45 protein-coding genes and 1 pseudogene (1 of these 46 only partly in view) are annotated in these 57,671 nt (G+C 72.1%); 18 read left to right on the top strand and 28 right to left on the bottom strand.

Annotated features, from left to right (window positions below):
* Positions 1–571: 571 nt before the first annotated feature.
* The 6 genes from ACFQ87_RS13570 to ACFQ87_RS13595 all read right to left on the bottom strand — a co-directional run bounded on the left by ACFQ87_RS13570 (position 572) and on the right by ACFQ87_RS13595 (position 8,478).
* A complete protein-coding gene (locus tag ACFQ87_RS13570) occupies positions 572–1,234 on the bottom strand; it encodes an NADPH-dependent F420 reductase (RefSeq protein ID WP_380610872.1) in 663 nt (220 codons plus the stop codon).
* 396 nt (positions 1,235–1,630) lie between these two features.
* Positions 1,631–3,088 (bottom strand): NAD(P)/FAD-dependent oxidoreductase, encoded by a 1,458-nt coding sequence (locus ACFQ87_RS13575; protein WP_380610873.1) that lies wholly within the window; start codon positions 3,086–3,088, stop codon positions 1,631–1,633.
* Positions 3,089–3,265: 177 nt separating this feature from the next.
* On the bottom strand, positions 3,266–4,654 hold the full coding sequence (locus tag ACFQ87_RS13580) for a radical SAM protein (RefSeq protein ID WP_380610874.1): 1,389 nt from the start codon (positions 4,652–4,654) through the stop codon (positions 3,266–3,268).
* A gap of 51 nt (positions 4,655–4,705) precedes the next feature.
* Positions 4,706–5,554, bottom strand: coding sequence for a LodA/GoxA family CTQ-dependent oxidase (locus ACFQ87_RS13585; RefSeq protein WP_380610875.1), 849 nt, complete (start codon positions 5,552–5,554; stop codon positions 4,706–4,708).
* Positions 5,551–6,960 carry a hypothetical protein gene (locus ACFQ87_RS13590; RefSeq protein ID WP_380610876.1) on the bottom strand — a complete coding sequence of 470 codons (1,410 nt, stop codon included), beginning with the start codon at positions 6,958–6,960 and terminating at the stop codon, positions 5,551–5,553. Before ACFQ87_RS13590 ends, ACFQ87_RS13585 begins: the two co-directional genes overlap by 4 nt.
* Positions 6,961–7,002: 42 nt before the next feature.
* Positions 7,003–8,478: a ferritin-like domain-containing protein gene (locus tag ACFQ87_RS13595; protein ID WP_380610877.1), complete on the bottom strand. Its 1,476-nt coding sequence runs from the start codon at positions 8,476–8,478 to the stop codon at positions 7,003–7,005.
* Between the two features lie 317 nt (positions 8,479–8,795).
* Here ACFQ87_RS13595 and ACFQ87_RS13600 point away from each other — a divergent pair, with 317 nt between their 5' ends.
* Entirely contained in the window at positions 8,796–9,827 is a 1,032-nt protein-coding gene (locus ACFQ87_RS13600) for an alcohol dehydrogenase (protein WP_380610878.1), read from the top strand.
* A gap of 25 nt (positions 9,828–9,852) precedes the next feature.
* Here ACFQ87_RS13600 and ACFQ87_RS13605 read toward each other — a convergent pair whose 3' ends face one another.
* Positions 9,853–11,022, bottom strand: coding sequence for a PP2C family protein-serine/threonine phosphatase (locus ACFQ87_RS13605; RefSeq protein ID WP_380610879.1), 1,170 nt, complete (start codon positions 11,020–11,022; stop codon positions 9,853–9,855).
* Positions 11,023–11,327: 305 nt separating this feature from the next.
* On the opposite strand from ACFQ87_RS13605, the gene ACFQ87_RS13610 reads away from it, so the two are divergent.
* Entirely contained in the window at positions 11,328–11,912 is a 585-nt protein-coding gene (locus tag ACFQ87_RS13610) for a hypothetical protein (RefSeq protein ID WP_380610881.1), read from the top strand.
* Positions 11,913–11,941: 29 nt separating this feature from the next.
* Here the strand turns inward: ACFQ87_RS13610 and ACFQ87_RS13615 are convergent, their stop codons facing one another.
* Positions 11,942–12,850 (bottom strand): cyclase family protein, encoded by a 909-nt coding sequence (locus ACFQ87_RS13615; protein ID WP_380610882.1) that lies wholly within the window; start codon positions 12,848–12,850, stop codon positions 11,942–11,944.
* Between the two features lie 171 nt (positions 12,851–13,021).
* Between ACFQ87_RS13615 and ACFQ87_RS13620 the strand changes: the two genes are divergently transcribed.
* From ACFQ87_RS13620 to ACFQ87_RS13635, 4 genes are all read left to right on the top strand, one after another.
* Complete coding sequence (locus tag ACFQ87_RS13620; protein ID WP_380610883.1) at positions 13,022–15,877, top strand: SpoIIE family protein phosphatase; 2,856 nt, start codon at positions 13,022–13,024, stop codon at positions 15,875–15,877.
* Positions 15,878–15,974: 97 nt separating this feature from the next.
* On the top strand, positions 15,975–17,537 hold the full coding sequence (locus tag ACFQ87_RS13625; protein ID WP_380610884.1) for a sugar ABC transporter ATP-binding protein: 1,563 nt from the start codon (positions 15,975–15,977) through the stop codon (positions 17,535–17,537).
* Positions 17,534–18,595 carry an ABC transporter permease gene (locus ACFQ87_RS13630; protein WP_380610885.1) on the top strand — a complete coding sequence of 354 codons (1,062 nt, stop codon included), beginning with the start codon at positions 17,534–17,536 and terminating at the stop codon, positions 18,593–18,595. Before ACFQ87_RS13625 ends, ACFQ87_RS13630 begins: the two co-directional genes overlap by 4 nt.
* A complete protein-coding gene (locus ACFQ87_RS13635) occupies positions 18,592–19,743 on the top strand; it encodes a substrate-binding domain-containing protein (RefSeq protein ID WP_380610886.1) in 1,152 nt (383 codons plus the stop codon). The genes ACFQ87_RS13630 and ACFQ87_RS13635 overlap by 4 nt, the downstream gene beginning before the upstream one ends.
* Positions 19,744–19,805: 62 nt before the next feature.
* On the opposite strand, the gene ACFQ87_RS13640 is transcribed toward ACFQ87_RS13635, so the two are convergent.
* On the bottom strand, positions 19,806–21,005 hold the full coding sequence (locus tag ACFQ87_RS13640) for a PP2C family protein-serine/threonine phosphatase (RefSeq protein ID WP_380610887.1): 1,200 nt from the start codon (positions 21,003–21,005) through the stop codon (positions 19,806–19,808).
* Between the two features lie 414 nt (positions 21,006–21,419).
* Positions 21,420–22,040 (bottom strand): L-threonylcarbamoyladenylate synthase, encoded by a 621-nt coding sequence (locus ACFQ87_RS13645; RefSeq protein ID WP_380610889.1) that lies wholly within the window; start codon positions 22,038–22,040, stop codon positions 21,420–21,422.
* 94 nt (positions 22,041–22,134) lie between these two features.
* Between ACFQ87_RS13645 and ACFQ87_RS13650 the strand changes: the two genes are divergently transcribed.
* Positions 22,135–22,977 carry a hypothetical protein gene (locus ACFQ87_RS13650; RefSeq protein WP_380610891.1) on the top strand — a complete coding sequence of 281 codons (843 nt, stop codon included), beginning with the start codon at positions 22,135–22,137 and terminating at the stop codon, positions 22,975–22,977.
* 217 nt (positions 22,978–23,194) lie between these two features.
* Here the strand turns inward: ACFQ87_RS13650 and ACFQ87_RS13655 are convergent, their stop codons facing one another.
* The 4 genes from ACFQ87_RS13655 to ACFQ87_RS13670 all read right to left on the bottom strand — a co-directional run bounded on the left by ACFQ87_RS13655 (position 23,195) and on the right by ACFQ87_RS13670 (position 29,956).
* A complete protein-coding gene (locus ACFQ87_RS13655) occupies positions 23,195–23,317 on the bottom strand; it encodes a hypothetical protein (RefSeq protein ID WP_380610892.1) in 123 nt (40 codons plus the stop codon).
* Positions 23,318–23,792: 475 nt separating this feature from the next.
* Positions 23,793–25,238 (bottom strand): threonine/serine exporter ThrE family protein, encoded by a 1,446-nt coding sequence (locus ACFQ87_RS13660; RefSeq protein ID WP_380610893.1) that lies wholly within the window; start codon positions 25,236–25,238, stop codon positions 23,793–23,795.
* Entirely contained in the window at positions 25,235–27,034 is a 1,800-nt protein-coding gene (locus ACFQ87_RS13665) for an aminotransferase class V-fold PLP-dependent enzyme (RefSeq protein ID WP_380610894.1), read from the bottom strand. The genes ACFQ87_RS13660 and ACFQ87_RS13665 overlap by 4 nt, the downstream gene beginning before the upstream one ends.
* Positions 27,035–27,097: 63 nt before the next feature.
* Positions 27,098–29,956, bottom strand: coding sequence for an ATP-binding protein (locus ACFQ87_RS13670; RefSeq protein WP_380610895.1), 2,859 nt, complete (start codon positions 29,954–29,956; stop codon positions 27,098–27,100).
* Positions 29,957–30,125: 169 nt separating this feature from the next.
* Between ACFQ87_RS13670 and ACFQ87_RS13675 the strand changes: the two genes are divergently transcribed.
* Complete coding sequence (locus ACFQ87_RS13675) at positions 30,126–32,927, top strand: ATP-binding protein (RefSeq protein WP_380610896.1); 2,802 nt, start codon at positions 30,126–30,128, stop codon at positions 32,925–32,927.
* Between the two features lie 55 nt (positions 32,928–32,982).
* Here ACFQ87_RS13675 and ACFQ87_RS13680 read toward each other — a convergent pair whose 3' ends face one another.
* The 6 genes and pseudogenes from ACFQ87_RS13680 to ACFQ87_RS13705 all read right to left on the bottom strand — a co-directional run.
* Positions 32,983–35,028, bottom strand: coding sequence for an MMPL family transporter (locus ACFQ87_RS13680; protein WP_380610897.1), 2,046 nt, complete (start codon positions 35,026–35,028; stop codon positions 32,983–32,985).
* Positions 35,029–35,263: 235 nt separating this feature from the next.
* Positions 35,264–35,842, bottom strand: a complete 579-nt coding sequence (locus ACFQ87_RS13685; RefSeq protein ID WP_380610898.1) for a sigma-70 family RNA polymerase sigma factor — start codon at positions 35,840–35,842, stop codon at positions 35,264–35,266.
* Positions 35,843–36,168: 326 nt separating this feature from the next.
* A complete protein-coding gene (gene mctP, locus ACFQ87_RS13690) occupies positions 36,169–37,824 on the bottom strand; it encodes a monocarboxylate uptake permease MctP (protein WP_380610935.1) in 1,656 nt (551 codons plus the stop codon).
* The gene (locus ACFQ87_RS13695) at positions 37,824–38,111 is read right to left on the bottom strand and encodes a DUF3311 domain-containing protein (RefSeq protein WP_380610899.1); all 288 of its coding nucleotides are present in this window, start codon (positions 38,109–38,111) and stop codon (positions 37,824–37,826) included. Before ACFQ87_RS13695 ends, mctP begins: the two co-directional genes overlap by 1 nt.
* Positions 38,112–38,366: 255 nt before the next feature.
* A complete protein-coding gene (locus tag ACFQ87_RS13700) occupies positions 38,367–38,741 on the bottom strand; it encodes a transposase (protein ID WP_380610936.1) in 375 nt (124 codons plus the stop codon).
* Positions 38,742–38,776: 35 nt separating this feature from the next.
* Positions 38,777–39,111, bottom strand: a pseudogene (locus ACFQ87_RS13705) (transposase); the annotation flags it as partial.
* Positions 39,112–39,343: 232 nt separating this feature from the next.
* Between ACFQ87_RS13705 and ACFQ87_RS13710 the strand changes: the two are divergent.
* Both ACFQ87_RS13710 and ACFQ87_RS13715 read left to right on the top strand, forming a co-directional pair.
* Positions 39,344–39,517, top strand: a complete 174-nt coding sequence (locus tag ACFQ87_RS13710; protein WP_380610900.1) for a hypothetical protein — start codon at positions 39,344–39,346, stop codon at positions 39,515–39,517.
* Positions 39,518–39,717: 200 nt separating this feature from the next.
* The gene (locus ACFQ87_RS13715; protein WP_380610901.1) at positions 39,718–40,251 is read left to right on the top strand and encodes a cytochrome P450; all 534 of its coding nucleotides are present in this window, start codon (positions 39,718–39,720) and stop codon (positions 40,249–40,251) included.
* On the opposite strand, the gene ACFQ87_RS13720 is transcribed toward ACFQ87_RS13715, so the two are convergent.
* The 3 genes from ACFQ87_RS13720 to ACFQ87_RS13730 form a co-directional block, all read right to left on the bottom strand.
* The gene (locus tag ACFQ87_RS13720) at positions 40,214–41,434 is read right to left on the bottom strand and encodes an MFS transporter (RefSeq protein WP_380610902.1); all 1,221 of its coding nucleotides are present in this window, start codon (positions 41,432–41,434) and stop codon (positions 40,214–40,216) included. The two genes, ACFQ87_RS13715 and ACFQ87_RS13720, sit on opposite strands and share 38 nt — an antisense overlap.
* Before the next feature lie 55 nt (positions 41,435–41,489).
* Positions 41,490–41,972 (bottom strand): RrF2 family transcriptional regulator, encoded by a 483-nt coding sequence (locus ACFQ87_RS13725; protein WP_380610903.1) that lies wholly within the window; start codon positions 41,970–41,972, stop codon positions 41,490–41,492.
* A gap of 67 nt (positions 41,973–42,039) precedes the next feature.
* On the bottom strand, positions 42,040–42,453 hold the full coding sequence (locus ACFQ87_RS13730; RefSeq protein WP_380610904.1) for a Fur family transcriptional regulator: 414 nt from the start codon (positions 42,451–42,453) through the stop codon (positions 42,040–42,042).
* A 268-nt stretch (positions 42,454–42,721) separates the two neighbouring features.
* Between ACFQ87_RS13730 and katG the strand changes: the two genes are divergently transcribed.
* Complete coding sequence (katG, locus tag ACFQ87_RS13735; RefSeq protein WP_380610905.1) at positions 42,722–44,938, top strand: catalase/peroxidase HPI; 2,217 nt, start codon at positions 42,722–42,724, stop codon at positions 44,936–44,938.
* Between the two features lie 86 nt (positions 44,939–45,024).
* Here katG and ACFQ87_RS13740 read toward each other — a convergent pair whose 3' ends face one another.
* The 3 genes from ACFQ87_RS13740 to ACFQ87_RS13750 all read right to left on the bottom strand — a co-directional run bounded on the left by ACFQ87_RS13740 (position 45,025) and on the right by ACFQ87_RS13750 (position 48,151).
* Positions 45,025–45,717 carry a response regulator gene (locus tag ACFQ87_RS13740; RefSeq protein ID WP_380610906.1) on the bottom strand — a complete coding sequence of 231 codons (693 nt, stop codon included), beginning with the start codon at positions 45,715–45,717 and terminating at the stop codon, positions 45,025–45,027.
* The gene (locus ACFQ87_RS13745) at positions 45,714–46,994 is read right to left on the bottom strand and encodes a sensor histidine kinase (protein WP_380610907.1); all 1,281 of its coding nucleotides are present in this window, start codon (positions 46,992–46,994) and stop codon (positions 45,714–45,716) included. Before ACFQ87_RS13745 ends, ACFQ87_RS13740 begins: the two co-directional genes overlap by 4 nt.
* Positions 46,995–47,629: 635 nt before the next feature.
* Entirely contained in the window at positions 47,630–48,151 is a 522-nt protein-coding gene (locus ACFQ87_RS13750; protein WP_380610908.1) for a hypothetical protein, read from the bottom strand.
* A gap of 347 nt (positions 48,152–48,498) precedes the next feature.
* Here ACFQ87_RS13750 and ACFQ87_RS13755 point away from each other — a divergent pair, with 347 nt between their 5' ends.
* Positions 48,499–48,678, top strand: a complete 180-nt coding sequence (locus ACFQ87_RS13755) for a hypothetical protein (RefSeq protein WP_380610909.1) — start codon at positions 48,499–48,501, stop codon at positions 48,676–48,678.
* 148 nt (positions 48,679–48,826) lie between these two features.
* A complete protein-coding gene (locus ACFQ87_RS13760; protein ID WP_380610910.1) occupies positions 48,827–52,018 on the top strand; it encodes a type 2 lanthipeptide synthetase LanM family protein in 3,192 nt (1,063 codons plus the stop codon).
* Positions 52,019–52,151: 133 nt separating this feature from the next.
* Here the strand turns inward: ACFQ87_RS13760 and ACFQ87_RS13765 are convergent, their stop codons facing one another.
* On the bottom strand, positions 52,152–52,586 hold the full coding sequence (locus ACFQ87_RS13765) for a VOC family protein (RefSeq protein ID WP_380610911.1): 435 nt from the start codon (positions 52,584–52,586) through the stop codon (positions 52,152–52,154).
* 203 nt (positions 52,587–52,789) lie between these two features.
* Here ACFQ87_RS13765 and ACFQ87_RS13770 point away from each other — a divergent pair, with 203 nt between their 5' ends.
* The 5 genes from ACFQ87_RS13770 to ACFQ87_RS13790 all read left to right on the top strand — a co-directional run bounded on the left by ACFQ87_RS13770 (position 52,790) and on the right by ACFQ87_RS13790 (position 57,385).
* Positions 52,790–53,245 carry a DUF5990 family protein gene (locus ACFQ87_RS13770; RefSeq protein WP_380610912.1) on the top strand — a complete coding sequence of 152 codons (456 nt, stop codon included), beginning with the start codon at positions 52,790–52,792 and terminating at the stop codon, positions 53,243–53,245.
* Between the two features lie 303 nt (positions 53,246–53,548).
* Complete coding sequence (locus tag ACFQ87_RS13775) at positions 53,549–54,151, top strand: superoxide dismutase (RefSeq protein ID WP_380610913.1); 603 nt, start codon at positions 53,549–53,551, stop codon at positions 54,149–54,151.
* A gap of 271 nt (positions 54,152–54,422) precedes the next feature.
* Complete coding sequence (locus ACFQ87_RS13780) at positions 54,423–55,454, top strand: glycosyltransferase family 2 protein (RefSeq protein ID WP_380610914.1); 1,032 nt, start codon at positions 54,423–54,425, stop codon at positions 55,452–55,454.
* Between the two features lie 149 nt (positions 55,455–55,603).
* A complete protein-coding gene (locus ACFQ87_RS13785) occupies positions 55,604–56,743 on the top strand; it encodes a DUF4157 domain-containing protein (RefSeq protein WP_380610915.1) in 1,140 nt (379 codons plus the stop codon).
* Positions 56,744–56,773: 30 nt separating this feature from the next.
* Complete coding sequence (locus ACFQ87_RS13790) at positions 56,774–57,385, top strand: hypothetical protein (protein WP_380610916.1); 612 nt, start codon at positions 56,774–56,776, stop codon at positions 57,383–57,385.
* A gap of 216 nt (positions 57,386–57,601) precedes the next feature.
* Here the strand turns inward: ACFQ87_RS13790 and ACFQ87_RS13795 are convergent, their stop codons facing one another.
* Positions 57,602–57,671 carry the final stretch of a tetratricopeptide repeat protein gene (locus ACFQ87_RS13795; RefSeq protein ID WP_380610917.1) on the bottom strand. Its footprint extends 791 nt past the window's final position, so the window shows 70 of its 861 coding nt (coding positions 792–861); the start codon falls outside the window, past its right edge — the gene reads right to left on this strand; it ends in the stop codon at positions 57,602–57,604.

Here is a 57,671-nt window from a genome sequence, read left to right on the forward strand (position 1 = left end):
GGGGGGGGGGGGGGGGGGGGGGGAGCTGTGGGGGGGGTGGGAGGGGGTGGGGGGGACGGGGGTTGTGGGGCAAAAAGAAGACCCCGCCCGCGCACCGGCACCGGCCGCCGGCCACCGCCGCGCCGAGGGCCAGCAGGACCACGCCGGTCACCGTGCTCAGGCCCCGGCGAACCGCGGGGCTTGACACGAGGGCGCGCCCCCGGCCGACCGCCCAGGTGAACAGCAGGTACCAGCAGGCGGTCACCAGCGCCCAGAGCGCACCCATCGCACTTCGTGGTCCTCTACCAGGAGAACCACACCTTCGACGACTACCTCGGCTGAACTGGGCGGCCCCCACCAGCAACGGCGGCGTCGACATCACCAACTACCGGGTCACGCCCAGCACGCCTTCGACCTGTCGGCGTACGCGGGCCAGAGATTCACCCTGAAGTTCACCGGCCACGCGAACGCGTACTACTCGACCTCGTTCGTCCTCGACGACACCGCGGGCAGCGTCAACTGAGCGCGCCGCCCGGGTCGGCCCCTTCCCGCCGCGGGGAGAGGCCGACCCGGGCCCGTGACGCCCCGCCGGCTACGCCCGGTGGGCCGCCGGGCGCTCCGGGGAGGCCTCGGCGAGCGCCCGGGTGACCGCCACGACGCCCTCCCGCAGCCCGTACACCGGGGTGCCGGGCTGCTGGCGCCAGGACTCGTCGATCCCGCCGGCATCCACCGTGTCGAAGCCCAACTCGTCGATCAGCGCCCGCACCACACGCTTGGCCGCCTCGTCGTCGGAGGCGACCGGCAGGGCGAGGCGCTCCGGGTCGCCCGCCGGGCGGGGGCGCTCCAGCAGGTCCTGGGCGTAGGTGCCGTTGAACGCCTTCACCACCCGGTGGCCGATGTGCTGCTCCGTCCAGCGGCTCTCGGTCAGCCCGCCGTCCTCGATCGCGTCGATCCGGCCGTCGCGCTGCTGCGGGTAGTAGTTGCCGGTGTCGATCACCGCCACGCCCTCGGCCGCGCCGTCCAGCAGCCCGGCGGGCAGGTCCGGCACGTTCTTCAGCGGGATGGTCACCACCACGACCTGCGCGCCCTTCGCCGCCTCGGCGGCCGTCACCGCCTTCGCGCCGGTCTCCTCGACCAGCGCCTTGAGCGACTCCGGGCCGCGTGAGTTGGCCACCGAGACCTCGTGCCCGAGCGCGGTCAGCCGCCGGGTGAGGTTGCCGCCGATCATGCCCGCGCCGATGATGCCGATCTTCATGGGAAAGCCCTCGTTCCGGGAGTGCCACAAGCTCGTCGACCTGCCCCAACCAGGCGGTGACCGGATCTGTTCCCCGTCAGGGTGGCCCTTCGGCGTTCATGGTCGTCGTCGCGTCACCACCGGTCCGCGCCACCCGTCACGGCAACCGCCGCGTGGCCCACGTTCGGCACCCGGGTCCTCCGCCGGCCTCAGCGCAACCCGAGACCCCGCCGGACGGCGTACCGGATCCACCCGTCTGGCCGAGTTGTCCAACGGTGTGCGGACTCACGGGCGCCGACGCGGACCTCCTTCACCGTTCTCGCCGTTGACGCCGTCCCCGGGCGCCGGCCACGGCATCCTGGCGGCCCGACCGGCCTCGCGTGGCGTCACCACGATGGGAGGCGTCTCTTGTGCCGGTCACGGCTGGAGCACCAGCAGATCCCGTTCGTACAGCCAGGCGGCGACGGCCAGGGCCTGCTCGGCCGGCAGGGTGCGGCTCCAGGCCCGCAGGACCTCGGCGAGCGTGTGTTCGCCGCGCAGGGCTTCCGCCAGTGGGGCGAGTGCGTGCCCACCGAGGTAGGCCACCGGCCGGGGCAACGCGGGGTGGGCGAGCGCGGGTCGGAGCGCCACCTGGTCGCCCACCACGCAGGGGGTGCTCGTCAGCCGACCGGGCGGTGCCAGTCGGACCCGCCGCTGCATCAGCGCGGCCAGGTTCGTTCGGGGCACGGGCGCGGGTGCGGGTGAGGCGGCCGGCCCGGGGGCGGGGAGCGGCCGGGCGCGTCGGCGCCAGAAGCCGTTGCCCCGGTGCGGGAGGTGTTCCGCGTAGTGGCCGCCGGCCCAGCGTGCGTGCTGTTCGACCGAGGCGAGTTGGCTGTCGCGATAGTAGGTCAGCGCGGCCTTCCGGTCGCCGCCCGGTTCGAGCAGGGTGTGCACGGTGACCGCCCCGGCCATGGCGGTCTGCAGGGCCTTGTCCACCCCGGAGGAGGAGAGCGGGTCGATGGCGAAGGCCGCCTCGCCCAGGCTGATGCGGTCCTCGGCAACGGGGTCGGGATCGTGGTAGCCGGTGGCGTCGCAGACCGCCACCGCGCTCGCGGGCCGCTCGTCCGCGAGTCCGCGCAGCAGCTCGGAGCCGCCCAGCAGGCTTCGCAGGAAGCCGGCGAGGGAGGAACGGCGGACGCCGGACCGGTGCAGCTGTTCCGGGTCGGTGAAGGCCATGGCCCGGTAGGTCCCGTCCGGCAGGGGCGTGCCCCACAGCCAGCCGTGCGGCGCGGCCTCCAGGCAGGTCGGCGGGCCCTGCCGGGTCCCGACGTGCCAGGCCGCGTACAGCGCGACGGTCCGCGGGCCGGTGCGCGTCACGCGCCCGCCGAGGACCCGTGCCCGCCCGGTGGCATCGACCAGGAACCGGGCGCGCAGGCGCCGGGGCCCGTCGGGCGTCGTGACGGGCACCTCCCATCCCCCGGCGCGGCGGTCGGGCCGGTGGGCGCGGGCGGGCTGAAGCACCGTGACGCCGGCGGATCGGGCGGCGTCCAGCAGGAGTTGGTCGAATCGCCCGCGGCAGACCGTGAGTCCGCACGTACCGGCCGGCAGACGAACCCGACGCACCTGCTCGTCCGCCCAGCGCACGCTCGACCAGGTGGGCGTGAGGAAGCCCGCGCCGCGTACGGCGGGCAGCAGCCCGAGGCTGTCCAGCAGTGGCCAGACGGCCGGCGTCAGCGCCTCGCCGATGTGCGGGCGCGGGAACGGATGCCGCTCCACGAGCAGGACCCGGTGGCCCAGTTCGCCCAGCCGCCGGGCGCACAGGGCCCCCGCCGGTCCGGCGCCGAGGACGCAGATCTCGGTGTCGATCCGGGAGACGGGCGCCGCCCCGATGCTCATGCGCCCGCCTCGCTTCGCTCGGCAGGGGCATTCGCCCACGCGCGCCCCTCAATGGTGAGCTCGCTCCGCTCACTCACGCGCCCGCCTCGCTTCGCTCGGCAGGGGCATTCGCCCACGCGCGCCCCTCAATGGTGAGCTCTCCCCCAGCCTTCGGCCGGGGGTACCCCCATCGCTCGCTCACGCCGGTGTCCCGGTGGCCGGCCCGGGGCGGAACCAGTCGGGCCTCCGGGCGAGCAGGCGGTGGTACGCGCCGAGGGCGTAGTGCAGCCAGCCGCGGATGTACTGACAGGCGGGGCGGCCGCGGTCGATCACCTCGTGGTGGCAGCCGCCGCCGCACAGGTAGCGCGCCCAGCACGAGCGGCACGGTTCCTGGCGGTGCACGTGCCGCTCGCTCAGCCAGGCCAGTTGGCGGTCGCGGTCCACGCCCCGGTCGAGGCTGCCCATCGTGCCCCGGGCATCGCCCACGAAGCGGTGGCAGGCGGCGAGCTCGCCCTCCGCCGAGACACCCAGGTACCCGGCGCCGGCGCCGCAGGGGTACGGGCGGTGGGTGCCCCGGTGGAGTTCGCGCAGCGCGTTGACCAGGTTGGCGAACGGGTAGCGGCGGCCGGCGACCACCTGCCGTTCGAACTCCTCGCCACAGGCGACCATCTGATTGAGCATCACCTCCAGATCGGCGGGCGTCAGTTCACCCCTGCCGGTCGGGGAGTTCAGCAGCGGCGAGAAGCCGACGCTGTGGAAGCCGAGTTGGACGAAGGCGTCCAGGGTGTCCCGCAGGTCGAGGTTGTGCGGAGTCACCGTCACCCGGGCGGAGACCTGCATCCGGCGCTGCGCCGCCAGCAGCGGTGCCACATTGGCGATCACCTTCCGGAAGCTGCCCTGTCCGCCCCGGTACGGGCGCAGCGAGTCGTGCACCTGCTGGGTGCCGTCCAGGCTCACCGTCACCGCGAAGCCGTGCCGCTCGAAGAAGTCGGCGTCCGCGGCCGTCACCGTGGTGCCGTTGGTGGTGATCGAGAAGGTCGCCGGCACGTCGCGCTCCGCCGCGAGCTGGGCCGCGTGCTCGGTGGCGGCGTGCACGACGGGCCGGTTGAGCAGTGGCTCGCCGCCGAGGAAGGAGAGGTTCACCCGCTCGCCCGGTGCGGCGGAGCGGAAGAGCAGCTCGACCGCGGCGAGCGCGGTCTCGACCGGCATGCTGGTGGGCGTCTTGCCGAAGCTGCCCTGCTGGGCGTAGCAGTAGGTGCAGCCGAGGTTGCACTTCTGTGCCACCGAGAGCGACAGGGCACGTACCGGCGGCTCGACGGGCGGCCGGTCGTCGATCAACTGCGGCGCGTCCAGCCCTAGTTCGGACATCAGTCGGGAGAGCTCGGGGCCGTCCCCGGCCTGCCGGGCGCGGTCGAGGGCACGGTAGCTGTCCGCGTCGAGGTCGAACAGGCGGCTGCCGTTGACCACCAGGGCGTGCCGGCCGACCTCGGTATGCAGCAGGTGGAGGTCGGGGCTGGCCGGGGTGGACAGCTCGAACAGCTCGCGGGCAGGTCCGCAGGTCGCGGATCCGGTGGGGGAGGGATTCATCGGATGGGCCTCGCCAGAGATGGTCCGGATGGTCGGAGATGGTCCGGATGGTCAGCGGTGGTCCGGGTAGTCCCGGCCACCGACGATGAACCGCAGGTGTTGCTGCCACTCCCGGAAGAGGTTGTCGTACGTCAGGAGGCGGGTGTCCCGGCCGTTGTCGAGCACGTACTCCCTGGGCTCCCGGTGCACCGAGAGCCAGTGGTTGCCGACGCTGACGCCCTGCTCGTCCACGTCCACGTTGACGTAGTCGGGCCGACTGGCCGCCCAGTAGTAGCAGGCGCACTCGCGGTAGTCGTTCTGCCAGGGCGAGCAGAGGCTGCGGGTGAGGTCACCGGGCTGCACCAGCTGCTCGTCGATCACTGCCAGCCGGTCCTGCGCCGCCTCGCTGACGGCGAACAACGGGCGGACGACCAGATCGACCGAGCGCAGCTCGGCCGGGTCCTTCGGGATGCCGACCGGGTTGTCGCTCGGCTGCATGGTGAAGTCGCACGTCACCGGCCGGCCGGCATGGTCGTCCAGGACCTTGGCGAGGGAGTTGGACCATTCCAGCATCGTCACACCCTCGGGGTTGCCGGCCGAGGTGAGACGGTCGTTCGTCCCCCGGGGCAACTGCGGGCCGGTCACGTCGCCGACCACCGGTTCACCGGCCACCCGGAGCAGCCGGCAGCCTTCGAGGATCTGGTGGTCCGGGGCCCGGATCACCAGGTTGTCCGCCTCGTGCAGTTCGATGCCTTCGAGGATCCGGCGCCAGATGTTGCGGAAGTCGAATTCGAGGCCGGGGAAGGCGTTGGAGATGGCCGAGGCCGCCAGGGTGCTGGGCGGATTCCCGGGCGCCCGGTAGTGCAGCTGCGCCGAGAGGTTCGTCGGCTGGATCGAGGTGATCGGCTGGGGCTCTGTCATCCCTGCTCCTCGGGGGTGGCGGCCGAAGTGGCGGCGCTGGCGGGACCGTTGTCGGTGAAGATCGCCCGCTGGGCGACCTTGCGGATGAGGTCGACCTGGCGGCGGGTCAGCGCGAGGGAGCGACCGTCCGCGCCGCGCATCAGGGCCGGCATCTTGCGCCGTCCTTTGTCGGACAGGTCGCCGACGTCGTCGAAGTCGCGCAGCACATCGGCGAACCACGGTGCCGTGCCGCTGCGCAGGCCGGCGAGCACCTGTTGGTGCAGGTTCAGCAGCGCGGTGCGGTCGACCAGTGACGGAGCCATGATCGGCTCGTACAGGCGGCCGGTGTCGTTGGTGTCCTGGGCGACCATGGTGGAGGCGCCACGGACCTGGCCGTTCACCGTGTTGCCGTTCAGGACGGCCGTGTTCATCAGCCGGACGGTGTCGAAGGCGCGCCGGACCACCTCCTCGGCGGCCTCCAGGGAGACCTCGTCGGGGGTGACGGTGGGGCCGAACATGGCCTGCTCCAGCTCGTCCGCGACGGCGCGGACCGGGAAGCTGTCCGGGGCGTAGGCCGGCGGGCCGGCGCCGATCCGGCCGTAGGCGCTCAACAGGGTGCCGTCAATGGTGAGTTCAGCCCTGACCAGGCCGTCGCACTCGTCGTCCAGATAGCCCTTGCTGACCCAGTTGCCCTCCTGGTCGCGAGACCCGGCGTAGATCTCGGAGGGGCTGGTCACCCGGGGACTGTTGCGGTTGTCGCTGTAGCCGAGCCAGGTGCCCCGGTTGGCGTCGTACAGGAAGTCGGTCACGTTCGGGTCGGGCTTCGGCTGCTCCTCCGCGCTGGAGCCGTAGACACGGCCGGCGGCGGGGGTGAAGCGCAGCCGGATCCCGGGGAACTCGGGGGTGGGCCTGAGGTAGCGGACGTGGCCGAGCGGAAGGCGCTTGCCCGCCCGGAAGTGCGGGCAGGTGCCCTCCAACTGGTACACGGCGTGGTCGTTGACGGGGCCGACCTGCGCGTCGATCCGGTCGTTCTCGTCGCCGGTCCGTCGGTGGATCTTGTGGTTGGCCACGTGCACCGTCCAGCGCACACTGTCGGGCCCGAGCCCGTGCCGGGCCAGCAGTTCGAGGGTCAGCGGCTCCAGCACGTCTTCCCGGCCCGGCTCCGAGGTCAGCGCCCAGACCTCCAGGAACGGAGCGACCGGCCGGACGTCGCCGTTCTCGGTGAATCGCAGCTCGGGCGGGGCCTCGTACGACCTGATGGCCCCGCTGTCCGGATCCACCTCGAAGGTCGGGGCCGGGCGCAGTTGTCGGGGCGCCAGCGGGTGGTGCGGGTCCACCAGCGCCTCGTAGTTGTCCATCGGCCGGGCGGCCGCGCCCAGGCGGCCGATCGCCAGGGGCGGGAGAATCCGGAGTTCCTTGATGGCCACGCTCTCTCCTCGTAGGTGGTTGGTCGCTCCCCCTGGGGTCGTTCAGCGCTCGGCCAGGACGCGGTCGACGAAGTCCCGTGCCTGGAGGTCGGTCTCGCGCAGCGCGCGCAGGTACGCTTCGCCCTCGGTCGTCAGCCTCGTCCGCAGCAAGTCGTCGACGGCGAGCAGCGAGGCCTCGGTGAGGTCGCGCTGGAGCAGCCAGCGGTTACGGTCGCCCGCCGGGAGGTCCAGCGTGTACGGCATCTCGAACGGCGGGCCGGCCAGCAGACCGGTGGACCCCTCGCGGTCGAGCGGGAGTTGGAGGAGCATCCCGGCGACGGCCCGGAGGTTGTACATCTCGCCGAAGGTCCGGTGGATCAGCGATCCGCGCGCGGTCAGGGTGGTGCCGTTGTCGAGCGGGCCGATCAGGCGGAAGGCGTGCGCGACGTCGGTCAGCAGCATGCGGTAGCGCAGGTTGAACAGGTGGCCCCAGCGGGCGGCCTCGGGGTGGGTGATGGGGGTGACCTCGGGGCGCGACTGGTCCGGTGCGAGGGCCAGCGCATGCGTCAGGGCCAGGGTCTCCTCGTTGAGCCGGTGGTCGGTGCGCGGGTTCTCGGCGACCTGCCGTGCGGTGGCGTCCTGGTCGGAAGGGTCGAGCCGCTCCAGTTCGCGGAAGATCGTCAGGAAGCGGAAGAAGTGGGAGAGTTCCCCCGGGCCCGTGCCGGCTGCGCTGCCGGTCGCCGGGACCGGGGCCTGGAGCGGTGGGAGCGCCTCGCCCTGGTCGCCGATGAGCTTCAGCGCGTTCAGGGCGGTGTCACGCGAGGAGACGCCGATGATCAGCAGGTCGGGGGACTGGGTCTCGGGCACGTTGCCGGAGTCCCGACCGCGTTCACCGAGGGTGTAGCCGCGGCCCCACTCGTTCCAGGACGCCTGATAGGGAAGGGTTTCGGCCTGGAAGGCGGCGTCCGGGATCCGGTCGTGGTCTCCCAGGATGTCGGTCAGCCGATCGTAGAGGGCGCCCACGCGGTTCACCGGCACGCCCTGCTTTCCGGCGGCCAGCTGCCGGATCCGCTCGGCCTCCTCGCCGGTCCAGTCGGGCGGGCTCTCGGCGCAGATGTACTGGGCGAGAGTCTCCGCGGTGAGCCGCCGGAGCGTGAACGGGAACGGGTAGAAGTCCGTGCCCCACGGATAGTCCTCCCGGCTGAGGTGGACCGGGCCGCCGAGCGCGAGCAGGAGGTTCTGTACGGTGAGCAGGTGGCCCATCTCCTCCTTGGCGATGCCGAGGACGATCTCCTGCCAGCGCCGCACGTCCGCGCGCAGGTGCTCGGGGACCTGTGGTCCGCCCAGCGAGTACGCGGCGAAGAGGTACTGCACCATCAGCGAGTGCTCGATCTCCGCGGCCACATGCAGCAGTAGCACGGTGTAGTCGCGCCAGTTGAACTCCGGCGGCAGGACCGGCCGGCCTTCCGGCGCGGCCTTCGCACCGAAGGCCAGCTCGGGAAAGGCGGACTCCAGGTGCCTGGTGATCCTCGTTCGCATGGGTTCCGTCCCAGGACTCGACGCATCGGGGCGAGTCACCCACAGTCAGGGCGCAGCACCCACAGTCACCGTCAGTGACATGCGACAGAAGCTTCCCCTGCCGGGAAGCGGTAGTCCAGGCCATGACACCCGTACGGTCCAGGGCGCACACGCGCAGGGACGAGTCGTTCTCGTGCGCCGGGGCGCGCGGGTTCTCCCGCGCTGCCGGGGGCGCGGCCGATGTCTCGCCCGGGTCCGGGCTCGGCGAGCGTGTTCGGGCCGGAGCTGGTCTGCTGGTTCCGAGGGGTGGTCGTGCCGGTGCAGCGGGAGGAATCCGGATGAGTACCTATCGAGTGGCACAGGTGGCCGACGTCGGCGGGTCGTTCGAGGTCGTCGAGCGTGACGTGCCGCGGCCGGGCCCCGGTCATGTACGGGTCGCCGTGGAGGCCTGCGGGATCTGCCACAGCGACGCCATGTTCGTGAACGCCGCCCTGCCGGGCGTCCGGTTTCCGCTGGTCCCCGGGCACGAGATCGCCGGGCGCATCGACGAGCTCGGCGAGGGGACGCAGAGCACCGGTTGGCAGGTGGGCGACCGGGTGGCGGTGGGCTGGTTCGGCGGCAGCTGCGGGCACTGCGCCCCCTGTCGGCAGGGCGACTTCGTCCTGTGCCTGAACCTGAAGGTCCCCGGCTGGGCGTACGACGGTGGTTACGCCGAGGCGGCGGTGGTGCCGGTCGACGCCCTGGCCCGGATCCCCGACGCGCTGGCCGCCGCCGACGCCGCGCCGATGGCCTGCGCCGGGGTGACCACGTACAACGGGCTGCGGACGAGCTCCGCACGGCCGGGCGACCTCGTCGCCGTACTCGGCATCGGCGGCCTCGGCCACCTGGGTGTGCAGTACGCGGCTGCCATGGGTTTCGAGACCGTGGCCATCGCCCGCGGCGCCGACAAGGCCGACTTCGCCAAGCAGCTCGGCGCGCACCACTACATCGACAGCACGGCCGGCACGCCCGTCGCGGACGCGCTGCAGTCCCTCGGTGGCGCCAGGGTGGTCCTGGCCACCGCCGCGAACTCCGCCGCCATCTCGGCGACCGTGGACGGGTTGTCCCACCGGGGTGAACTGGTGGTCATCGGCGCGGACACCGAGCCGCTTCGGATCGCCCCGGTCCAGCTGCTCATGCGCGCCCGGACCGTTCGCGGCCACCCGTCCGGCACCGCGCAGGACATCGAGGACACCATGGCGTTCAGCGCCCTGCAGGGAATCCGACCGATGATCGAGACCGCGCCGCTCGGGCGGGCCGACGAGGCGTACCGCAGGATGCTCTCCGGTACCGCCCGCTTCCGCATGGTGCTCACCACCGGGACGGGATGACGGGAGATCGACCTGCCGCAGCTTCTCACTCTCGCGGAGGGGGCGGGTGCTCACAGTGCTCGGCGTGCTCGGCGGCGTGGGCGGCGGTGGGTTCGGCACGCCGGATGGCGATGACGGCGGCGTCGTCGTTGAGTTGGTGGCCGACGTGGGCGAGCAGGTCGCGGCGGATGTGGTTGACGAGTGCCTCGGGGGAGCATCTGGTCCAGTGGGCGGCGCGATCGGCGAGCGGGTAGAACTCGCCGGTGCTGTCGCGTGCCTCGGTGACCCCGTCGGTGTACAGCAGCAGCGTGTCGCCCCTTTCGAACGGGAAGTCGTCGCTCGGGTACCTGCCGTCGCCCAGGTCGTTCACGCCGAGGGGTGGAGCGGCCGGCACGGAGTCGACGGGCAGCGCGCGGCCGTCGCGCAGCAGGAGGGGCGGCGGGTGTCCGCAGTTGGTCATGCGGGCGACGGGCTCGTCGTCGGGCAGGTCGAGGAGGATCGCGGTGATGAAGTGCTCGACGATCTCGCCGCTCTCCTGGGCGAAGTCAGTGAGGTAGCGCCCCACGTTGTGGTCGAGCGTGGACGCCAGGTCCGCCAGGGTGTCGTGCTGCGCGGCGATGAGGCGGAAGGCGCTGACCAGCAGGGCCGACTCGCCGACGGCCGCCAGGCCCTTGCCCCGGACGTCTCCGATGACCATGCGGGTTCCGCCCGAGGTGCGGGTGGCGGTGTAGAGGTCGCCGCCGATCTGCGTCTCCTTTTCGGCCGCGAGGTACATCGTGGCGATCTGAAGCGGCCCGATCTGCTCGGGCAGCGGGCGCAGCAGGGCGCGCTGGGCGGCTTCGGCGACTGACTGGGCGCGGGCGAGCTGTCTGGCCCGGTGTTCGCGGATGGCGGTGAACATGACGATCAGGATGCACAGGACGGTCAGCGCGATGATCTGCGCGATGTGGTTGTTGGTGGCGATGCCGCCGTGGAGGTAGGCGATGAGGACCTGGGCGGCGATGGCCAGGGCTCCGACGACGGCGGTCGGGCGGAGGCCGGCGAACGAGGGGGTGAGGGCGGGAGCGATCACCAGGAGCGGGCCGAGGTGGACGCTGGTGGGGGACCGGAGATCGACCACGGTGATCGCCGCGATGAGAGCGAGCGGGATCAGCAGCAGCAGCCAGCTCCGTTGTCCGCGCTGCTGGTGGCGGGCCGCGCGTGCTCGCACTTCCATGTCCCCACTGTGCTCCTGGGCGTCGGCGAGCGCAGGTGTGTTTGGGCAATGCGTGGTAACTGACGTACCGACCGTAGCCGCTCCGGTGTCGCCGTCCGCGCGGAACGGATCTCAACCTGGATGAGGCCTTGCGGGGCGCGGATATTTCACCGGTATGCGATACCTGCCGCATTTTCACTTGGCTGGACTCATGGTGTCACACCTCGGACATGTCCGAAATGACAGTGCATAACGGCTGTCGTTACGTTCATCGCGGGTCGGTCACCCGGCCGACGTCCGTGAGACAGAGAGATAGTGACATGCGCATGCGCATCTTGGCCGTGGCCGCTGCCGGAATAGGCGCGGCGGCCCTCGCAACCACCGGTATCACCTACGCCCTCGCCGGATCCACCTCGGCGTCCCCGCCCGTCCAGCAGCCGGCCCGGCCCGTCGAACAAGTCGCCCCGGCGCCCCTGTCCGTTCAGCCGGCGGCCCAGCCCGTCGAGCAGGCCGCCCCGGCCGCGGCCGTCGCGGGCGGCGGCGGCGAGAGCCGCGGCGGCGAGGACGGGGAGAAGCGCGAGGGCCGCGACCACCATGAGCGCGGACGCGGCCACGGCCATGAGGAAGCGGGAAGGATCTACTTCAACGAACGGACGTACTCCGCCGACTCCGAGGGATGCATCACCGCTGCCAGCGGACTGGGCTCCACCAGCTTCAGCGTTTTCAACGACAGCCGGAAGATCGTCGAGGTCTACCGCGGCTTTTCCTGTGACGGCGGCTCTCCGGTCACCACCGTGGGTCCCTACGGTGCCACCAATGGCGTCGTGACCCGTACCGCCCACGGGAGCATGTTCGGTGGCGACGGCGCCGTGGGCAGCTTCCGGGTGATCGGCGACTACGACGAGTGGTGACGGCGCCGCCCGGAGCGAGCCGCGAGCGCTCAGAAGACCGCGAGCGGATTGACCGGGGAGCCGGTGCCGCGGGGGATGTTCAGGGGCGCGGCGACGAGGAGGAACTCCCAACGTGAGGTGCGCGCGCACGCCTCGGCCAGCGGCTCCAGGTCCAGGTTGTCGATCAGCGACAGGCCCAGGGCGGTGATGGCCAGCACGTGGACCGGCGAGTGGACGCCGTCGACGGGGCTCGGGCGCACGTCGCTGTCGCCGTCGCTGCCCAGTGCCGAGGTCTGTGACTCGCTCAGCACGCGCATCGCGCCGGGATGCAGTCCCGCGCTGAGGTCGTCCGGGTCCCACGCGCCCAGTCGCCGCCGTCGGGCGAGGTGGCCGGTGCGGACCAGGAGGATGTCCTGCGGGCGGAGCGGGCTGCCCTGTTCCTCGGCACAGACCAGCAGCTCCTGGCCGCCGATCGCCTCTCCCGGCTCCAGCCAGGCCGTGCCGCGCAGGCGTGGCACGTCCAGCAGGACTCCTCGCCCCACCAGTCCGGGCAGCAGGTCGGTCACCGCGCCGTAGGCGGCACCCTGCGAGGAGAACACCTCTCGCGCCCGGACTCCCGCGAAGAGCAGTCCGCCGTACGCGATGTGGCAGAGCGCGTCCAGGTGCGTCTGCGCCTTGCCGTGGTAGTCGGAGGCGATGAAGTCCCGGTGCACGGTCGGCTCAGGGGCCGTGACGTCCGCCAGTTCGGTCATCTGGTGCAGTGCCGGCCTGCGGTTGTCGGGCCCCGGCACGCTGTCCCACGGCCGCCCCATGGCGACCACCTCACCCGTGCGTACGAGTCCGGCGGCTGCCACCCGTCGCCTCGCTTCGACCGGCCCGGGGAGATGGCCGCGGCGCAGCTGCCGGAAAAGCGCGTCGAACTCGGCGCGGGTCATCGCCGGCCCGTTGGCACTGGTCATGGCACTCCTCAACCCGGCCCCCGCTCTGCCGATGATGCGGTGATGGTCGCGATACCGCCACCGTGCTCGGGGAGCGTGCGCGATCCGGTAACAAAGACCTCAGAACGGGCAAAGTCCTAATATTGCATCGAAAGGGTGCAGCTCCACGGAAATGTGAGCGCTGTGGCGGCCATGACACTTTCGGATGAGGCGGGGATCGGCCCCGTACGGGCCCGTGAGCGGTTCATGCTCGGCGAACCGGTCGAGGGTGGCGTGCGGAGTCTGATCCTGAACTCCTGGCAACGCTGCCAGTCGATGGGGATCTCCCCGGACGGCTCCGAACTCCCGTACCGGCCGGACATCGACCTGGACGGCCGACTGGTCCGCGCGGCCAGGCCCGTGCTGGACCGGCTGGCATCCAGGTTCGCCGGCAGCCGGATGAACGTGGCCCTGACCGACGGGGACGGGGCGGTGCTGCAGCGCCGTTTCGGCGATGCGGCCATGGTCAGGCAGCTGCCCGCGGTCCAGAGCGTGCCGGGCTTCGTGTTCGCCGAGCAGTACGGCGGGACCAACGGCATCGGGCTGGCGCTCACGGAACGGCGACTCATCCAGGTCTCCGGAGCCGAGCACTTCGCCGAGCGCGGCCAGTCGAACGCCTGTACCGCGATTCCCGTCCGTGACCCCCTCAGCGGGCGGATCGAGGGCGTCCTCTGCTTCGCCTATCCGCCCGCCTACGCGGACCCGCAGATGGCGGACCTGATCCGCAAGGCCGCCACCGCCATCGAGCGGCGCCTGCTGGCGCAGAGCTCGGCGCGAGAGCGCACCCTGCTGCGCGCGTACCTCGATTCCAGGCGCCGCGCCCGGACCGACCAGGCGGCCGGGGACGGGCGCCGCGTCGGTCTGGACGAGCTGCCCCGAAGCGGGCTGGACCGGCACGACCAGACACTGCTCGAACAGCTGGCCACCGAGCTGATCTCCTCGGCCCGCCGCACCGCGGTCGAGGTGACCCTTTCCCAGGGTCGCCGGGTCACCCTGCTGAGCCGCCCGGTGGCCAGCGCGTCCGGGGTGGAGGGCTTCGTCATCGAGGCGATCCTGCACGGCGACTCGCCGCCCCGGCCCGCCGCCCCCGACCAGGCCGGGCGGCCGGGCGGTCTCCCGGTGCCCGCCATGACCGCCGCCGTCCCACCGATGCGGCACCGCGTGGGTGCCGCATCGGATCGCGGGGCCGAGGCGCCGTCCGCCCCCGCGCCCGACGAGGCCACCAGGCTGCTGCTGCTGGGCGAGCCGGGCGTGGGACAGTACGCCGTCGCGGCCCGCCGCCGCCTGGAGCTGCTGTCCGAGGCCAGCACCCGCATCGGCACCACCCTGAACGTGACCCGCACCGCATGGGAACTCGCCGAGATGGCCGTCCCGCGGCTGGCCGACTACGTCACCATCGACCTGCCCGAGGCCGTCCTGCGCGGCGAGGAGCCCACCGACCCGAGCAGCGAGCTGCACCGCACGGTGGTCCACGGCATCCGCACCGACTGCCCCTTCTACCCGGTCGGTGAACGGGTCGACCTCAACCCCACCACGCCCCACCGCCGCTGCCTGGCCAGCGGGCAGGCGGTGCTGGAACCCGATCTGCGCAGGGCCGCCGGCTGGATCTCACAGAACCCCGAGGGGGCCGAGCGCCTCTTCGCGTACGACGTCCACTCCCTCATCACCGTCCCGCTGCTGGCCCGCGGCGTCGTGCTGGGCATCGCCGGCTTCTACCGCGCCCGGAACCCCGCCCCCTACGGGGACGACGACCGCTCGCTGGCCCAGGAGCTGGCCACCCGCGCCGCCATCTGCATCGACAACGCCCGCCGCTACACCCGCGAACACGCCATGGTCCTGGCCCTGCAGCACAGCCTGCTCCCGCGCAGCCTGCCCGAGCAGAGCGCCATCGAGGTCGCCCACCGCTATCTGCCCGCCGAGTCCGGGGTGCGCGGGGACTGGTTCGACGTCATCCCCCTCTCCGGTGCCCGGGTCGCCCTGGTCGTCGGCGATGTCGTCGGCCGCGGACTGCACGCCGCCGCCACCATGGGCCGCCTGCGCACCGCCGTGCACAACTTCGCCGAACTGGACCTCGCCCCCGACGAGCTCCTCACCCACCTGGACAACCTCGTGGGGCGCCTGGACCGGGACGAGGACGGCGTGGAGCCCGTCACCGGCAATGACGGCATCATCGGCGCCTCCTGCCTGTACGCCGTCTACGACCCGACCTCGCAGCGCTGCACGCTGGCCCGCGCCGGTCACCCGCCACCCGCGGTGGTCCACCCGGACGGCACGGTCACCGTCCCCGACCTCCCCGCCGGACCCCCGCTCGGCCTGGGCGGCCTGCCGTTCGAGACCGCCGAGCTGCACCTCCCCGAAGGCAGCCAGCTGGTCCTCTACTCCGACGGACTCCTCGAAGACCACTACCGCGACCCCGACGCGGCCCTCGACCGCCTGCGCACCGCCCTGGCCCACCCGAACCGCTCACCCGAGGACGTCTGCCGCACGGTCGTGGAGGCCGCGGTACCCGAGCACCCGGCCGACGACGTCACGCTGCTCGTCGCCCGCACCCACGCCCTCGACCCCGGCCGGATCGCCACCTGGGACCTGCCCGCCGACCCGGCCCGGGTCGGCGACATCCGCGCCGCCGCCGCCCGCCGCCTGAGCGACTGGGGGCTGGAGGAGGTCGCCTTCGTCACCGAACTGCTGCTCAGCGAGCTGGTCACGAACGCCATCCGCTACGGCATCGAGCCCATCCAGGTCCGTCTGATCCACGACCGCGCCCTGATCTGCGAGGTCTCAGACGGCAGCAGCACCGCCCCCCACCTGCGCCACGCGGCCACCACCGACGAGGGCGGCCGCGGCCTGTTCCTCGTCGCCCAGCTCACCCAGGCCTGGGGCACCCGCTACACGGCCAGGGGCAAGGTCATCTGGGCCGAATGCGCCCTGGAGGCGGCCGACGGCGTCCCCGACCTCTTCGAGAGCAGCTTCTTCGAGAACCAGTTCGCCGACATTCCTGAAATCGGATGACCCGCCCTCCGGACATCACCCGCCCTCCGGACGTCAACGGCCGCCGTGGCGTGTCAACACCACGGCGGCCGAGCTGAGCTGGTAGGAACGGTGGTCCATGCACGAGACCCCCGGCCCCCTGGCGGGCCCACCCGCGAGCCGCGGCCCACTCGTCCGCATCCGCGGTCTCGGCAAGCGGTTCGGCGGCACTCCCGCGCTGGTCGGGATCGACCTCGACATCCATCGCGGCAGCGTCCTGGCCCTGCTCGGTCCGAACGGCGCCGGCAAGTCCACCCTCATCCAGACACTCGCCGGGATCCACCACGCGGACCAGGGCGAGGTGACGGTGGCCGGGCACCCGCTCGGCACCGAGGCCGCCGCCCGTCGTATGGCCTTCATCCACCAGGATCTCGGTCTCGTCGACTGGATGACGGTCGCCGAGAACATCGCCCTGGTCGCCGGCTACCCGCGCCGCCACGGGCTGGTCTCCTGGCGGCGGACCCGGGAGCGCTGCGCCGACGCCCTCGCCCTGATCGCCGGGCACCTCGACGCCGACGCGCGGATCGCCGACCTCGCCCCCGCCGAGCGCTCGCTGGTCGCCATCGCCCGCGCGCTGGCGACCCGGGCGGAGCTCATCGTCCTGGACGAGCCGACCGCCAGCCTCCCCGCCGCGGACTGCGCCCGGCTCTTCGCCGTCCTGCGCACCCTGCGCGACCGAGGGCACGGCATCGTCTACGTCACCCACCGGCTCGACGAGGTCTACCAGGTCGCCGACGCCTTCGCTGTCCTGCGCGACGGTCGTCTGATCAGCTCCGGCCCGCTCGCCGGCCACAGCCGTCGGCGCCTGGTCCACGACATCGTGGGCCGCGAGCCGGCCGGCCGCCGGGCCGCCCCGGTCGCCCCCGTCGAGGGCCCGGTGGTGCTGAGCCTCGACGCGGTGCGGACCACGAACGCCGGGCCGGTCAGCCTGAATCTGCATGCCGGCGAGATCCTCGGCATGGTGGGCCTCACCGGCGCCGGCCACCTCGACCTGGGCCGCGCCCTCGCCGGATCCCGTCCGATCCTCGGCGGGCGGGCGCTGCTCGACGGCCGACCGTACACCCCGCGCACGGTGGCCGGTGCCGTCGGCTCCGGTGTCGGCCTGGTTACCGGCAACCGTCAGGAGGAGGGCTGCGCCGCCCAACTGACGGTCCGTGAGAACCTCCTGGCGAACCCCCGGTCGGCCGGCCGGTCGGCGCTGCACTGGATCAGCCCCCGGCGCGAGCGGGCCCAGGCCGCCGCCCTGATCGAGCGGTTCTCGGTGCGCCCCCGCGACAGCGAGGCGCCGATCGCCACGCTGTCCGGCGGGAACCAGCAGAAGATCATGGTCGGCCGGTGGCTCCAGGTGCACCGGCGGCTGTTGATCCTCGAGGAGCCGACCGCCAGCGTCGACGTCGGCGCCAAGGCCGAGCTCTACCGCCTGCTCGACCAGGCGCTGGCCGACGGCCTCGCGGTCCTGCTCATCTCCACCGACTTCGAGGAGGTAGCCACCGTGTGCCACCGCGCCCTGGTGTTCGTCCGCGGGACCGTGACCGCCGAGCTGACCGGTGCGGCCCTCACCGTCACCGAACTCACCTCCGCCGCCTCGGCCCTGCCTCCCGTCACCGGCGGTGACGGCGACAGGCGTGCGACAGGCCGATGACCGAGCCCACCTTCCGCCGGTCCCCGCAGGGCCGCCGGCGCGGACACCTGATCGGCAGCTACGGCCTGCCGGCCCTCGCCGTTCTGCTGTTCCTGATCTTCTCCGTCGCGCGGCCGAACACCTTCCCCACCCTCGACAACGTCTCCTCGATCCTGTCCAACCAGTCGATCCCCGCCATCCTGGCGCTCGGTGCGACGATCCCCATCGCCACCGGCAAGTTCGACCTGTCCATCGGCTACGGCCTCGGTCTCGCGCACGTCGTGGTGCTGCGGCTCATCGTCGACGGCGGCTGGCCCTGGCCGCTCGCCTGCCTGGCCGTGATCCTGGGCGGAGCGGCCTTCGGGGCCCTCAACGGTGTCATCGTCGAGTTCGGGCGGATCGACTCCTTCATCGCCACGCTCGGCACCGGCAGCATCCTGTACGCCTTCACCGGCTGGATCACCGGCGGCGCCCGGGTCCTCCCCGGTGCCGGCGGTCTGCCGGTCGCCTTCACCGACCTCTACGACTCCACGTTCCTCGCACTGCCGGTGTCCGCCTCCTACGTGGTCGCGCTCGCGGCCGTCCTGTGGCTGCTCCAGGAGCGGCTGCCGCTCGGCCGGTACCTGTACGTCATCGGCTCCAACCCGCGCGCCGCCGAACTCGTCGGAATCCCCACCCGCCGCTACAGCGTCTACGCCTTCGCCGGATCGGGCCTGGTCGTCGGTTTCGCGGGGGTCCTGCTCGCCGCGCAGCAGCAGATCGGCAACCCGAGCGTCGGCCTGGAGTACCTGTTGCCCGCGTTCGTCGGCGCGCTGCTCGGCTCCACCGCGATCAAACCCGGACGTGCCAACGCCCTGGGCACCGTGGTCGCCGTCGCCGTCCTCGCCATCGGTCTGGCCGGTATCGGGCAGCTCGGCGCCGACTTCTGGGCCGTGCCGCTGTTCAACGGCGCGACGCTGCTCCTCGCCGTCGGCCTGGCCGGCTACTCCGCACGCCGCCGGCTGCGGGCCGGTGCCGCCGAGAACCGCGGCCGGCCCACGCCGCCGACGGACGTGGCTTCCCCCCGGGACACGCCGTGAAGCGCGACGCCGTGACCGTGCTGGCAGCAGTCGTGCTGGCAACGGCGGGCACCGTCCTGGACGGCTGCCAGCGCGGGCCGTCGACCGGGACCGGGGCCCCCGTCACAGGGCCGTCGAGGGCGGGATGCCCGGCGGACACCCTCGCCAGGGCGAAGGGGGACGTCCAGCAGGCCGAGCAGGTCGACGTCCCGTGGAACGGCCCCACCAGCGGCCCCAGGGCGGTTCCCGACCGGACCATCGTCTACGTCGCCCAGACCATGACCAACCCCGGCGTCGCGGGTGTCGCCAGGGGCGTCATCGAAGCCGCGACGGTCATCGGCTGGAGCGTCCGGGTGATCGACGGGCAGGGCACGCCCGCCGGCATCCAGGCGGCGCTCGGCCAGGCGGTCAACCTCGAGGCCTCGGGCATCGTCATCGGCGGCTTCGACCCGGGTCTGACCGCGCAGCAGGTCGCGCAGGCCGACGCGGCACACATCCCGCTCATCGGCTGGCACGCGGTCGCGGCCCCCGGGCCGAGCACGAACCCCCCGCTGTTCAGCAACATCACCACCAGCGTCGGGGACGTCGCACGGCTCAGCGCGGACTGGGTCATCGCGGAGTCCGGCGGCAACGCCGGAGTCGTCGTCTTCACGGACGACTCCGTCCCGTTCGCCGAGAACAAGTCCCGACTGATCAAGGACGGACTCGCCACCTGCTCCGGCGTGCGGCTGCTGGCCTCCGAGAACATCCCCATCCCGGACGCGAGCAGCCGCACCCCCCAGGCGGTCTCCGCCCTCCTGGCCCGCTTCCAGGGCCAGTGGACGCACTCCGTCGCCATCAACGACCTGTACTTCGCCGACGCCGCGCCCGCCCTGCGCGCGGCCGGCAGGCCCGGCGACGCCGCCCCGTACAACATCGCCGCGGGCGACGGCGACCCCTCGGCCTTCCAGCGCATCGACAGCAGGCAGTTCCAGGCCGCCACCGTCCCCGAGCCCCTCACCGAGCAGGGCTGGCAGATCGTCGACGAGTTCAACCGCGCCTTCTCCCACCAGCCTGCCAGCGGCTACGTCGCCCCGGTCCACATCACCACGGCCGCCAACAGCGGCGGAGCGACCTCCTGGGACCCGGCGGGCTACCGCCAGGCGTACCGGATGATCTGGGGCAGGTAGCGAGGGCGGCGCCGACGCAGCGCATGTGATCAGTTCGCGTCAGTGCGGTCGTCGGCGAGGGGCTACCGCGGGCTGGCGGCCCAGCGCCGCCGCCCCGCGCTGTCGGCGCCGCCGTCGCTGCCGTCGAGCCCGCCCTTCAACGCGTCCCGGGCGGGATCGGTGGGTGGGCCCGGCTCCTCCCCTTCCGGGAGCCGGTGCGCGACCAGCACGGCGATGTCGTCGTCGAGGGCGGCATCGCTGTACGCGAGCAGGTCGCGGTGCAGGTGGTCCAGAAGCTCGCGCGGCGGAAGGGCGGTCCAGCCGCGGACACGCTGGGTGAGCGGGTAGAAGGCTCCGGTGCGGTCGCGGGTCTCGGTCACGCCGTCGGTGTACAGGAGCAGTTGGTCGCCTGGACGGAAGGGCTCCACGTCGACGTGGTAGTCGCCGCCGAGCAGCACACCGAGGTTGAGAGGCGGTGACGGATCACGCGGGGCCAGTTCACTGACCCGGCCCTGGTCGATGAGCAGCGGCGGGGGGTGACCGCAGTTGACGATGCGGACCACGGGCTCGTCGCCGGGAATCTCGGCGAGCACAGTGGTGATGAAGCGTTCCTCGCTGCCGGGGAGCTGGGCGGCTCGGCGGCTCATGCTCAGCTCCAACCGACGTGCTATCGCGGGCAGATCGGGCTCGTCGTAGGCGGCCTCGCGGAAGGCTGCCAGCATCGCCGCGGCCGTCTCCACCGCGAGCAGGCCCTTGCCCCGGACGTCCCCGATCAGCAGGCGCACACCGTGCGCGGTGCTCATCGCCTCGAAGAGGTCGCCGCCGATCCGGGCCTCCGCGGCTGCCGACACGTACAGGGTCTCGATGCTGATGCGGCCCAGGAGGTGGGGGACCGGACGCAACAGCACGCGCTGCGCCGTCTCGGCCACCGAGCGCACGGTGGCCAGGGTGCGTTCCCGGCGCGTTCGGTGGGCGGCCAGAAGGGCGCCCAGCATCCCGACCAGCGCCGTGGAGAAGTAGGTGGCCACGTAGTGGCGCTCCCACAGATAACCCACGTCGCGGCCCGCACAGCACGGAGTACCCGCCAGGACGCCTTCGAAGACCACGGCGAAGACCGTGATGGCGACGACGAAGGCGGGACCGTGGGCGTAGGCGGCGACGACGGGCAGGGCGATGAGCAGAAAGCTCACCGGCCACTGCACGGGAGTGATCGGCTCCAGCGCCAGGATGGCCGCGACATAGATGGCCGGCAGCCAGCGTATCCAGGCCGGCTGGGCGGGCACCTGCGGCTCCGTCCCACCCGGCTCCGTCCCACGCTGCCGGTCGGCCCAGCCGCGGCCCGGGAGCCTCACCGGGCGCTCCGGTGGCGGTGGGCCAGGTCGAACGAGAAGCCGCTGCGAACCGGCCGGGCGCCGGCGGGCGAAGCGGACCGCAGCGGCCCCACGAGCGGCGGATCCGTCAGCATTCCGGAGCGCATCCGCCCGGACGGCGGCGGGAGCCCGACAGCAGCGGAGGGCGCCGCGACGTGCGGCGGTGCGACCCCGAACCCCCGGTGGCGGGTGTCGTCCGGTTCGTGATCCGCCTGTACACACATACATCAATCATCACGGCATACCAGCCACTGCCGCCTGCCGACGGAGTCGAGCACGCGACAGAGCCCTCATCGCGGTCGACGCTCCGCGGGTGTGCCCGGCCCGTCACTCGAAGCGCGTGGGGTCGCCGGCCCCTCGCCGGACGACTTCCGGCCCGCCGCCCGAGAAGTCGACGACCGTCGTCATCTCCGTGCCGCAGTCGCCCGAATCCACCACGGCGTCCAGCATGTGGTCGAGCCGCTCCTTGATCTCCCACCCCTGTGTCATCGGCTCGTCCTCACCGGGGAGGACCAGGGTGCTGGAGACCAGGGGCTCACCGAGTTCGGCGAGCAGGGCCCTGGTGACGGTGTGGTCGGGGATCCTGACTCCTACCGTCTTCTTCTTCGGGTGCAGCAGGCGGCGGGGAACCTCCTTGGTGGCAGGGAGGATGAAGGTGTAGCTGCCCGGCGTCGCGGCCTTGACGGCGCGGAAGACGTTGTTGTCGAGTTGGACGAACTGGCCCAGCTGCGCGAAGTCCACGCACATCAGGGTGAAGTGGTGGCGCTCGTCGAGACGCCGGATCGACCGGATCCGTTCGAGGCCGTCGCGGTTGTCCAGCCGACAGCCCAGGGCGAAACAGGAGTCGGTCGGGTACGCGATGAGGGCCCCGGACCGCAGACTGTCGACCACGGTGCTGATGGTGCGCGGCTGGGGGGACTCTGGGTGCACGTCGAAGTACTTCGCCATTGGCCGACCCTACGGGATCCCGGCCACCGATCGGCGCAGCCGCGACGTCCCGCACCCTGGCGGGCCGCCGGGGCACGGCGTACGGTCGGTCGGCATGGGCTTCGATCAGGCGCGGGTGAATCGGATCTTCCTCCCGGAGACGTACGCCGAGGGTGTGCCGTACGACCTGTTCCGTGAGCTGCGGGCTGAGGCGCCGGTCTGCTGGGTGGAGGAGCCGGCGGTGGGGGACTGGCCGGGCGGGACGGGGTACTGGGCGGTGCTGCGCCATGCGGACGTGAAGCACGTGCTGCGCAGCCCCGAGCTGTTCTCCTCGAACCTCGGCGCCACCCAGATCCGTGACCCGGACGCGCCCGCCGATCTGGAGTTCGTCCGGGCGATGATGCTCAACCAGGACCCGCCCGACCACTCCCGGCTGCGCCGGATCGTGGCGGCGGCGTTCACCCCGCGGGCGGTGGCGGAGCTGTCGGAGGCGATCGAGAACCGGGTGCGGGAGCTGATCGATTCGGTACGGCCGACCGGTGCCGCCGACCTCGCCCGGCTGGCCGCCGATCTGCCGGTGTGGACGCTGGCCCGGGTGATGGGGGTGCCGGAACAGGACCGGCAGTTGCTGCTCGACTGGGCCAACCGGGTGATCGGCTACCAGGACGCCGACTACGCCCACTCCAGCACCGCGGATCCGTCGAACCTGACCGACCTCGGCCGCGCCGCGCTCGCCCATCGCCCCACCACCCGGACCACCGCGGACGGTCGCCCGGTCAACCCCCGCTCCCGCGCCGCCCTGGCCGACATGTACGCCTACGCCCATGCCCTCGCCCGCCGGCCCGCCCCGGGCGGCGTGTTGGCCCGCACCCTCCGAGCGGGCCTGACGGTCGAGGAGTTCGAGACGATGTTCTTCCTCTTCGCCGTAGTCAAACGGCCACCCGAACATGTCATTTGACTCAACGGGCTGGCACCGAAGTTGACCATCTTCGTGCGTCCAGGAGCTCCGAGCTCTACCAAGCTCAATGCAGCCGATAGTGAACCGCCCTGGGTGTGGTGGGGACTCGATTTCGTGTAAGTCTCGTTCGTCGCCGACCAGGTGGCCGCCGTCCTCACGCTGGGGCTGGCCGAGGCTGCCGAAGTACTGGTCGTAGCGGCGGCCGAGAGGCCGTCGACTACCTGGAGCGGCAGCTCGTCCAGTACATCGCCTCGAAGGTCATCGAGGCCGCGCTCCCGCCGTTGCTCGCGATCATCGAGAAGGCCGTCGCTGGCATGGCGTACTCAGCGCTGGAGGACATCCTCGGGGTCTCCGGCGCCGGCCAGGGCCAGGGTGACGGCTGCACGCTCTCAATAGCAGTCTCCCAGGTCTTCCGGTTGATCTCCTCCGGCTGGATGGCGGCGAAGGGGCCTGACGGCGGTCCGCTCACGCTGCCTTGCCGAAGCCCTGACGGACAGCGGGGTCGGCTTGATCAACCACTCCGGCGTCCGCCCGGTCAAGCGCTGCGGCCAGGGCGACGGCGTCGGCGGCGGAGTCTTTGAGGAGGTGGCCAGCTCCGGCAGATGCACCGCTAGGTCAAGGGTCCAGGCGATGGCGTCGCTGCCCGCTCCGCGAGGCGGGTGAGTTCGGCGTAGATGTTCGCGGTGATCGACAGGGTTCGGTGACGCAGGGTCTTGGAGACGACCGGGAGTAGGACGCCTGCGGCCATGGCGAAGCTGGCGGCGAGGTGGCGCAGGTCGTGCAGGGTAATGCGGGGTACGCCGACGGGTAGGTGCCTACGGTGCGTCGGCTTGGCGATGAACGTTGTTCCGGCGCTCGTCGTCTCCATGGCCTTCACCCACGCGCGGGCCGCAGCACGCCACCCTGTAGGGCGGGGGTTGACGGTCTCGCCCTACAAGGCGCCCACGCATACTGGTGTGTCGTTCGGGGGAGACCTGGTCGGCGGCGGTGTGCCCGAGTGTGAGGCCACCTGCGATGGCCAGGCCGATGGCGGCGGCTTGACCGATGGTCAGGAGTCCCGGGGCGAGCTCGCCGTGGCTGAGGAGGAGCATGCCCTGGTAGATGGTGTAGCCGGGAGCGAGTGGTGCGATGCCCGCGATGGTGAGCAGCAGGGCTGCGGTGTTGGTGCGGTGCGCGAGGATCTGGGTAGTGAGGCCGACGATGGTGGCCGCGACGGCTGCGGACAGGGGCGGCGGGAGGCGGTACTTCTGCCAGAGCACGAGGTAGACGGCCCAGACCATCGCGCCGGCCAGGCCGGCCGTGAGCAGGTTCCACCGGGTTCCCTGGAGGCAGAAGGCCAGGCAGGCGCAGACCATCGTTGCGGCCAGGATCTCCCTGGGGAGTGCGGTCCAGCCGTCCAGGGCGAAGCCGTCCGGTTGGACCTGCGGGGCCCGCAGCCCGGTGTGCGCCGCGGCGTAGAGGGCCACGCCCACGCCGGCGACGATCGCGGCGACGGTCATCGCCACGCTCAGGGCGCGTGCCGCGGCGGTGACCAGGTAGCCCGCGATGGCGTCCTGCACTCCGCTGACGAAGGCGAGGCCGGGCAGCAGCATCGCGATGCCGCCCGCAACGACCAGCGGCGCCTGGTCGGTTGTGCCGGTGAGGAGGAGCCCGGTGGCGGTGGCGGTGGCGACCGCTCCGCCTAGGACCACCTGGTGGAAGTCGGGCACGCCGCGGCGCGACAGGTGGATGTTGGCGCGGTCGATGAAGGCGGCCACCACTGCGGCGGCGGCGAACACCGTCGGCCCGCCGCCCAGCATCACGGTGAAGAAGCCGCCCAGGCCCGCCCAGGCCAGGGTGACCTGCCAGGCGGGGTGGGCCGGTCGGGCGGCCTCGATCTGCGCCAGGCGGTACCGCGCCGCGCGGACGTCCAGGCGACGACGCACGACCTGCTCGACGAGGCCGTGGACGGCGTCGATGCGCGAGCAGTCCAGGGTGGTGCTGCGGACGACCCGGATCTCGGTCATGGGCACCGCGCGCGGCCCGCTGCGGTAGGACAGCGAGAGGGCGCCGGCGGTGACGTCCGCCGTGCAGCCGTGGAGTCCCAGGCCCGCCGCCATCGTGGTCGTCGTCGCCACCACGTCGGCGGCCGGCGCGCCGTTGGCCAGGAGCAGTTCACCTGCGCGCAGGGCGAGCAGCAGCAACTCGGCGGCGTGCTCGTGCGGAGAGGGGGCGAGGCGGGTGAACCGACGGACGGTCATCAGCGGTTGCGTGGTGGTCATCGAGTCGCACTCTCGTCGGGCTGCAGACAGACCTCGTCGATGGCGAAGTGGCGGAGCGTCTCGAAGTTCTCGGGAAATTCGGGACGGCCTCCCGCGACATGCCGGGGGCGTTCGGCGAAGAGGCGACGTGCGTGGGAGAGGTAGCCGGCCAGGGCCTCCTCGCCGTGGCGGACCTTGCTGCCCGGGTCTTCCGGGGCGTCGAAGCGGCAGTCGGCCAGACTCAACGGCGGGGCGGGTGGGGAGAGGTGGTGGCGCCAGAGGCCGGCGTCGGGGGTGAATCGGTAGTCGGTGAGCAGGCGGTGGCCGTGCGTGGCGATGAGATCGACCGCCTCGATGATGTAGTCCCGGACGGTCTCGGACATGAAGTACGGGAAGCTGACCCGGGTCCAGCCGGGCTTGATGCCTTCGTGGCCCTGCTCGACGATCTCCTCGCGCAGCGCCGCCGAGTGGTCGTCGCCGATGTCCAGCAGCCGGTGCCCGTACGGGCCGGCGCACGAGCAGCCGCCGCGGGCCTGGATGCCGAACAGGTCGTTGAGCAGCGCGACCACGAAGTTGTGGTGCAGGTAGCGGTCCTGGTGCCGGATCAGGAACGAGACCAGAGGCAGGCGCGGCACGTGGGTGGGGCCGAGGACGACGATGTTCGGGTTCTGCTGCCAGCGGGTCAGCACCGCCTCCCGGGCTCGCTCCTCCCGGGCGTGGATCAACTCGGTGCCGACCTTCTCCTTGATCCCGAAGGCGAGGCCGGCGCGGATCGACTCGACGATGGCGGGGGTGCCGCCCTCCTCCCGGGCGACCACGTCGTCCAGGTAGTACTGGTGCTGGGGGTCCACGAAGGCGACGGTGCCGCCGCCCGGCATGGTGGGCACACGGTTGCGGGCGAGGCTCCGCCGGACGATGAGCACGCCCGGAGACTGCGGGCCTCCGACGAACTTGTGGGGCGACAGGAAGACGGCGTCCTTGTGATCGAGCCGGCCGGGTGCCGACTCGGTCACCCGGATCGGCACGTACGGCCCGGCCGTGGCGAAGTCCCAGAAGGACAGTGCTCCGTGCACGTGCAGGAGGGCGGCGATGCGGTCGGTGTCGGTGAGGACGCCGGTGACGTTGGAGGCGGCCGAGAAGCTGCCGATGAGGAGCGGCCGGTCCTGGTAGCGGGCGAGTTGGGTGCGCAGGTCGTCCTCGTCGATCCGGCCGTCCGCGTCCAGCTTGATGACCACGACGTCGGCGATCGACTCCCGCCAGGGCAGTTCGTTCGAGTGGTGTTCGTAGGGGCCGACGAAGACGACGGGCCGCTGATCCGCGGGAATGGCATGCGCCGGACCGTACAGTTCGGCCAGTCCGACCGGGCTCTGCAGCTCCAGAAGTCCGATGATCTTGTTCACGGCCGCTGTGGTTCCCGACCCGCAGAAGAGCACGACGTGGTCGTCGGTGCCACCGACCGCGCGGTGGATCAGGCGGCGGGCGTCCTCGCGCAGGCGGGAGGTCTGCAGCCCGGTGGCGGAGCTCTCGGTGTGGGTGTTGGCGTAGTGAGGGAGGACCGCCGAGCGGAGCCAGTCCTCGACGAAGTCCAGCGAACGCCCGGTGGCCGTGTAGTCGGCGTAGGTGATCCGCCGGGGTCCGTACGGGCCGTGTAGTAGGTCGCCGTCACCGATGAGGCCGCCCCGGATCCGGGCCAGCAGCGCTGTGGCCGGGCTGGTGCCCGAGCTGGTGGCCCGGGTGCTGCGGCGAGGCCGGCGGATCAGTCCGAGCGGCTTCCTGAGGGCGGTGAGGACAGTGCCTGCTTCCGTGCTTTCTTCCACGGGCCGCCTTACGACGAGTGCCGGCCGAAGGTTCAGCGTGACTGTGGCCACACACAGTCACGCTCACCGGCCTTGCTCATGGAGGAGGCCCTGCCGGGCGGCCTCGGCGGCGATCTCGACCCTCGACCGGAAGGAGAGCTTGGTGAGGATGTGGGAGACGTGGGTCTGGACGGTCCGGGGGGAGAGCATCAGTTCTGCGGCGATTTCCGGGTTGGACCGGCTGTCGGCGATCCGGCGGGCGACGCGCAGCTCCGTCGGTGTCAGGCTGTGCCAGCCGGTGGTGGCCCGCGTCCTCGGGCCGCGTGCGCCGAGGCGCACCCCGGCTGCCCGCAGCCGGGCCTGCGCTCGGCGGAGCCCCCAGCGGGCGCCGAGCGCGGTGTATGCGGTCGCCGCCTGTTCCAGCCGATGTCTGGCCTCCGCCGGACGCCCCTGCCGGGCCAGCAGTTCGGCGGCGTCCTCCAGGGCGTTCGCCTCGCGCAGCGGACGGGCGGAGGCCGCGTAGCTGTCGGCGGCCGCCAGCAGGGGATTCGGATCGGCGTCGAGCAGTCCGGTGGTGTGCAGGGCGGCGTGCTGCCAGGAGGGGATGCCGGGCCCTCGGGACGGCGCGGTGCCGGCGAGGGTGGCGGCGGCTTCGGCGGCCGCTCGGTCACCGACCGTCAGAGCCAGGCGCACCACCACTGGCAGCCATTCGAACGGGTCCTCCGGGCCGGTCGCGAGCTGCTGGTCGAGGACGGGCAGCAGGGCCGCCAGGGCCTGCTCGGGCTGCCCGGCGCGTTCGGCGCAGACCGCACGCGCCATCAGGAGCCAGTGGGCGGCTCCTCGGTCGGCGGGAGTTCGCAGCGGGTGGTCCCGCAGGAGCTCCAGTTGCGCCTCGCACGTAGACGCGTCGTCCTGGAGGCCGGCCACCAGCGCGGCCAGGCCGTGCGCCTGGACGGCCGTGTACTGGGACTCCTCCCCGCCGAGGTACTCGATCTCGGCGAGGGCGTGGTCCCACTGCCCGGTGCGGAAGCGGTGGGCCGCGATGGCGACCGTCGCGTCCTGGCCGCACGCCTGGGTGGGTTCGCCGAAGCGGCGGATCTCGGTGATCTCCTCCTCGGCCTCGGGGATCCGGTCCTGGAGGCCTGCGATCACCAGTCGTTGGGTCCGGAGCAGACGCTCGACCCGGGGATGCGCGTCATCGGCGCAGAGCGCCAGGCCGCGTCTGCTCAGTTCGAAGGCGCCGTCGAGGTCGCCGTCCTCGACCCGGGCCAGCACCACCTGCATCCAGGAGGCGTAGGCGACGGCGAAGGTCTCGCCCGCGCGTTCACCGTCCGCCAGCGCGCCGGCTGCCGCCTCGGCGGCCTGGCCGGGCCGGTCCGAGTGGAACAGGTAGAAGGAGTTCTCGGCCTGCAACCGCGCCCTGGACCGCTCACTGATGCCCTCGATCGCGGTGGCGGCGGTCAGCAGCTCCGCGGCCTCCCGAGCCCCGGCGCCGGTGGTGGAACGCGCGTAGAGCGTCTCGCTGAGCAGCCAGGAGGCCTCGGCCGCGACCTCGGGCGCGCAGGACGGCGCGGCCAGCAGCTGACGCGCAGCCGCCTCGGCCTCGTCGGGCCGGCCCAGCGCGTTGAGTGCCTCGATCGTGCGCAGCTGCAGGTCGGTCCGGTCCGCTTCCTGGCAGTTCCCGTCGCCGGCTCGCGTCAGCAGCTGCAGGGCGACGGCCGGTGAGCGGGTGACCAGTTCGCGGGCGCGCCGGGTGACCCAGCCGTGCAGCCACGCATCGGCGGCTGTGGAGGTCGCCCGGACCAGATGGCCGGCCACCTGGTCGAGCGGCGCACCAGCCAGGTCGAGCGCCTCCGCCGTCTGCCGGTGCAGCGCCCCGCGCATGGCCTTGGGGGTGCTCTCCACGAGCGCCTGCCAGACCATGTGGTGACGGAATCTGAGCCGCTCGCCGGCCGGGTCCAGTACGGCGGCGGCGAGTGCCTCCTCCAGTACCGGAACGAGAGCGACCAGCGGGCGGCGCAACACCGCGGCGAGATCGGCGGGCCGGAACTCGATGCCCAGCACGGCGGCGATCCGAAGGGCCGCGCGGAGCTCGGCGGACAGGCGCTGGACCCGGTCGGTGATCGCCGCCCCGAGCGAGAGGTCGTGATGGCCGGGGGTGACCTCGAACCCGTGTCGCCCCTTCGACACTGCGCCCTGTCGGCGCAGCAGAGCCGTCAGCTCGGTGAGATGGAGCGGATTGCCGCCGGCCCGGTCGAGCGCCCCCAGCAGGGACGGTCCCACCGGGCCGCCCAGCTGACCGGCCACCAGAGCGGCCGCCTCGGGCGGGGCCAGCGGTTCCAGATCCAGCACGAGACCGCTGCCGCGCCGCAGCGCGTGCAGCACGAGGGCCTCGGTGCCGGTGCCGGTGCCAGTGCCGGGCGTCACGGACGCCGCCACCACGAGCGGAAACTGCTCGGCTTGGCGGGCCAGACGCAGCCAGAGCGTCGCCGAAGCCTCGTCCGCCCGGTGGAGGTCGTCCACCACGACGAGCACCGGGCCGGTCGCGCACTGCTGCTCCACCACCTGGAAGAGCCGCTCGGCGGTGGCCGACATCGGGTCGGTCATGTCGGCGGCCGTGTGCCGGGCCGAGGCTTTCACTGCGGCTCGGTACTCCGCCCGCAGCTGCTCGGAGCACGGCTGGTCACGTTCCAGCAGATCCAGGAACGTCCCGAGCGGGAAGTGCCGCTCCGACTCGTTCGCGGTGCTCCAGAGCACCGCGAAGCCCGAATCCCGGGCGCGGTCGGCGCAGGCTCTCAGCAGGGTGGACTTCCCGATTCCGGCCTCACCCCGGAGCAGGACAGTGCCTCCTTGGCCGGCTGCGGCGGTGGACAGGACATCGTTGAGCTGCGAGGACTCGGCTGTCCGACCGATCAGAGCTGCGGTCGCCCGGCTGGTTCTCATTCCGGAAATTATCGCAGTGGCACTCTTCGAATCCGCTTTCGGGTGTCAGTACACGAAAGCCCGTCCTCGTGGATCTGGGAGACTGGCCTGCGTGCCGGGGCAGCCCGGCAGGCGTGAGCCCGAGGCGCCGAGCAGCTGTGATGGTCGGGCGATGGTGAAGTGGATCTTGATGGTAGTGGCAGTGCAGGGCCGTGAGACCGAGCGGGCGCACCTTGAACTCATGGTTCGGCAACTGACGGGTGGCCGAGGCCAGGCGATGGTGCTCCGCGGTGAGCCGGGCATCGGGAAGTCGGTGGTGCTCGATCTCGTCGATGCCCTGTGCCGGTCTGCCGGGATCACGGTCCTGCGCGGTGCGGCGGACGAGATCGACCGGTCAGTGCCGTTCGCCGTGCTGAGCGAGTGCCTCGATGCAGGCGCCGCCGAGCACCCGGGGGTCGTCCGGGTCCGTGGTCTGCTGCGGGGTGACGAGCGGGTCGGGGCACCGGCGGGTGCTGTCGGCCAGGAGTTCCTGATCGCCGAGGCCGTCCTGTCGACCTTGGACGACTGGTGTTCGGCCGAGCCGCTGGCGTTGCTGGTGGACGACCTGCACTGGGCGGACCCGGCCAGCCTAGCGGTCATCCGGCGACTGGCACGCGCGCTGGACCAGCTGCCCCTTCTCCTGGTGGTCACCTGCCGTCCCACGCCGGGCACCGCCAATGTCACCGGGCTGCTGCGCGACCTGGCGGAGTCCGGCGTCCCGATCACCGATCTCGCGCCCCTGGCCGAAGCCGAGATCGCCGCGCTGGTCGCCGACCTCGCCGGTGGCGTGCCGGGCGAGCGGCTGCGGTCCCTGGTCGCGGGCGCGGCCGGCAACCCGCTCTACGCAGCGGAGCTGGTCAGGGCGCTGTCGGGCGCGGGCCGGATCGAGCTGCGGGGAGCAACGGCCGAGATCGGGCCGGAGACCTCCCTCGTACCGGCCCCGCTGAGCGCCACCATCCTCTACCGGATCGACTCCCTGAGTACGCCGACCCGCGAGATGCTCCGCCTGGTGGCGCTGCTCGGCCGTGCGTTCAGCGCTGCCGAGATGACCACAGTCCTCCAGCTCCCGGCCACCGACCTGGTGGAGCCGGTGCTGGAGGCGCTCGCGGCGGGAGTGCTGGAGGAGCGCGGCGACGGGCTCGCGTTCCGGCACGACCTGATCCGCCAGGCTGTCGTGGAGAGCCACTCCCAGGCGGTCCGGACGGCTCTGCACGAGCAGGTCGCCGTCTCGCTGGCCGGCGCGGGCGCGCCCGTCGAGCGAGTCGCGGAGCACGTGCTGGAGGCCGGCCGGCTGGGGCCGCGGGAGCTGGCCTGGCTGCGAGCCTCGCTGGACCCGCTCCTGGTGCGAGCGCCGCTGCTCGCGGTCGAGTTGTTGCGCCGTGCCACTGCCACCGCCGCGAGTGGCGGCTTCCAGGACCTGGACTTCGAACTCGTCCGGGCGCTGCTCTGGGCCGGACTGCCGGCCGAGGCCGAGCACGCCGCCAGGGCCGCCCTTGCCCGCCTTCTCCCGATCGACCGGGAGAGCACGGTGCGTGGGTGGCTCGCGCAAGCCCTGATGGAGCAGGGGCGGCTGGCGGAGACGGTGGCCGAGGTCCGTTCGGCGCTCGCCCTGGAAGGCCTCCCACAGAACCATGCAGCACGCTTCCACGCCGGCCAGGCGCAGGCGCTCCACTTCATGGGCCGGCTGGAGGAGGCGGAGGACGCGGCGCTGCTGGCGGTGCAGAACGGGCGGGAGAGCGGCGACGCCTTCGCGACGGCTTACGGTCTCACCACCCAGGCCGCGGTGCTGGTGGTCATCAGGCGGGTCGAAGAGGCCCTCGCGCTCACCACCGCGGCCCTCGACAGTCTCGGGGAGGCAGGGATCTCCTCCGACTTCCAACTCTCCCCGCACCTGGTCCGGGGCTACTGCCTGGCGGACCTCGACCACCTGGCAGAGGCCCAGTCGCACCTGCACACGGGCGCGCGCCAGAGCGAGCGTGCCGGTGTGGCAATGCTGACCGGATATCAGTCCGCCATCGCCAAGGTCGAGTTCCTGCGCGGGAACTGGGACGATGCCCTGGCCGCCGTCCAGAGCGGGCTGGACACCGTCGATCCCCTGAACATCAGTCCCGATCTGCACGCGGTCGCAGCGCTGATCGAGGTGCGGCGTGACCAGCGGTCCGAGCACGTCGATGTGATCACGCACGCGCCCGAGGGCTGGGGCGCACGCCCCCACACGGAGTTCCTGAATCGGTGGGCGCGGGCCCTGGTGTGGGACGCCGAGGGCGACCTCGTACGGGCCTTCGGTGTCCTCGAGTCGTACCTGTGGACGTCAGGCAGGCTGCGCGAGGTGGTGACGCTCGATCAGCTCTTCCCGGACACCGCCCGGATGGCCTTCTGCCTGGGCCGCTCGGACCGGCTGGCCGCGCTCGTCGCGTCCGCACAGGAGCTGGCCGACTTCCAGCCGTCCCCGAACAAGCTCGGCACCGCCGCGCTCTGCCGGGGGCTGGCGGAGGCGGACAGCGCCCTGCTGGCCGAAGCCGCCACGACGTACCAGGCGGCGGGGCGCCCGCTGTTCGTGGCGTTCGCCCGGGAGAACGAGGCCGTCCTGCTGGCCCGCGCCGGCTCGGTGGACCAGGCCGCCGCCGCGTCGGCTGCGGCCGTCGACGGCTACCTCGCGCTCGGTGCCTCCTGGGACGCCCGCCGTACCCGGCAGCGGCTGCGGGCGGAGGGGGTTACCGTCCGAAGCCGGAAGGCGGTCGCCAGGAGCGGGACGGGCTGGGAGTCGCTGAGCGGGACCGAGCGTGCGGTGCTGGCCATGGTCGCGGAGGGCTGCTCCAACCCGCAGATCGCCGAGCGTCTGTACATCTCCCGGCGGACGGCGCAGTTGCACGTGTCACGCATCATGGCGAAGCTCGGCGAGTCCTCGCGGGTGGGGCTCGCCGTGACGGCGACTCTGCTGCCGCAGGGGTGAGTCACGGGGTGTCCGGCCGGAAGCGGCGGCGGGGACACCCCGTGGCGGGCCGTGACTACTCGTGGGAGAACCGGATGGTCGGCAGCAGCCGGCCGAGCCAGGCCGGAGTCCACCAGGCGGCGCGTCCGGTCAGCCGCAGCAGGACGGGCAGCAGGACCAGGCGGACGAGGGCCGCGTCCAGCAGTACGGCCAGGCCCAGGACGATGCCCATCTCCTTGGGGGGCAGCGGGCCCGAGAGCGCGAAGGTGAAGAAGACCGCGACCATGACGGCGGCGGCCGCGAAGACGACCCGGCCCGAGTGGGTGAGCGCGGCGGTCACGGCCGTGCGCGGGTCGCCGCTGCGTTCGTAGTGCTCCTTGGCCGAGGCGAGCAGGAAGACGGTGTAGTCCATCGCGATCGCGAAGATCATGGCGAAGAAGAAGACCGGTGCCCACCCGTCGAGGAAGCCCTGGGGGGTGAAACCGAGCAGTCCGGCCCCGTGCCCGTCCTGGAAGACGAGACGGGCGGCGCCGAAGGCTGCGGCAGTGGCGAGCAGGTTGGTGACGGTGCCGAGCAGGGCGACCAGCGGGGCCTGCAGGGCCAGCAGGAGCAGGACGAATCCGAGCGTCAGGATGACTCCGACGACCAGTGGGGTCTTGGCGTTCAGGACGTCCTGCAGGTCGAGGTTCTCGACGGCGGCGCCACCGACCAGGGTCTGCCCGGGCAGGTGTCCGCGCAGTTCGGCAACGGTTGCCCGCAGGGCGGGGTCCGAGGGGTCGGCGGCCGGGACGGCCTGGATGAGAGCCAGGCCGGACTGGTCGGCTGCGTCCGTCGTCGGCATCACGACCGCGATGCCCGGGGTGTTCTTGAGGACGGCGGCGGCGTGCTCGGCCTGGGCCACGGGCGTCACGATCTGGAGGGCACCGGGAGCCCCGGGGCCGAACGCCTTCTGAACGGCGATGTAGCCCGTCCGGGCGGAGGAGTCCGCCGGGATGACGGCGATCGACGGCATGGCGGTTCGGAGCCCGACCACCGGCGCGGCGAGGGCCAGCAGCGCGAGCAGGGCGGGGACACCGAAGCGCAGCGGGTGCGCCCAGAGACGGTTGGCCCAGGCGGCGAAGCGGGGCGAGCCGGCGGCGTCCTGGGGACGGGCGAACGGCATCGCCGCGGAGTTGACCCGGACTCCGAGCTTTCCGAGGACGGCGGGCAGCAGCGTGAGGGTCGCCGCCAGGACGAAGATGACCGCGATCATGATGCCGAGCGCCATGGACCGGAAGGCGGGTGACGGGACGAGCAGGACGGCGGAGAGGCTGACCAGGACCGTGACACCGGACAGCGCGACGGCCTTGCCGGCGGTGTCCATGGTTTCGCCGACGGCGCGCCGGGCGTCGCCGTGACGGGCGAGCGCCCCACGGAACCGTACGACGATGAACAGGGCGTAGTCGATGCCCAGGGCGAGGGCGAACATCATCGCGAAGTTCATCGCCCAGATCGACGTCGGCGTCAGGTGATTGAGCAGCACCAGGGCACCGGCCGAGGCAGCCAGTCCTGCCATGGTCAGCAGCAGCGGGAGCCCGGCGGCGATCAATGAGCCGAACGCCAGCACCAGGATCGCCAGCGTCACCGGCCAGGACAGCATTTCCGACTGCATCATCGCGTCGTGGTTGGCGGCGTTGAAGTCGCTCCACAGGACGGAGGCGCCCGTGGTGCTCACCTGGACACCGGTTCCGGACAGTGCCCTGAGCGGACCCTTCAGGTCGTCAGCCGCCTGGACCATCACGTTGGTATCGGCCTTCGCGCCGGCCAGCACGACTTCGGTACGCCCGTCCGGGCTGATCGTGGCGCCAGGTCGAGGTGGCACCACCTCGCCGATGCGCGGATCGGCCTTCAGCAGCGCCGTCGCCCGGCCGAGGATCTGCTGGACGGCGGGGTCGGTCACGGGCCGGTCGGCGGCGATGACGACCTGAAGGGCGGAGGAGGCGTTGCCGTCGAAGTGCTGACGGGCGAGTTCGCGGACGCGCACCGACTCCGAGTCGTTGGCCTGCCAGCCGGCGCCCGCCAGCGAGGAGGTCACCTGCGGGGCGAAGGCGCCGAGTCCGGCGACCACGACGAGCCAGAGCACGCCTACCAGCCGCAGCCGACCCGCAGCCCAGAGGCCGAGACGGCCCAGGAGACCCGGTGGCCCGCTCGGTTCGGGACGACGGCCCCCGTGCCCGCCCGCCGTTTCGCGGGGATTCCCGGATACCGCTGCGCCGTCGCGCGGAGGGCGGAGGTGGTCGGTCGTCGTCATGTGGGTCTCCAAAGGTGGCAGGTGTGGGCGGGGAGGAACGGGCGTGACGCCGGACGGAGTGCGTCGGCTACGCGACCGGCTGGTGCTCGCGCAAGGTCGACCGGAGCGAGCGGAGTGCGTAGTGGCACCGGGACTTGACGGTGCCCGGGGGCACGCCGAGGATCTCGGCGGCGGCGGTGATGGAACGGTTCTCGAAGTAAACCTGGGTGACCACGGCGCGATGCGGATCGCTCAGGGACCCCAGCGCCTCGCGGACCGACCAGCTCGTCAGGAGCGTGTCGATCCCGTCCGCGACGGCACTCTCGCCGAAGAGCGTGTCGAGGTCGTCGGAGCCGACCTCGACGGGCCTGCGGCTGCGTGAGCGCAGTTGATCGATGAGCAGGTTCCGGGCCACCCGGTAGAGCCAGGGCAGTGCCGTCCGGTGGTCGGCGGACAGAATCTCGGGGTGGTGCAGGGCGCGTATGAACGTCTCCTGCGTGAGGTCCTCGGCCAGCTGGGGATCCCCGAAGGCCCGCTTGACGAGGTAGGCCAGGACCGCAGGGCGGTGCATGGCGCTCAGGCCGCGGAAATTGACCTCGGACATCCTGGCGGCGGCGTTCGGGGAGTCGTTCAGCTGCGTCGGCCTGCTCGGGGCGAGCGTGCTCATGAGGATCCTCGCGTCTTCGATGAGGGGTGGCTGTGCCGGTCGGGCCGACGATCGAGGTTTGCACGGGGAGTGGAAGGGGAATATCAGCCAGCTGAGTACGTTCGGGCGGCCCCGGTAGCGGGGAATGCTGTCCCTGGCTTCCTGCCCAGGGCGTTGCAGCACGCGAGGAATCCCGTCGGGCAGGCCGTCTGACCTGTGGATATGTGCCGGTCGGCGGATATCCGGCCCATACCGTGCGAGTGCAGGGGCGCGGGTGGTGCCCGGCGGGACCGAATGCTGAAGGGGGCGACGCCGAACGGCGTCGCCCCCTTCAGTCCCCTCGGGTGTCAGCCCGCGGCCGTCAGCTCCGGGGCCGGCGCAGCCTTGGGGCGCCCCGCTGCCGACTCGGCCTCAGCCTCGGTGCAGTAGTCCTCCGGGCTGGTCTCGTCCCTGCCCTGCGGGGCGCCGAGCGCCCGCAACAGCACGGTGAGGGTGAGCGCGACGAGCAGGTTGAGGACGAGCGCGGTCAGGCCGATGTACCCGCTCTGGCCGATGAACGGGATCACCGCGGTGCTGCCGCCGAAATGTCTGGTGGTCGGGGTGGCGACCCCGTACGCCTGCCAGGTGCCGTAGGCCATGCCCACAGCCCAGCCCGCCAGCAGCGCCCACCGGTGGAACCAACGGGTGAACAGGCCCGCCGCGACGGTCGGCAGAGTCTGCAGGATCCACAGGCCGCCCAGTAGCTGCAGGTTGATCGCGACCTGCTTGTCCATGCCGACGACGAACGCCAGCGCGCCGAACTTGACGAGCAGGGAGGCGAGTTTGGCGACCTTGGTCTGCTGCTCCGGCGTGGCGTCCGGCTTCAGGAACTCCTGGTAGACGTTGCGGGTGAAGAGGTTGGCCGCTCCGATGGACATGATCGCCGCCGGGACGAGCGCACCGATGCCGATGGCCGCGAAGGCCACGCCGGCGAACCAGCCGGGGAAGAACTTGGCGAACAGCTGGGGAATGGCCAGCTGGGCGTTGTAGCCCTTCACGCCCTGGCCGACGCCGGCAGTGACGGCCAGGAAGCCGAGTAGCGCGAGCAAGCCGAGCATCAATGAGTAGGCCGGCAGGATGGCCATGTTCCGCCGCACGGTCCGGCGGGACTTCGCGGCGAGCACACCGGTGAGTGTGTGCGGGTACATGAACAGGCCGAGTGCCGAGCCGAGCGCCAGCGTGGCGTACGCCCACTGGGCCTTGGGGTCGGGTATCAGTGAGCCGGTCGGCTGGTGGGTGACGGGGTTCACCGCCTGGAACTTGGCCGTGGCAGTGTCGAAGATGTGCCCGTAACCGCCCAGCCGCATCGGAAGGTAGACCACCGCGACGATGACGACCAGATAGACCAGGGCGTCCTTGACGATGGCGATCACGGCCGGCGCGCGCAGGCCGGAGGAATAGGTGTACGCGGCCAGCACCGCGAAGGCGATCAGCAGGGGAAGATCCCGGAGCAGTGGGTTGGCGGCCTGGCTGGCGCCGATCCCCAGCACGTCCAACACCGTTTCCAGGCCTACCAGTTGCAGGGCGATGTAGGGCATGGTGGCGAGAATGCCGGTGAGCGCCACGGCCAGGCTCAGCGCCCGGGAGCCGTAGCGGCCCCGCACGAAGTTGGCCGGGGTGACGTAGCCGTGCACCCGGGCAACCGACCACAGCCTGGGCAGCAGCAGGAACACCAACGGGTAGACCACGGCCGCGTACGGCACCGACCAGAAGCCGGCCGACCCGGTGGCATAGACCGCCGCCGGCACCGCGATGAAGGTGTAGGCGGTGTACGCGTCGCCGCCGAGCAGGAACCAGGTCACCCAGGTGCCGAACGATCGGCCGCCGAGGCCCCATTCGTACAGGTCGAGAGCGTTGTCCGCCCGTCGCCAGCGCGCGGCCAGGAACCCGAGCACGGTCACCAGGGCGAGCAGCAGCAGGAACACCGTGAGCGCGGGGGCATTCACCTCGGAAGCAAGGCGCATCATGAGGCGTCGCCCCCGCGCGCAGCCGCGCGGTTCTTCTCGTCCCAGGTCAGCAGCAGATGAGCGGCACCGGTGAAGAGAGCGGTCAACGGTATCCACATCAGCTGGTACCAGTAGAACAACGGCATCCCGCCGAGCACCGGGTCAGGCTTGCTGTACGAGGAGACCCACAGCAGCGCGACCACGGGTACGGCCAGCGCGATGCCTGCCAGGAGGCGCTCCGCTGTCACCGGCGGCACCGTTCGTGAGCTCGGTTCCTCCAGCATCCATGGGAAGTCGAATGACATGTGGGCAGCCTCCGGGCGTCACAGGTCGATTTCGGCCTGGCCGCCAAACAGCTCGGCAGCCAGGCGGATGGTCCGGCCGGAGCCCTCGCAATGTGATCGGGCCGGACCAACCGCCCTTACGGCGGGCTGCCCGCCGAGGTTCAACCCAATGAGCGCTAGAAGCTGACACTCCCTGGCCCTCTCCAGCGCCTTGGTGTGCTGGGCCCCCTCCCCGCGATCTTCGAGTGGATCGAGAGACCCCGTTGCCCAATTGGCTCAGGCAGCGAGCTGGAGCCTGGCGAGGTGCGAGGTTCCGGTGGGTGCGAGGGGACGCTCTGACCACCACGCGTCGAGACGGATGAAGTTGATCGCTGCGGCGACGAAGATGTGTGCCAGGCGGGTCTTCGGCAGGCTTTTGTATCGGCTGCGGCGGCAGCCGGCGCTCGCGACCGCCTGGTGGACTGTGCCTTCGATGCCGGCACGGACGGCGTACTTCGCCTTCCAGTCTTGGGAGTTCTGGTCTGCGCGGACCTGCGCCAGGATGGCGCTCTGATCCTCGGGGTCCCTGACGGCCGCGATCACCCTTGTGGAGTCCGTCCGCTGGCGTCCACCAGCGGCCACCAGACCCAGTTCGAGGAGCCGCTCCAGCATCAGGTCCAGGATCTTCTCCTCCAGGCCGTGCTCCACCAGTCGCTCGCGAAAGCCCGTCAGGACGGTGAAGTCGAAACCCGGATCGGTAAGTTCCAACCGGAAGGTACTTCCAGTCGATCCTGGCCCGGACGGCCAGTGCGGCCTGACGATCGGTCGGGTTCTCGGCGAACTGAAGCACGCTGACCAGCGCGAGCCGGCCCGGCGGCACACCCGGACGGCCGCGTACTCCGAAAGCAGTCCTGAACTCCTCGTCGGCGAACAGAGGACCAAGCGCGTCGCGGACCCTCATTGCCAAACAGCCCTTGGGAAAAGCTGCCCGGGCCACGGCCCGCGTCGCCTCCGGCGCCGCCGATTCCGAGCCCCCGCACATCGACACGCCGCCACCCGATCCTGCGGTCACTGTCGGAGAGCCTGGTCCGGACCGCACAAACGACCACTGCCCCGGAAACGCAGGACCAGAGCAGAGGAGGCCGTAGGTCACCCGAATTGGGCAACGGGGTCATCGAGAGCTGGTACAACATACGCAGGTTGCACGGCAGTCTCGGCTACCGCAGTCCCGCCGAGTATGAGACCGTTCTCGCGTCCTGACCACCACACCGCTGGTGTCCGTCAAAGCGGAGCAAGCTCACCTGGTCCTGCGGGACTTCGAGCACGACCCGGTGGCTATGGATGCGCGCTGGTGCGGTGACATCACCTATGTCCCGACCGAGGAGGGCTGGCTCTTCCTGGCCAACCGTCATCGACATCGCCTCCCCGCCGTGTCGTCGGCTGGGTAACAGCCGACCATCTGCGGACCGAACTCCCGTCCGAGGCCCCGCGGGCCGTATGCGGTACCCGCCGCTCGACGGGACCGATTGTGTTCCACACCGATCACGGCTGTTCAGCAGCGGAACAGATCCAGGACCGCAACAAGGAGAGCCGGCAGCTGCTCTGTTGATGTGCTCTCTCTGTGGCAAATGGGCTGATTATCACTCAGTTGGCAACTCTGTCAACGTCCTTGAGTCCGGCCGTCGCGGGCAACGAGACCGTCCGCAACGGCGTCCCCGGCGCCCTCCTCACCCTCCTCACCCACCGGGACCAGTGCGAACTCCTTCGGGCGAAGCCGGAGTTGACCGACTCGGCGGTGGAGGAGGCGCTGCGCTTCTGGCCTCCTGTGGTGCACATCCGCCGCACCGCGACCCGGGACGTGGAGCTCGGGGGCCGGTCGATCCACCGGGGCGAGAAGGTGGTCGTCTACCACGCCGCCGCCAACCGGGACGAGACCGTGTTCCCCGAGCCGGACCGCTTCGACATCACCCGCAGCCCCAACGACCACGTGAGCTTCGGCTACGGTCCGCACTTCTGCCTCGGCGCCCAACTCGCCCGCCTGCAGATGAGGTTCGCCCTGCGCCACCTGGTCGACAGTCTCCCCGGTCTCGCCCTGGACCCGGACCGGCCCCCGCAGCGCCTGATCTCCAACTTCCAGAACGGCCTCAAGAGCCTGCCGGTCCGTTGGGAGCCGAAGCGGTAGCCTGCGCGCTCCACAGCAGGAACCCGAGCGCCGACGCCGCGGTGCCCGCGCCCAGCCCGTACCCGACCGCGGCCCCCGCGCCCAGTGTCGCTCCGCCGAGCACCGTGCCGAGGCCGATCCCGATGTAGATGGCGGAAGAGTTGAGCGAGACCACCAACGGCGCCTCCTGCGGGGCGACTTCGATCAGCCGGTGCTGCTGGGCCGGCGTCTGGCACCAGCTGCTCGCGCCCCACAGCAGCACCAGCGGGCCGACCAGTGGGGTCGCCTCCCGGCCGGCGCCCGCCAGCCAGGCCAGCACCCCGAGCGCGACCGCCAGCGCCGCGTACCCGACGGTCAGGACCGCCACCGAGCCCCACCGGTCGGTGGCCCACCCCGCGCCCAGGTTGCCGACGACCGCGCCGAGTCCGTACAGGAGGAGCATCCACAGCACCGAGCGTTCCGGCACCCCGACGGCGGCCAGCATCGGCACGCTGTACGCGTACGCGGTGTAGCTCGCGCCCATGCCGAGGACGGTGAGCGGCAGCACGGTCAGCACCGCGGGCCGCCGCAGGACGGCCAGCCGGGTGCGCAGCGGCACCCGGGCGTTCCCCGGCACCGACGGCATGACCAGCCGCAGCAGCAGCGCCACCGTCAGGCAGAGCCCCGCGACCACCCTCAGTGCGGTGCGCCAGCCGAACCAGTGGCCGGCGGCGTCGCCGAGCGGAACGCCGACGGCCGTCGCGACGGTGAGTCCGCCGATCACCACCGCCAGGGCGCGGGCCCGCAGCTCGGGTCGGACCAGGGCGGCGCTGACCGCGCCCGCGTTGGGTGTGTACGCCGCCGCGCCCGCGGCCGCGAGCACCCGGCCGAGGAGCAGGACGGCCATGGTGGGGGCGAGGGCCGAGCCCAGGTTGGCGAGGCCGAGGGCGGTGAGTGCGGCGATCAGCAGGGTCCGGCGGGGGAGTCGGGCGAGCAGCGTGGCCAGGACGGGGGAGAGGACGGCGTAGGCGGCGGCGAAGGCGGTGACCGACTGGCCCGCCGTCGCCGAGGAGACGTGCAGGTCCTCGGCCATCGAGGGCAGGAAGCCCGCCACCACGAAGGCGTCCGTGCCGACGGCGAAGGTCCCCAGGGCGAGGACCAGCGTGGCGGACAGTCCGCCGGCGGCCGGTCGGGGCGGGGTTTCAGGAATCAGGACATCAGACATCCAGGTTCTCCTCCTGGGGAAGCCGGTCGCACGGAAATTCGGGAAGTCGGGCGGATCAGCCCGTCAGTCGCTCGTAGTGCCGCCGGGTGCGCTCCGCCGCCCCGGTGGGCGCGGCCGCCATCAGGTCGGCGACCGTCTGCCCGGCGAGCTCCCGGCGCCACGCCAGTTCGGCGCGGCGCATCGCGGTGGACACCCCGCACGGCCGGCGGAAGTCGTCGGCGGCGGCGGCCGCGGCGCCTTCGGTGCGCTGCCGGATCTCGGTGCAGCGGAACAGCTCGTCGGGGCCCTCGATGGCGGCGACCACGTCCATCAGCGTGATCTGCTCGGGCGGTCGGCCCAGTCGGAAGCCGCCCCGGGCGCCGGGGGTGGAGCTGAGGATGCCGGCCCGGACCAGTGCCTGTAGGCGCTTGGTCAGGTAAGCGGGCGGGAGGTCGAACCAGGCCGCCAGTCGGGCCGTCGGGACGGGTTGTTCGTCGCCCAGCCAGGCCAGGGTGAGGCAGCAGTGCAGGCCCCACTCGACTCCCTCGCCCATCCGCATAACCAGGACACTACACGTCCTGGTTTCGAGGCAAAAGGCCGGACGTCGACGGAGGCGGCCGAAACGATCAGCCCGCGCAGGCCGGGCAGAGCCCCCGGTAGGTGACCTCGGCGCCGGAGACGGCGAAGCCGAAGCGCTGGTCGGCCGGGAGGTCGGAGAGCGGGTTGCCGAGCGGCTGGACGTCGCGGATGGCGCCGCAGCCGGTGCAGACCAGGTGCTGGTGCGGGTGGTGCGCGTTGGGGTCGTAGCGCTTGGCGCGCCCGTCCGTGGAGACCTCGATGACCTCGCCGAGGGTGACCAGCTCGCCGAGGGTGTTGTAGACGGTCGCTCTGGAGATCTCCGGGAGGCGCTCGGCCGCCCGGGCGTGCACCTCGTCCGCGGTCAGGTGTACGTGCTCGCCGTCCAGGACCTCGGCGACGACGCGCCGCTGGGAGGTGAGGCGCCAGCCGCGCCCGCGCAGCCGCTCCAGCAGGTCACTCATATCGGTTCACCTATTCAGGTCATGGGGGAGACCGGAGTTTACCAATACGCATCCGCGGTGTTCCGGTTCCCGACCGCATATGGATTTGGTGTCTTTCTTGACTTGGAATGCGTCCATCGTAGGATCGGCTCCGGCGCTAGCCTGGGTAGCAGCAGTACGCAGCAGACACAGCGATACCCGGAAGTAGCAGCAGTACACAGCAGTAGCAGCAGTTGGTGCCGTAGGTAGCAGTGAGACACCGTGATCCGCCTTGTAGAGAAGGATTCCCATGTCTGAGAACCACGATGCGACCGGCGTAGAGGCGAGCGCGGAAGGCTGCCCGGTCAGCCACGGGCGTGCGCTTCACCCCACCCAGGGCGGCGGGAACCGCCAGTGGTGGCCGGAACGGCTGAACCTGAAGATCCTCGCCAAGAACCCCGCCGTGGCCAACCCGCTGGGTGGGGACTTCGACTACGCCGAGGCCTTCGACTCCCTCGACCTCCCGGCCGTCAAGCGCGACATCCAGGAGGTGCTCACCACCTCGCAGGACTGGTGGCCCGCCGACTTCGGCAACTACGGTCCGTTCATGATCCGCATGGCCTGGCACAGCGCCGGCACCTACCGGATCAGTGACGGCCGCGGTGGCGCCGGCGGTGGCCAGCAGCGCTTCGCCCCGCTGAACAGCTGGCCGGACAACGCCAGCCTGGACAAGGCCCGCCGACTGCTCTGGCCGGTGAAGAAGAAGTACGGCCGCAGCCTGTCCTGGGCCGACCTGATGATCCTGGCCGGCAACGTCGCCCTGGAGGGCATGGGCTTCGACACCTTCGGCTTCGGCGGCGGCCGCGTCGACGAGTGGGAGCCCGACGAGGACGTCTACTGGGGCCCCGAGACCACCTGGCTCGACGACAAGCGCTACACCGGCGACCGTGAGCTGGAGAGCCCGCTGGCCGCCGTCCAGATGGGCCTGATCTACGTCAACCCCGAGGGCCCCAACGGCAACCCCGACCCGATCGCCGCCGCCCGCGACATCCGCGAGACCTTCTACCGGATGGCGATGAACGACGAGGAGACCGTCGCGCTGATCGCCGGCGGCCACACTTTCGGCAAGACCCACGGCGCCGGCCCGGCGGACAACGTCGGCCCGGACCCGGAGGCCGCGCCGATCGAGCAGCAGGGCCTCGGCTGGAAGAGCGGCTACGGCACCGGAGTCGGCGGCGACGCGATCACCAGCGGCCTCGAGGGCGCCTGGACGGCCACCCCGATCACCTGGGACAACAGCTTCTTCGAGACGCTGTTCGGCTACGAGTGGGAGCTCACCAAGAGCCCGGCCGGCGCCCACCAGTGGAAGCCGAAGGACGGCGCCGGCGAGGGCACCGTCCCGGACGCGCACGACCCGAGCAAGCGGCACGTCCCGATCATGCTCACCACCGACCTGTCGCTGCGCTTCGACCCGGTCTACGGGCCGATCTCCCAGCGCTTCCTGGAGAACCCGGACCAGTTCGCCGACGCCTTCGCCCGCGCCTGGTTCAAGCTCACCCACCGCGACATGGGCCCGATCGTGCGCTACCTCGGCCCGGAGGTCCCGAGCGAGCAGCTGCTCTGGCAGGACCCGCTGCCGGCCGTCTCGTACCAGCAGGTCGGCGCCGCCGACGTCGCCGACCTCAAGCGTCGGATCGCCGCCACCGGCCTGTCGGTCTCGGAGCTGGTCTCCACCGCCTGGGCCGCGGCCTCCTCCTTCCGCAGCAGCGACAAGCGCGGCGGTGCCAACGGCGGCCGGATCCGGCTGCAGCCGCAGGCCGGCTGGCAGGTCAACGAGCCCGACCGGCTGGCCACCGTGCTGCGCGCCCTGGAGGGCGTGCGGGCGGAGTTCAACGCGCAGGCCGGCGACAAGCAGGTCTCGCTGGCCGACCTGGTGGTGCTGGCCGGTGGCGTCGGCGTCGAGCAGGCCGCCAAGGCGGCCGGCCTCGCGGTCGAGGTGCCGTTCGCGCCCGGCCGGGTGGACGCCCCGCAGGAGCTGACCGACACCGAGTCCTTCGCCGCGCTGGAGCCGAAGGCCGACGGCTTCCGCAACTGGGTCGGCAAGGGCAACCGCCTGCCGGCCGAGTTCCTGTTGCTCGACAAGGCGAACCTGCTGGGCCTGAGCGCGCCCGAACTGACCGTCCTGGTCGGCGGTCTGCGTGTGCTGGGCGCCAACCACCAGCAGTCCGCGCACGGTGTCCTCACCAAGACCCCGGGCGTGCTGACGAACGACTTCTTCGTCAACCTGCTGGACCTGGGCACTAGTTGGAAGTCCACCTCGGAGGACGCGCACACCTTCGAGGGCCGGGACGCCTCCGGTACGGTCCAGTGGACCGGCACCCGCGCCGACCTGGTCTTCGGCTCGAACTCCGAACTGCGCGCCGTCGCCGAGGTGTACGCGAGCGACGACGCCAAGGAGAAGTTCGTGTCGGACTTCGTCGCGGCCTGGGTCAAGGTCATGAACGCGGACCGCTTCGACCTGGTGTGACAGGGCTGACCTAGACGGGAGCCCGGGGGCGCCAACCCCCGGGCTCCCGTTGCGTGTTGGCGCGCGTTGTCGCGTGTCAGCGCGTGTCAGCGCGGATCGGGCACGGAGCCCACGCTGACCAGCCCGGTCTCGTACGCCGCGACCACCACCTGGGCCCGGTCCCGCAGGCCCAACTTGCCCAGGATCCGGGCGACGTGGGTCTTCACCGTCGCCTCGGAGAGCTGTAGCCGGGCGGCCAGCTCGGCGTTGCTCAGGCCCCGGGCGAGCAGCGTCATCACCTCCAGCTCGCGCGGGGTGAGGGTGGCCAGCTCACGGTGCGGGGCGGCGGGGTCCGGGGCGGCCGGTCGGGCGAAACGCTCGACCAGGCGGCGGGTGATCGCGGGGGCGAGCAGCGCGTCGCCGGTACGCACCAGCCGGACGGCGGCGGCCAGGTGCTCCGGGGTGACGTCCTTCAGAAGGAAGCCGCTGGCCCCGGCGGCCATCGCGGCGTAGACGTAGTGGTCCAGGTCGAAGGTGGTCAGCATGATGACCCGTGGTGCGTGCTCGGCTCCGCCCGGGCCGTCCGCGAGGATCCGGCGGGTGGCCTCCAGCCCGTCCAGGCCGGGCATCCGGATGTCCATCAGCACCACGTCCGGTCTGGTCCGACGGACGGCGGCGACCGCCTGCTCGCCGTCCTCGGCCTCGGCGACCACCTCGATCCCCTCGGACTCCAGGATCAGCCGGAACCCGATCCGGACCAGGGCCTGGTCGTCGGCGACCACCACGCGCAGCGCGCTCATGAACTCTCCAGCGGGATCAGGGCCGTGACGCGGTAGCCACCGCGCGGCCGGGGACCGGTGTGCAGGGTGCCGCCGTAGACGGCGAGTCGTTCGCGCAGCCCGAGCAGGCCGCGTCCGTTGCCGGTGGCGGCGGCGCCGGTGGGGCGGCCGCCGGTGTCGGTGACCTCCACCCGCAGTCGGTCGGGGGCGTACTCGACGGTCACCGCGGCGTCGGCGCCGCCCGCGTGCTTGACGGTGTTGGTGAGCGCCTCCTGGACGACCCGGTAGGCGGCGAGCTCGACCCCGGGCGGGACGGCCCGGCGCTCGCCGCGCACGGTCAGCTCTACCGGCAGCCCGGCCTGCCGGACGCCCTCGACCAGGGCGTCGAGCCGCCCGAGGCCGGGCTGCGGGCTGAGGTCGGCACTGGCCGCCGGGTCGTCCCCGGCGCCCGCGTCGATGGTCAACAGTCCCATCACGTGCCGCAGTTCGGTCATCGCCGCGCGTCCGCCGGTCTCCACCGCGGCCATCGCCTCGCGGGCGCTGTCCGGGGCGGTGTCCAGGATCTTGCGCGCGGCCCCGGCCTGGATCGTCATCATGCTCACGTTGTGGGTCACCACATCGTGCAACTCCCGGGCGATCCGCGCCCGTTCGAGCTCCACGGCGCGCTCCAACGCGGCCAGCTGCTCGCGCTCCAGGGCGGACAGCCGCTCCCGCCCCTCGTCCACCCGGCGGCGCCACATCCGCAGTTCGTAGGCGACCGCGAACACCGGCACCAGGACCAGGACGGCGATCACCCCGTTCGGGAAGTGCGGCAGCTTGGCGTCGTTGAACAGCACCACCAACACGGCGGTGGCGACCGGCAGGTTCGGCAGCACGGCGGCCGGTCGGCGCCCGTACGCGGCCGCGCTGTAGGCGGCGACGATCACCGCCACACCCGCCGAGTACGCGATGTCCTCGGACTGCGACCGCACCAGCAGCGCGGCCGGCAGCACCGTCCACAGCACCGCCAGCGGATAGCGGCGGCGCAGCACCAGCGGCAGCGGGACGAGCGGGACGAGTAGCAGCACCCCGTGCCAGGTGCCGTCCCGCGGGGCGCCCGCGATGGTGGCGTAGCGGCCGGAGGTGAAGGCGAGGAACAGGGCCAGGGCCAGGTCGAAGACCTGGCCGCGCCGGGTCGGCCGGGGCGGGGGAGCCGCGCCCGGGTCGCCGCTCAGTCGGGCCGCTGCCGTGCGCAGCCGCCGCACCGTCGGATGGTCGATCACGTTGATCACCGGGACATTGTGGCGGTCGGCCGTCATCCGGCACAGCCCCGCGGCCGACGGCAGCCGGTACACCGGGCGACTACACCGGAAGGATGACAGCGCGTCGGGTCCGTCGGACGCGGTACGGAACTTGCCGCGGGCGGCGGACGCGGGTGCGGGCCGCTCGTTCGTACCTTCTTCCGGACGTCACCGTCCCCGGCGTGGCCGGCAGCACCACCGTGACCGCCTTCGACGGCGACGCGACGGCGGCCGGTTACAAGATGGTCTCCGGCCGCTGGTACCAGGGCCCGGGCGAGGTCGTCGCCCCCGCCACCTTCCTGACCGAGGCCTCGGTCAAGCCCGGCGACCAGGTGACCTTCACGAGCCACGGCCGGCCGGTCACCGTCCGGATCGTCGGCGAGGTCTTCGACCCGCACATGCAGACCAACGAACTGTTCACCGACGCCACCACCTTCCCGTCCGGGACGGCCCCGAACCCCGACTTCTGGTTCGTCACGCTCAAGCCCGGCACCGACCGCGCCGCCTATGCCACCGCCCTCGGCGCCGCACCCGCCCCAGCCCACATGACTGCCGACGCAGGCGGGCCGCACGGCTCCAGTGACTCGATCGCCGCGCTGAACTCGCTCACCGCCACCCTGACCCGTCCTGGCCTCCGGACTCCCGCCCGGACCTCAAGTCTCCCCGTCCGCCCGGTCCTCCTCGGTCCTCTTCTCGGCTTTCCTCTCCGCCGCCCGGACCTGCTCGGTGAAGGTGTGCTCGTCGATCCGCTCGATCGTCGCCCCGTGCTTGGCGGCCAGCTCGTCCGCCGGGCCGGGCGAGGCCTCCCGGGCGTCCAGGGCGAGCAGCGCCCCGCCGTCCGGCACCCGGGGCGAAAGCACGATCATCGCGGCGCCGGCCTCCGTCGCGTGGTGCTCCTCGGCCGCGTTGCCGAGCGCCGCGCCCGCCGCGAAGCCCAGCAGCATCCCGACCGGCCCGCCCAGCAACCCCACCAGCCCGCCCAGCACCCCCGACCCGACGGTGGCCACCCCCGCGCCCCGGGTGAAGGTGTCCTTCACCTCCACCACACCGTCCGCGCTGCGCTCCAGCGCGGCCGCCAGCCGCAGGCCCGGCAGGTGCTGCGCCTCGTCGAAGGCCGAACGCCAGGCGGTGGCGTCGGGGAAGGTCAGCAGGACGAGGTTGTGCTGCTCGCTCATCGCACTCCGATCGGGGTGGGGCTGCCCGGGTCTCCATCGTGACCTTCGGTCCGGGGCGCTGCCACAGGAGCCACGGGTTCAAACCAGGATCGCGATCCACCCGGGCGCGACCGCGCCTGTTTCGGCCAGGTGTGGGGCTACCCGAACGATCGGACGGCGGGGGCAGGCGGCGGGAGGGAGTGGGCTCGGCCTGGGGGAACGAGGGCGCCGCCGCCGGGCTTCCGTTGGTTCGATCCTGGCCGAAACAAGGACCAGTTGTGTGCATGCCACTGGTGTGCCGGGTGGGGCGCTGTCAAGATCCGGATCCGGCACACCCGTGCCAGATCCGAACGCTTGGAGGAGGCAGCATGCAGCCCACGGCTGAGCAGGTTCGCGCACTCAAGGACGAGGACTTCCGGCTCACCCTCGGCCAGGGCCACCAGGTCCACCCGGCCGGCGAGCTCGTGGACGAGCTCTACGTGACCGCCGCGGTGCTGAACAGCACCTGTGACGGCTGGTCCAGCTGCGGGCGCCTCTGCAGCTACTGAGACCGGGGTCCGGCGCGGGCCCCGGTTCGTACGGCCGGCCGGGGCCCGCGCCGGACAGGCGCGTCGCGCGCCCTCACGCATCGGCGCCCTCACAGACCGGCGCTGAACGGATAGAGCAACAGAGCAGACAGAGAGGCAGCACCGCCCCGTGGTCGACGCGTCCGAACTCCTGCGGGCTGCCGCCCGAGCCGTCCCACTGAACGCCCGCGGCCGGGCGTCGGAAGGGCTCGACGCGGAGCCGGTCGGTGACGCCGACCGCGCCGAACGCCGTGAGCGGGCCGCCCGGAAACTGGAGCGCTGGCGGGCCCAGGCACCGTTCGACCGCGCCGACTGGTTCACGCGCAGGCTCACGGCCGACGGCATCGACCCCGACGCCCTGCGCGCCCTGCTCGCCGAGCACCCGGACGCGCTCGCCGCCCGCCTCGCAACGCTCCCCTGGGCCGAGCGGCTCGTCGCCGCGTTCCACCGACCGGCCGCCCGGGACATCCCTGAGGAACACGAATTCGCCGGGATCGTCGCTCCGCTGCTCGCCGCCGCCCACGACCGCCTGCGCACCGGGTTGGCCGCCCTGGACGCCCCCGCTCTGGGCGCCCCCGAGGAGCTGGCCGCACTCGCCCTCCCCGCGCTCACCGCCGCCGCCCACGCGATGGCGACCCGGACCGTCATCACCGAACTCCATGTCGCCCGACTCACCGGCGAGTTGACCGGCAACACCCCCGAGGGGCGCTACCGCGACTTCCTCGGCCGGCTCACCCGGCCCGAGCGGTCGCTGCGACTCCTCGCCGAGTACCCGGTCCTGGCCTTCCGCCTCACCACCGCCGCGGAGCAGTGGACGACCACCACCCTCGCCCTGTTCCGGCGACTCGCCGCCGACCTGCCCGCCCTCGCCCGCACCTTCGCCGACGGCCGCCCGCTCGGCCGGCTCACCGAACTCGCCACCGGCCTCGGAGACCCGCACCGCGGCGGTGCCACGGTCAGTTCACTGCGCTTCGAGCACGGCGTCCGGATCGTCTACAAGCCGCGGCCCCTCGGCGCCGAGGCCCACTTCCAGCAGATCCTGCACTGGCTCAACCCGCAGCTGCGGCTGCCCCTGCGCGACCTCGCCCACCTGGCTCGCGACGGCTACGGCTGGGTCGCCCACCTCACCGCCGAACCGGCCCGGGACGATGCCGAGTTGAGCGCCTTCTACCACCGCGCCGGCACTCTGGCCGCGCTGATGTACGTGCTCGACGCGGTGGACTGCCACGCCCAGAACCTGCTCGCCGTCCGGGACCAGCCCGTGCTCATCGACCTGGAGGCGATCCTCCACCCCGACCTGCACGAGCCCGCCAAGGACCTGTCCGAGTCCGAGCGGATGGCCCGCCACCAGGCCCGGCACTCGGTGCTGCGCTCCGGCCTGCTCCCCGAACGGATGTGGGACGAGGGCAACGGCGGCACCGACCTCTCCGCCCTCGGCTGGGACCCGGCCAGCCTCCCGCCCCGCCCCGCGCCCGTCCTGGTCAACCAGGGGACGGACGAACTCCGCGTGGAGTACCGGAGGTTGCCGGTGGAAGCCCCCGGTAGCCGACCCGTGCCGGCCGGGCAGCCGCTGCGCCTGGCCGACCACCTGGCGGAACTGGAGGCCGGATTCACCGAGGCCTACCGGCTGCTCGCCGCCGACAAGGGGAAACTCCGCTCCCTGATACGGGCGTTCGCGGATGACGAGACGCGCCTGCTGCGCCGCGACACCTTCGAGTACCGCAGCCTGCTCGGCACCGCCTGCCACCCCGACCTGCTGCGCGACGGCCTCGACCAGGACCGCCACCTGGACCGGCTCTGGGCCCTGGCCGCCTGGGAGGAGCGCGCCCTCGCCTACGTCGACCACGAACGCGCCGACCTGTGGCGCGGCGACGTGCCCGTCTTCACCATCCGCCCTGACGGCGTCGACGCCCGCTCCTCCACCGGCGCCCTCATCCCCGGCGTCACCGACCGGCCCCCGCTCGACCTCGCCCTCGCCAAGGCCGACGCCCTCGGCGAGGAGGACCTGGAGCGCCAACTCCAGCTGATGCGGCTGTCGGTGACGACCTCCGGCGGTGCCCGGGAGCCGCGCGGCCCGGCGGTCGCGCGGACACCTGTGGCCGGTGCGGCCCCCGGCCGGGGAGTCGCCGACCGCGCCCTCGCCATGGCCGTCGAGGTCGGCGAAGGGCTGCTGCGCGAGGCCTGCCGAGGGAACGCCGACCTCGCCTGGGTCGGCCCCAACTGGGCCCCGCCCGGCCACTGGGCACCCGCCGAACTCGGCCCCGACCTGTACAGCGGCACGGCCGGTGTGACGCTCTTCCTCCACCAACTCGCCTGCGCCACCGGCGACCGCGAACACCGGACGGCCGCCTCCGCCGCCGAACTGACGCTCCGCCGGCAGATCCGGCGGCGCGCCGACCGCCTCGGCGGCGGCCTCTCCGGACTCGGTGGCCTGCTCTACGCGGTCGCCCAACTCACCGCCCACCACCCGGACTCCGAACTCGACGCGCTCGGCTCCCTCCTCCTCGACCGCGTCACCGCCACCGCCGTCGGCGACACCCAGTACGACCTCCTCGCCGGGAACGCGGGCACCATCGGAGGCCTGCTCGCCTGGGAGGCCGTCCGCCCCGGGCCCGCCGTCACCGACGCGCTGGCGGCCTGCGCCGAAAGCCTCGTCCAGGCCGCGGCCCCGCACCCCGAGGGCGGCGCCGGCTGGCTGCCCGCCTCCCTCGCCGGCACCGTCACCCGCCCCCTCGCGGGCTTCGCCCACGGCGGCTCCGGCATCGCCTGGGCCCTGGCCCGGGCCGGGCACCGCCTCGGCGACCCCCGCCTGCCCCGACTCGCCCTCGCCGCCGTCGCGTACGAGCGCACCCTGTTCGACCCCGCCGCCGCCAACTGGCGCGACGTCCGCGAGGACGACGGGCCCGACGGCCCCAGCTACCCCGCCCTCTGGTGCCACGGTGCCTCGGGCATCGCGCTGGCCCGCACCGACCTCGCCCGACTCATACCCGAAGAACGCGAGTCGCTCCTCGCCGAGCGTGACACCGCCCTCGGTGCGGTGCTCCGGGAGGGCTTCGGCCACAACTCCTCGCTCTGCCACGGCGATCTCGGCAACCTGGAGGCCCTCCACCTCTCCGGCGGATCGTGGCAGGCCGCCGCCGAGCGGCAGGCCCGTGCCACCCTCGACGACCTGGCGGCCCGGGGCTGGACCTGTGGCCTTCCGCGCGGGGTCCACAGCCCCTCGCTGATGGTCGGCCTGGCCGGCATCGGCCACGGCCTCCTGCGCCTCGCCGCCCCTGGCGCCACCCCCTCCGTCCTGACCCTCGAACCGCCGACTGGCTGATCCCGCCGGGCCGTTGCCGCTATCCGTCGGCCTCCTCCGGGGTGTCGGGCGTTCCGATCACGTCCGAGGGCGGCGGACGCGGTAGCCGCCGCGGTGCAAGCCCGGCGCACCGGCACCCCGCCGGGCCGGCCGCTCAGTCGAGGCAGAACTCGTTGCCCTCGATGTCCTGCATCGCGATGCACGATTCATTGACGCCGTCGGCACGCAGAACTTGCACGCACACCGCACCGAGCGCCTCCAGCCGTGCGCGCTCGGCCTCCAGTACGGCGAGGCGCTCCTCGCCCACGAGTCCGGTGCCGACCCGCACGTCGAGATGCACCCGGTTCTTGACGACCTTGCCTTCGGGAACGCGCTGGAAGTACATCCGTGGGCCCACACCCTCGGGGTCCATACAGACGAACGCCGCACCCTGACGCTCAGCCGGCAGCGAGCGGTTGAAGTCGTCCCACGTGGCGAAGCCCTTCGGCGGCGGCGGTACGACGTACCCCAACACCTCGCACCAGAAGCGAGCGACGCGCTCGGGTTCCGCGCAGTCGAAGGTGACCTGGAACCGCTTGATCGATGACACCGGTCCTCCATGGCGCGTGCTGTTCACCGAGACCCGGAGGTCATCGCAGCGTCGTGCGGAGAGCGGACGCGCCCACTGGGGATGCATCGATGTCCACCTCGTCGTCGTGCAACCTGGTGATCTCGGACACGGCGGGTGAGCCTTTCACATGATCACCTGGGGCTCAACCGGTTTTCCGCCCACCGTGGGGGACCATGGGTGGCATGGAGCTGAGGATCGAGGCCACCGACCTGCCGGGCCGTGAGTGCGGCGGCGGGCCCGGATTCCCGGGGTACCGGGACATCCACGTCGCCGTCCAACGCCGGGGCCGCCCGGCCGAGTTGATCGACCCGCAGCCCGGGGACGCGGCGCAGGCGCGATGGTCGCTGGAGTGCGAGGCGAAGCGGCTGCCGGACGGCGGGGTGGACATCACCGGCCGGTACGTCCAGGGCGGGCCGGGCGGCCGGTTCGTCTACCTCAACTGGGTGACGCACGAGGGCGATACGTGGTCGCTGTTCCGCCGGGCCAAGCTGCTGCTGGCGGCGGTCGACCCTTCCACCGTCGAGGCGGCCGTGGCGAGCGGATCGCTGGTCGCCCGCTTCGGCCTCACCGACGCCAAGGGCCACCCGCTGTGCGCCGCCGTCCGCCCGCCGCTGGTCACCTGGACGGCAGCGGGCTGAGCGCCGCGCACTCCAGCGGCGCCGACGGGTCCACCGAGAGGTCGGCGGGCGCCGGATCGGCACGCCGTCCCGCACCAGGCCCGCGCCCGTCTCGTCGCAGGAGGACTCGATGCCCAGTACGACCACCGGCGATCCTGTCACAGCCACTCACCCTCATCAGCCATTACACATTCGGGTGACCATTGTGCCCGACGGGATGTGAGGAATAAGCAAGAGCCCATAGTTCGTTTCTGCAACTGATGCGCAATAGTGTTGTCCCGGCACGATCGAAACGACCAACCCGCCGAAAGGGGCCGTGTCCTGATGGGCACCTACACGCTTCCCGACCTGCCGTACGACTACTCCGCGCTGGAGCGGGCGATGTCGGCCGAGATCCTGGAGCTGCACCACTCCAAGCACCACGCCGCGTACGTGAAGGGCGCGAACGACACCCTGTCGCAGCTCGCCGAGGCGCGCGACAAGGAGCAGTTCGGCGGCCTGGTGGGCCTGCAGAAGACCTTCGCCTTCCACCTGTCCGGCCACGTCCTGCACTCGCTGTTCTGGCAGAACCTCTCGCCGGAGGGCGGCGAGCGCCCCGAGGGCGAGCTGGCCGACGCCATCACCGAGCACTTCGGCAGCTTCGAGGCCTTCAAGAAGCAGCTCACCAACGCCACCACCGGCGTCCAGGGCTCGGGTTGGGGCATCCTCTCCTGGGAGCCGCTCGGTCAGCGCCTGATCGTCGAGCAGGTCTACGACCACCACGGCAACGTGGGCCAGAACACCACCCCGCTGCTCGCCTTCGACGCCTGGGAGCACGCGTACTACCTGCAGTACCGCAACGTCCGCCCGGACTACGTCACCCGCCTGTGGGACGTCGTCAACTGGCAGGACGTCCAGGCCCGCTTCGCGGCCATCAAGAGCGCCTGACCCGGATCAGGTGACGGAAGGCCCCGCTCCGGTCGGGCGGACCGGGGCCCTCCCCCTTCTTCCAGGGCCTTTCCCCCTCTTCCGGGCGTCAACGGGGCGCGGGCGCGACGCGGAGCGTTGACGCCGGACACGCCCGGCTCACCGAGACGAAGGCTCGACGCCACCCGTTGTTCGCCCGGAAACGGCCTCCGGTCGCTACGCTCAGACCGCCGCCGGTAACCGGCGGTCGGCGGCCGAACGGCCCGTCCGCTCCTCAGCGAAAGGCCGTCCGATGGCGCCGCGCCTCTCCGTCGTCGTCCCGATCTACAACGTCGAGCGCTACCTCGTGGAGTGCCTGGACTCGATCGCGGCGCAGACCTTCGAGGACTTCGAGTGCGTCATGGTCGACGACGGGTCGACCGACGACGGACCCGTCATCGCCGAGGCGTACGCCGCCAAGGACCGGCGCTTCCGGCTGGTCCAGCAGGAGAACAAGGGCCTCGGCGCCGCCCGCAACACCGGCTGGCGCCACCTCACCCCGGGGACCGACTACCTGGCCTTCGTGGACAGCGACGACACCCTGCCGCCGCACGCGTACGAGCTGATGATCCGCACGCTGGACGAGACCGGATCCGACTTCGCCACCGGCAACGCGCTGCGCCTGCGCACCACCGGCCTCACTCCCTCGCACGCCCACCGCCGCCCGTTCCGCGAGACCCGGCTGCGCACCCACGTCAGCGAAACCCCTGCCCTGGTCACCGATCGCACCGCCTGGAACAAGGTCTACCGGCGCACCTTCTTCGACGCCGCCGGCATCCTCTACCCCGAGGGCATCCTGTACGAGGACGCCCCGGTCAGCGTGCCCCACCACTTCCTCGCCGAGCGGGTCGACGTGCTCGCCGAACCGATCTACCACTGGCGGGTGCGCGAGGACGGCGCGCTGTCCATCACCCAGAAGAAGACCGACCCGCGCGGGCTGATCGACCGGGTCCGCTCGATGGAACTCGTCCGGGAGTGGCTGCTGGCCCGCCCCGAGCCGGTGTTCGCCGAGTACCTGCGCGCCTACGACCGGAACTGCCTGGTCGAGGAGATCCCGATGTTCTTCTGGTCCGTCCCGGACGGCGACCGCCCCTACTGGGAGGTCTACCAGCGGCACGTCAGCCGGCTGATCCGGGCCATCGGCACCGAGCGGCTGGCCGGGCTGAGCGCCCAGCTGCGGGTCAAGTACCGCCTCACGCTGGCCGATGCGATGAACCGCTTCGTGGCCGTCCAGCGGGTGCACCTCCTCGTCCGGCGCACCCGCCAGGCGGCCAGGCGTCGGTGAGGTTCCGGACCCGTCGCCTGGATCACCCAGGACATCGAGACTTGCCCCCGACACTGCCCCTCCGGTCCTTGCCCTCACTCCGGAGATCGTCGTAGACCGGCTATGACACGCCGCGACCACGGCTCGAACCGCCTGTCCAGGAGGTGGATGTGCACGCGCACGACCAGAAATCGCAGGGCAAGTCGGAGCATCGGGAACACAGCCGACCGACCGCACGGCAGCAGCCCGCGCCGCTGCACCTCCAGTCGATCCGTGCGATGCAGCGCACCATCGGCAACGCGGCCGTCGTCCAACTGCTCAGGCAACAGCGGCAGTCGGAGTCCACGGTGCAGCGCTCGACCGTCCACCAGGTGCTGCGGTCGCCGGGCCGCCCGCTGGCCGACGACGTGCGGGCGGAGATGGAGGCCCGCCTGGGCGCCGACTTCAGCAGCGTGCGGATCCACGACGACTCCGCCGCGGCCCGCTCCGCAGCCGACGTCAGCGCCCGCGCCTACACCTCGGGCGAGCACGTCGTGCTCGGCCACGGCGGCACCGACAAGCACACGTTGGCCCATGAGCTCACCCACGTCATCCAGCAGCGCTCGGGCCCCGTGGCCGGTACCGACCAGGGCAACGGACTGTCCGTCAGCGACCCCGGCGACCGCTTCGAGCGCGCCGCCGAGGCGAACGCCGTCCGGGCGCTGAGTCGGACGATACCTCCGGCCGTCCAGCGGGTCGCCGCCCAAGCCCACACCCCCGGGCCGGAGTTGCCGGTGCAACGCGCCTTCACCGGCAAGCCGTACGTCACCTACGGTGCGCTGAACGGAAACGGCGTCGGCACCTCGATGCACGCCGAACTCTGGCCCGGGCAGCTCGGCAAGGGCTCCAAGCCCAGCGTCCAGCCGTCCTGGTGGCCGACCGGGAGCGGCGCGACCGCCGACTGGTTCAGCAAGTACATGGTGCAGGGGCACCTGCTCAACGAGCAGGTCGGCGGCCCCGGCAACACCATGACCAACCTGACTCCACTCTGCAAGTCCGCGAACTCGGCGCACCACGCGAAGGTCGAGAAGGACGTCAAGGCCGAGGTACTGACCAACGGCAACGTCGTCGAGTACGCCGTGACGGCCGACTACAGCACCCACCCGGCGGGGAAGGACTTCGCGCCGCTCGCGAGCTCGGTGGAGGCCGACATCGACGCCAACTACTCCGCCAAACTCGCCGGCAAGATCGAGGCCGAGTACACCGTCTACGACACCGCCGGCAACGAACTGCACGGCGACGCGTGGGAGATCGAGAACAACCGGCTGTAGCACCTGCTGGCGCCCGTGAAGGAGACGTACGTGACCACCCCCCGCGCCCGGCTGGCCGCGATGATCGAGGACCTGGAGCGCAACCCCCGCGTGCAGCTCCTGGAGGCCGCCGTCGCACCGCCGACCCCACCGTCCGACATCGAACTCGCCGTCCGCCTGGCCCACGGCCGCCTCCCGAACGGCGTCGAGGCGTTCTACCGCGAAGTCGGCGCGGTCCGCCTGAGGTGGCGTCACACCGTCCCCGAGCTCCTCCACGACGACCTCTCGGACCAGGGCCTCATCAACCTCCTCCCGCTGCGCGAAGTCTTCGCCGATTGGTACGGCGTCACCTGGCACTCGCCACAGGATCAGGAGTACCGCCCCGTCAAACCCTTCGACATGTTCGTCCCCGAGGCCTGCGCGGCGTTCGTTCCCCCCCTCGACTCCGTCCACTACCACTACTTCGGCGAGGAGCTGTACGACACGGGGTACTCGTTCGACGCCTACCTGGAACGGTTGCTGGCCTCCCGCGGCTACTGGTACTGGCCGCAGACGCTCTGCCGGGAGTTGGAGGAGAGCACGGAGGTCACCGCGTTCCGTCGCGCGATGCCGGTGATCTTTCCGGACTACGACGACGCACTGTTCCGGCCGATGCGACGCTGAACCGGTGGTGCTCGTAACGCTCCCGCGCCGGAGCGGGTGGCACGAGCGCACCCGAGGGGGCGGCGCGATGGGTGGGTTGGTGGCGGGCCTACCCGGGGCCGCCCCCTGGCCGCGGGGGACAGGGCCTCAGCCGGACCGGGCGGCGCCAGGTGCGGCGGCTGCTCTCTACTGCGGCTGGCAGTTCTCGTGTCCCGTGATACCGATCCGCACTCCGCATCACCCCAACCCTTCAGCGCGCTCATCCAGTTCCTCGGCCCCAGGTACGTCGCGGAGGCGGAAGAGGCGG

The sequence above is a fragment of the Kitasatospora sp. NPDC056531 genome (assembly GCF_042794375.1).
In the GTDB taxonomy this organism is placed as follows: Bacteria; Actinomycetota; Actinomycetes; order Streptomycetales; family Streptomycetaceae; genus Kitasatospora.

Excerpts from the sequence above, each read along its gene's own strand:
- ACFQ87_RS13570 (WP_380610872.1), bottom strand. The coding sequence starts at position 1,234 with ATGAAGATCGGCATCATCGGCGCGGGCATGATCGGCGGCAACCTCACC.
- ACFQ87_RS13575 (WP_380610873.1), bottom strand. The coding sequence starts at position 3,088 with ATGAGCATCGGGGCGGCGCCCGTCTCCCGGATCGACACCGAGATCTGC.
- ACFQ87_RS13580 (WP_380610874.1), bottom strand. The coding sequence starts at position 4,654 with ATGAATCCCTCCCCCACCGGATCCGCGACCTGCGGACCTGCCCGCGAG.
- ACFQ87_RS13585 (WP_380610875.1), bottom strand. The coding sequence starts at position 5,554 with ATGACAGAGCCCCAGCCGATCACCTCGATCCAGCCGACGAACCTCTCG.
- ACFQ87_RS13595 (WP_380610877.1), bottom strand. The coding sequence starts at position 8,478 with ATGCGAACGAGGATCACCAGGCACCTGGAGTCCGCCTTTCCCGAGCTG.
- ACFQ87_RS13600 (WP_380610878.1), top strand. The coding sequence starts at position 8,796 with ATGAGTACCTATCGAGTGGCACAGGTGGCCGACGTCGGCGGGTCGTTC.
- ACFQ87_RS13605 (WP_380610879.1), bottom strand. The coding sequence starts at position 11,022 with ATGGAAGTGCGAGCACGCGCGGCCCGCCACCAGCAGCGCGGACAACGG.
- ACFQ87_RS13610 (WP_380610881.1), top strand. The coding sequence starts at position 11,328 with ATGCGCATCTTGGCCGTGGCCGCTGCCGGAATAGGCGCGGCGGCCCTC.
- ACFQ87_RS13615 (WP_380610882.1), bottom strand. The coding sequence starts at position 12,850 with ATGACCAGTGCCAACGGGCCGGCGATGACCCGCGCCGAGTTCGACGCG.
- ACFQ87_RS13620 (WP_380610883.1), top strand. The coding sequence starts at position 13,022 with ATGACACTTTCGGATGAGGCGGGGATCGGCCCCGTACGGGCCCGTGAG.
- ACFQ87_RS13625 (WP_380610884.1), top strand. The coding sequence starts at position 15,975 with ATGCACGAGACCCCCGGCCCCCTGGCGGGCCCACCCGCGAGCCGCGGC.
- ACFQ87_RS13630 (WP_380610885.1), top strand. The coding sequence starts at position 17,534 with ATGACCGAGCCCACCTTCCGCCGGTCCCCGCAGGGCCGCCGGCGCGGA.
- ACFQ87_RS13645 (WP_380610889.1), bottom strand. The coding sequence starts at position 22,040 with ATGGCGAAGTACTTCGACGTGCACCCAGAGTCCCCCCAGCCGCGCACC.
- ACFQ87_RS13650 (WP_380610891.1), top strand. The coding sequence starts at position 22,135 with ATGGGCTTCGATCAGGCGCGGGTGAATCGGATCTTCCTCCCGGAGACG.
- ACFQ87_RS13655 (WP_380610892.1), bottom strand. The coding sequence starts at position 23,317 with ATGTCCTCCAGCGCTGAGTACGCCATGCCAGCGACGGCCTTCTCGATG.
- ACFQ87_RS13660 (WP_380610893.1), bottom strand. The coding sequence starts at position 25,238 with ATGACCACCACGCAACCGCTGATGACCGTCCGTCGGTTCACCCGCCTC.
- ACFQ87_RS13670 (WP_380610895.1), bottom strand. The coding sequence starts at position 29,956 with ATGAGAACCAGCCGGGCGACCGCAGCTCTGATCGGTCGGACAGCCGAG.
- ACFQ87_RS13675 (WP_380610896.1), top strand. The coding sequence starts at position 30,126 with ATGGTAGTGGCAGTGCAGGGCCGTGAGACCGAGCGGGCGCACCTTGAA.
- ACFQ87_RS13685 (WP_380610898.1), bottom strand. The coding sequence starts at position 35,842 with ATGAGCACGCTCGCCCCGAGCAGGCCGACGCAGCTGAACGACTCCCCG.
- mctP (WP_380610935.1), bottom strand. The coding sequence starts at position 37,824 with ATGCGCCTTGCTTCCGAGGTGAATGCCCCCGCGCTCACGGTGTTCCTG.
- ACFQ87_RS13695 (WP_380610899.1), bottom strand. The coding sequence starts at position 38,111 with ATGTCATTCGACTTCCCATGGATGCTGGAGGAACCGAGCTCACGAACG.
- ACFQ87_RS13700 (WP_380610936.1), bottom strand. The coding sequence starts at position 38,741 with ATGCTGGAGCGGCTCCTCGAACTGGGTCTGGTGGCCGCTGGTGGACGC.
- ACFQ87_RS13720 (WP_380610902.1), bottom strand. The coding sequence starts at position 41,434 with ATGTCTGATGTCCTGATTCCTGAAACCCCGCCCCGACCGGCCGCCGGC.
- ACFQ87_RS13725 (WP_380610903.1), bottom strand. The coding sequence starts at position 41,972 with ATGCGGATGGGCGAGGGAGTCGAGTGGGGCCTGCACTGCTGCCTCACC.
- ACFQ87_RS13730 (WP_380610904.1), bottom strand. The coding sequence starts at position 42,453 with ATGAGTGACCTGCTGGAGCGGCTGCGCGGGCGCGGCTGGCGCCTCACC.
- katG (WP_380610905.1), top strand. The coding sequence starts at position 42,722 with ATGTCTGAGAACCACGATGCGACCGGCGTAGAGGCGAGCGCGGAAGGC.
- ACFQ87_RS13740 (WP_380610906.1), bottom strand. The coding sequence starts at position 45,717 with ATGAGCGCGCTGCGCGTGGTGGTCGCCGACGACCAGGCCCTGGTCCGG.
- ACFQ87_RS13745 (WP_380610907.1), bottom strand. The coding sequence starts at position 46,994 with ATGACGGCCGACCGCCACAATGTCCCGGTGATCAACGTGATCGACCAT.
- ACFQ87_RS13750 (WP_380610908.1), bottom strand. The coding sequence starts at position 48,151 with ATGAGCGAGCAGCACAACCTCGTCCTGCTGACCTTCCCCGACGCCACC.
- ACFQ87_RS13755 (WP_380610909.1), top strand. The coding sequence starts at position 48,499 with ATGCAGCCCACGGCTGAGCAGGTTCGCGCACTCAAGGACGAGGACTTC.
- ACFQ87_RS13770 (WP_380610912.1), top strand. The coding sequence starts at position 52,790 with ATGGAGCTGAGGATCGAGGCCACCGACCTGCCGGGCCGTGAGTGCGGC.
- ACFQ87_RS13775 (WP_380610913.1), top strand. The coding sequence starts at position 53,549 with ATGGGCACCTACACGCTTCCCGACCTGCCGTACGACTACTCCGCGCTG.
- ACFQ87_RS13780 (WP_380610914.1), top strand. The coding sequence starts at position 54,423 with ATGGCGCCGCGCCTCTCCGTCGTCGTCCCGATCTACAACGTCGAGCGC.